The organism is Mesorhizobium subarcticum (assembly GCF_055456085.1).
The window spans coordinates 170,600-224,225 of record NZ_CM144237.1 but is presented as its reverse complement, the minus strand read 5'-3'; the positions used below and the strand labels follow the sequence as shown (position 1 = coordinate 224,225).

Genomic DNA, 53,626 nt, shown 5'->3' with positions numbered 1-53,626 from the left:
TCGAGGGTCAATCGCTGCCGGTCTTGATGGCGCGGTAGCAATTCAACGGTAAGAAAAAGGGCCGGTGCAGATTGCACCGGCCCTTTTTCATTTCTCGCAAGGGTTTTGATGGGGCTACTACTCGCTTGCTTCTCGTCCGGATACCTGCTCGATCAGGATCCGAAAGAAAACGTGCGGTGCACTGTCGGCTGTGGGAGGAACGACCGGCTTGAGTGCACCGGGTTCCCACCAGTCGGTGTGCTTGCTCAACACGGACCAGGCATGATCCCGCTCAAGCTTGTGGCCGATCCGGTCAGGCAGTTCTTCGTATCGGCCGTCGGCAATGACACTTTTCCATCCTCGCCCCTGGCCATGTTCATCGACCTGGACGGACACCAGCGGATTGGACCGCATCCATTCGATCTTTTTGCCCGGCATGGAAAACGCGTAAAGATGAGCGTCCGAATGGGCGTAGTGGAAGGGCACGACGTAGGGCTGCCCATCCTTGGCGCATGCCAGATGGCCAACACGATTGGCCGTCAGCAATTTGGTACATTCCAAAGCAGAAAGCGTGCGGATCTGCATCAGTGCGATCTCCTGTTCTTCACGGCTTTTGAATTAGGCCGGAAACCTGCCGCTGGCCAGCTTTGTACAGCTGGGCAGCCTCGTCCATAGCGGAGACAACGTCGTTGTCAGAGAGCTGCGGGAACCGCAGATAGTGGTGGCCCAAGGCCCGGAACTGTCCTGGCTGCCTAAGGCAGACCACACGGTCCGCTTCCTGTTCCAGCGCGGCGACCGTCTCTTGCGGTGAAACGGGAATTGCCACGACGATTTCCCTCGGCGACCGGCGCTTGAGGGCGCGGATCGCGATTTTCATGGTCGTACCGGTCGCGGCCCCGTCATCGACGATGATCGCGGTCTTTCCCGAGATCGACATCGGTTTGGTCTTGCCGCGATAGGCAACGCGCCGGCGTTCGAGTTCAGGACGCTCATTTGCAATCAAGACACGTAGCTCACCTTCGTCGAGCTGATAGGTCTCGACGATCTCTCGGTTCAGCACGACCTCTCCAGGGGCGCCATCGACGATTGCGGCAACAGCCAGCTCGGGATTGCCCGGGGCGCCGACCTTGCGGACGATCAACAGGTCAAGAGGGGCGTTGAGGGCTTTGGCCACTTCCACTGCGACGGGCACGCCGCCACGCGGCAATGCCAATACGATTGGCTGATGCAGGTGAAGCCTGCTCAGTTCCAGGCCAAGCTTCGCTCCAGCGTCTTCCCGGTCGCGGAACATCGGTCAATCCATCGGCCACAGTTTTCGCAGCGACTTCTTCATCGAGTTTCTGACCTGTACGATCTCACCTTGTGAAATGTGACGGTCGAGAAGCTTGAACACGGCACTGATCGCGACATCGAAATCGACCTCTTCATCGTAGCCGAAACTGTTTCTGACGCTGATAATGAAGTCGCGCTTCGTGCGCTCATGCGCAGGCATTGATGGATTCCAGCCTTCGAAATAGATGCCGCGGATCAAGACAGGCAGCTGCGCCGAGAGATCGGCCATTTCCGCTGGCGACAGCCAATCCCGCACCGTGTGCAGGACAGACCTCAGGAGACGGCACGCGCTCGGCTCGCTCCAGCAGAGGTCCTTGGCGAGCTCCTTGACCCATTGTTGCGCCTGCTGGCCCGCATGCGTGAAGCCGGCAAAGGATGTGTGGGAAATTTGACCCATGGCGATGCTCCTCGAAGATTTGAACTCCATTCTCAGACATCGCAAGGCCTTGAGCATTGAGCAGGATCAAATTGCTCTTAGGCAAAGGAGATGGGTTGGCGACTCCATCACCGGCAAGCCGGCGGCCGAAAGGATCTGCTTGGTTCGGCTCGCCTGCTGCTGCGGGAGCGGACGACCTTGATTGATGTCAAAACACGACTCCGAGGCTCCACCTTCCTCAGTTCGATATGAAACGATGCAAGGATCCGCTGCGCAGCACAGAACGCGTCACGCCGCCAAAGGTCCTCTCCAGTACCCGGCTATGGCCGTAGCCACCGAGAACAATGAGATCGGCCGCAATATCCTGTCCGATCTGCAGGAGGATTTCCGCCGGTTCGGAGCGGCGCGCATCCAAGACTTCCGATCGCGCCTTCACCCCGTGGCGCGTCAGAAAGAGTTCGACATCCGCTACATTTTCCCCGGGCCTAGTGTGCCCATTGTCCACGGTGGCGATCACGACATCCCTGGCGGTGATCAGGAAAGGCATAGCGTCGACGACTGCACGTCGCGCTTCCCGCGTATCATTCCACGCAATCAGGATGCTTTCGGCCTTGATCGGCGCCAATGGGTCCGATGCCACGAGTATCGGGCGGCCAGCCGCAAGGATGAGACTTGCCGGATCAAGCATACGATGACCGTCGACCACCAGATCGGCTGTCGGCGAGCCAGTGAGGATCAAGTCGGCGGCACGCGCATTGAGTGCAAGTTGGCGCGTGGGATTGCCTACCTCTCCGCGCCACGCGGCACGATTGCTGCCGTTGACGATGCTCAAGAATTCCTCTCTCAGGCAGTCGAGGCGACCTTCTATCTCCTCGACCTGGCACCACAATGCCTTGGTCGCGGCCTGGTCGTCGGTGCCGGTTGGCATCACAAAATGCGGCTCGGCGGCACAGAAGCCGATGAGGTCGGCGTCGTGCCGCTGAGCAAGATCCCACGCCATCTTGATGCGCGGGATTGCGATGCTGTCCACGTCCAGCTGAACCATGATCGTCTTGAAAGCCATCGCTGCAACCCTTTTTGCCTTGAAGGAGCTAGCCATGAAGGACGAGCAATGACCTTGATGCGCGTCAAACGCTCCAACGAGTCCAACGGCGCTCGGCTGTTTGCGCACTCCGCAAGCTCATGCGCCAGTTGATCCGGATCAATGATCCGGCGACGTATGGCGCTATCGTTGTGTGGCGCAGACTGACACGGAGTATCGATCATGCAGCCCCATCCCGAACCATCGCAATTCGGCATGCAATTACTGCCGATAGCTGAAAATAGTCAGAAAGTCGTCCTCGCTGCGGCGTCCCTTCAGGCGAACGCTTTCAAGGCGATGATGCGCTATCAGATCGAGACGCTCGCCTTTCTCAAAAACCGCTACGAGCAGGATGCCAAGCTGGCCGACGATCTTGTCGCCAGTTTTGAATTCAATGACGCGTTCGATGTTTTCTCGACATTTCTGCAGAATGCGACGTTGCAATACACCACCGAAGCCGGAAAGGTCACGGCACTGACCTCCAGGCTCGCTTCGGAGACGGTCAGGGGCGTGCGCAAGCAAGCCAGAGCCGCCATCGAGGATATAGCGGCGAAGACAGTCGCATAGGAAGACAGTCGCATAGATTGGAAGGCGGCCAGCAGCCATGAGCAGCTATATGGGCAATGAGCGTCGCTTGCAGCGGCGGCGTCGGTCGGCTTGCGCACTTACAGCGGTGTTGCTTGGTTTTGTGCTGCCTGCACAGGCAGACGGCTTATCAGAACGCGGTCAGGCATTGGTTGAGTTCAATTGCGCCCGCTGCCACGCCACTGGAAAAACCGACAAAAGTACCCATCCCGACGCTCCGGCGTTTCGCGACCTGTCGAAGAGATATCCGATCACGGATCTAGAGGAGGCCTTCGCCGAGGGCATTTCGACCGGGCATCCGGATATGCCCGAATGGGTTGCGAGCCCCGACCAGATCGACGCAATCATCGCTTATATCAGCAGCTTGCAGCAACCGTGATCGAGCAACGGTCGTGGCAGGCGACCTTGCGGTCGATTGCTGCGAAGCCAGGCTGATCCTGACTGATCTAGGGCAACATCCGGTCAGCGGCACGGAAAAACGTCCGCGCATGCGCCACGATCTGCGCCTCCGTAGGATGATCGGCCGATTCAACGCCGAGAAGTCGATCCTTCAGGTGCGGATGGTGGTCGCGTATGTGCTTGGCCAGTTCATCTTTCGCTGATCCTGGCCCGACGATCAGCCATTCCTTCGCTGGCAGCAATGCGTTGACGACATCGTGGTGGAAGGACTGGTTTTCCGGTGCACGCTTGCCGTCGACGGTGCCGGCCTTGTTGTGCGTCTGATGATGCGCCAGCGTGGCGGCGAGCCTCAGGCGCTCGGCTGACTCTTGGTTGAAGAAAAACACCTTGGCCTCGCGATGGTCCAGCCAGACGACGGCATGTTGGCTCTGCATATTGATGGATCCTTGAGATTGGTGTTGAGGAATAAGCGCGAACTTCGCCGTGAGGGGGCAAGTGCCTCACGCGGACTGGGTCTCCAGCGTTGCCAGGATCGAGCCGGGTTCGATGACGGCATTCGCCGTGGCGACAATCGTCGCTCGGCCATCTGCTGGCGCGACGATCTCGTGCAGCGCGTCTTCGACGCGAACTTCGGCTATCCGCTCGCCGGCCTTGATCATGTCGCCGCTGGCAATGAACCAACGCGCCAGGATGCCCTCGGGCAACATGCTGGACGCCCATAGCGCTTCATCGACCTTGATATACTGCATCGCGGTTCTCCCTATGCGGTCGAATGATATGCGCTCACGCAGCACGGTCCTTGATCCCGATCAATCGGCTAGGACGCAGGGGGCGCAATCGCGCGGCGTTTGACGGCGATCAATTTCTGATGGGGCAGCTGTCCTAAGATGGCCGGCCGTCGACGGAGTGAGGTCATGAAGTATTTCAGGGAAAGGCAGCTGTCGCGATGAGCGCCGGATCAGGTATCAGCGCTGCGTTCCCAATCAATTGGGTTGCCCGCGCCGTGCATGTGATTGGCACCGATAGCAACATGGCGTCGGCCGTAGGAACTGTTGGCCACGTCAGCCCGACGCCCGGCGACGCGCGTGCCGGTTCGCCGATTCCAGAAAGTGATGCAGATCAATGCGCAACGCACCGTTTGCGAAGATTTTGATGCGATGTGGAACCCAATCCTAAGCGCACCGTATGGTCGCCATCTCGAACTCGCCGTCTTCGACGAGGAGGGCGCGCATGCGCTGGTATTCCCGTGCGTAAAGGTTCGCGAAGGCTGGAAGAATGCCGCCAACGGCGCCCGTGTCGACATCCGGCCGACCCACTGGCGCGAGTGGGAGGAGGAGAAGGTTCAGGCCAGAGCTGGCAATCCTCTCGAAGGTTCTCCCTAGGGCCTGGATTCCACGATCAGCGCCATGCGCACAAGATGGGACAGGCTGCCGGCACCCATCTTGCTCATGACATTGGCCCGATGGATTTCGACCGTGCGCGGGCTGATCCCTAGGTCATAGGCGATCGTCTTGTTCGGTAGACCCGACACAAGCCCGTCCAGCACCTGCCGTTCCCGCTCTGACAAGGTCAACAGACGCCTGCGGATATCCGCAGACTGCGGATGCGCTGCATCGACCTGGTTTCGGTTGGCCAGCGCCGAATGGATCGCTTCGATCAGCATTTCGTCGTCGAACGGCTTCTCGATGAAATCGGCCGCGCCCTCTTTCATTGCCTGAACGGCAAGCGCCACGTCGGCATGGCCCGTCATGACAATGACAGGAATTGTATGCCCGCCCGCCCTGAGCTGGCGCAGGAACTCAATGCCGTCTATGCCCGGCATGCGTACGTCGGTGACAATGCAGCCCTCGAGGTTGCCTTTTGCCGTCGAGAGAAATGCTGTGGCCGATTCGTGCAGGCGTACTGCGAAGTCTGCTGTTGCCAGAAGAAAACCGAGCGATTTGCGGACGTCGACGTCGTCGTCGACCACGTGCACCAGATCACTGTCGGCCATTTGTGACTTCTTCTTTCTCTACGATGCGCAAGGTGAACCGGAAAGCGGTTCCGCCGGCCGGCATGACCTCGGCCCATATATGACCACCGTGCGATTCAACGATGGTGCGGCAAATGGAAAGGCCGACACCCATGCCTTGCTTCTTGGTCGTTACAAACGGCTGGAATAGCTGGGCCGAGACCTCCGGCGCGAGACCCGGGCCTGTATCGATCACGCTCACCTCGGCCATTCCGTCATCCCGGGCAATGGTTGTGACTTTCAGTTCGCGGCGCGGCGCGTCCTGCATGGCCTCCACCGCGTTGCGCATAAGGTTGAGCAGAACCTGCTGTATCTGGATGCGGTCGGTCAGGACCAGTTCCGCGGCAGGGTCAAGCTTGTAGCCGACGAGGAGATTCATCTCCCTTGCACCAACCAGCGCCAGCGATGCGGCTTCCTCGATCAGCATCGGCAGCCGTTCGACCTGGCGCTCGCTTTCGCCTCTGGCTACAAAATCCCTCAGGTGACGGATGACGTCGCCAGCCCGCAAGGCCTGCTCAGCCGCCTTTTCGACGGCGTCCCGAAGCAGAGGCGCATTCTCGTCCTGGCTTTTCTCGAGCAACCGACGACTGCCTTTGAGGTAGTTCGTGATCGCCGTCAGTGGCTGGTTGATCTCATGGGCAAGCGTCGAAGCCATTTCGCCAAGTGCTGTAAAGCGCGCCATGTGGAGGAGCTCCTGTTGCTGCTCCTGGATTCTTGCCTCCGCCCGGTGGCGTTCGGTCAGGTCGCGGCAGAAGCCGGTAAAGAAGCGTCCGGTTCCCGGATGCATCTCGCCAACGGAAAGCTCCATTGGGAAAGTCGTGCCATCCTTGCGTGCCCCGGTTACGGTGCGCCCGAGCCCGATGATCCGGCGCTCTCCTGTCGTCAGGTAGCGAAGCAGATAGGCATCATGCTCGTCGCGGTAGGGCGGGGGCATCAGCATTTTCACGTTTTGACCAATGACTTCACCTGACTGATAGCCAAAAAGCGCTTCGGCAGCGGTGCTGAAGGATTGGATTCCACCCTGTTCGTCGATGACGACCATCGCGTCCGGCACGGTTGCCAGGATCGACCGCAAATGGTCCTCGCGCAGCCGAAGTGCGGCGTTTGCAAAGGAAAGTTCGCTGACATCCGTGCCTTCAATGAAGATCGCGGTGATACGGCCATCGTCAGCTTTGATCGGCTGATAGACAAAATCAAGGATGCGCTCTTCGACCGGGCCGTCGGCTGTGTTGCGAAGGCCAACCTTCACCCCGTGGCCGATATAGGGCTCGCCGGTCGTGTACACTTGGTCCAGATGGTCGAAAAACTCATGTCCTTCGAGCTCGGGAAAGGCGTCCCGCACGGACTTTCCAACCACTTGCCTGTTGCCGATCAATTGCTGGTAGGCGGCATTGGTCAGTTCAAAAACGTGACCTGGCTCACGCATGAGCGCTATGAAGCCCGGAGCCTGATCGAACATTCGCGACAACAGTGATTTCAGTGTCGTCCCGCCGGGCGACAAACTGAGCGCTTCGTCCTTGATCACCTGAAGTTCCTGGGTTCGAGACCGGTGCTACCGGTGCTAACTAGCATTTCTCGTGGCGCGCGCAAAACAGATCGAGACCGGCGTTTTCCGCTGCAGATGCAAATGGCGGATCTTTGACGCGCATCAAGGCATTCGGCGCTGGCGAATGCAATTTATCACGCATTCGATCGTGTCAGCGAAAGGCCTCTTAATGTCGTACAAGTCAATCATCGTGAACCTCGCCGTCGATGCGGCTCCCGCGCCCATCGTGCGGTTGGGGGTCGAACTGGCGGAACGATTTGGAGCCCAACTTATCGGCTTGGCGGCCGCTGATGTTCCGCCCCTGGTCGCGACAGGCGACGGCATGGTCTACGAGGGCGAGATCATGCAGGTCGAGCGAACGGAAATTGAAAAGCGGCTTGCCAAGTTGCGTGCCGAATTCGAAAGGCTGGTTCCCGCCTCGATCTCAAGCGAGTGGCGCCAAGCTGTTTGCAGCCCGACCCGGTTCCTAAGCGTATCCGCCAGGGCGGCCGACCTGATCGTTACCGGCGAGGCAGGCGACAATGTGTTTCGCGCCGTGGATATCGGCAGTCTGGTGCTGGGTGCCGGGCGCCCGGTCCTTGTGGCTGCAGACAATGTCGAGCATGTCCCTGCAAAAACTGTTCTGGTAGCCTGGAAGGACACCAGGGAGGCGCGGCGGGCGATGGCGGATGCGTTGCCTTTCCTGGCCAAGGCAAGCGAAGTCGTGATCGCCACGATTGAAACCGACCGCGACGAGAGCATTCGCGACAGCCTCGACGATGCCGCGGTCTTTCTCAAACACCACGGCATCAAGGCGCGAACCGAACTGATAGCAGCAGAGGCTGACGGCGATCGGTTATTGACATTTGCCCGCTCGATCCATGCCGATCTAGTCGTCTCTGGAGCCTATGGCCACAGCCGGCTACGGGAATGGGCGTTCGGCGGCGTTACCCGCAGCCTGATCGAGGAAAGCGACGTCAGCCGCTTCATGTCGTATTGACGATAGACGATGCTGACCAGCGATCCGTCTCGCGAGAAGGTGGTGCCTACTGGTCCATCGAAACCCAATCCCGGTTTTGTGCCGCTGCCATATCCGGTACTTGCCGGACTCGTCGCGATCGCCGGGCTTTGCCTTGTCGTTTCGGAAGCCACAAAACGCTGGCCCCTCGCGCATGACAGCCGCTTCTCGCACCGGCACGCCGCGGGGTTGGGCATCGACGGTAAGGCCATGTCGCGCTCAGCCTTGGCGAAATGAATGCGCGCGAGTGGTTCAAGGCGATGATTAAAAGGAGTGCGGGCATCCTGCCATACCGCAGATCGACTCGCGGCCTGCAGGTGCTACTCGTCCATCCAGGCGGCCCATTCTGGCAAAGCCGAGACCTTGGCGCCTGGTCGATTGCCAAGGGCGAATATGACGATAGCGAATTGCCGGAAGCAGCGGCACGGCGCGAATTCACGGAAGAGACAGGCTGGGAGCCAAAGGGAGCCCTTCTCAATCTGGGTGAGTTGCGCCAGCGAGGTAGCAAGATCATCACGGCATTCGCGCTCGAAGGTGATTTCAATGCCGCGACGCTACGCAGCAACCTATTTGAGATGGAGTGGCCACGACGCAGCGGCCGGCTACAGTCGTTTGCGGAGGTCGATCGCGGTGAATGGCTGGATCTGACCCGGGCTCGGGACAAGTTGCTTGCCGGTCAGCGGTCCTTTCTCGATCGCCTTGTCGCCAGCCTAGGCCCGCAAGCCTAGTTAGGCCCAGGAACCGGCAACGTCTCCCATTGATCGAGATCAACGATAGCTGGCCGTCAATATGGGAATGATGGCCGGTAGGCAGGAGTTGATCAACATGACCTTTCTCGATTACCTGATTTCAGTTGACACCAGAACCGCCTTGATGGACCGCATGATGCGGACGCTGGGCGTCGACAGACAATTGAAAGTCGTTCCCGACCACGCAGCCGTCACCAACCGGGCGGTGGACCGGTGCCGTTCCTGCGGTCACCAGGACGAATGCTCGATCTGGCTCGATGAACACCAGCAAGCCGATAATCCGCCAGACTACTGCCGCAACAGTGACTTGATCGCACGGCTGCAGCATGTGGCCGGACAACGCTAGAGCCTCGAGTGCTCAGGCTGAATTGAAGGCTTCACTCGATCGTCGGAAACGGGCCTCTTCGAGGTTCTGCGCGACGAGGTTCGCGAGCCTTGGAACCCGTGGCTCGCCTTGGCGTGCTTGAAGCGCGCACCTCTCATTCGTGACCATATCCTAAGGCCAGCATCGAAACTCGTTGGCACAGGCGCGCCCTCGGCTGGCGATGTCGAGCGATATTGATCCTGGGGCTTAAAGTTGCAACGCCAATTCGTCGGGCTCGGCTACCCGCTAGGAAACGAGCATGACGGACACGGGGTCGGCGCAGAAGAGGCCATCTTCGACCGTCTTGACACCGGCGACGTTTTCGGCGGCGACGATGGCGGCCTGGCGCTCGCGCTCGTCGAAGATGGCGCCGCTGAGTTTCACCACGCCTTTGTTCACCGTCACGTTGATCAGCTCGTGCCCAGCCCATTTCTGCTTGGCAAGTTCGGTAGCGATGTCGTGGCGAATCTGTTCGTCATCGATGACCGTGGCGGCCCCACTGGGAAGGACGCCGAGCAGGGCCTGCAGAAGATCAGAGCGGGTGATGATGCCGACAATTTTGCCGCCGTCGATGACCGGAATACGTTTGATGCGGTGGCGTGTCATGAGCTCGACGATTTCGGGGAGCGATGCGGCAGGCGATGCCGTGACGACATCTTGCGACATCACCTCCTCAACCCGGCGGCTATTGGCCCGGACATATTCGTCGGCGGCCTTTCCGGGGCTGACGAGAAATTCCAGCCAGCGCGAGCGCTTGCGCTCCGTGCCCAGTTCCCCGCGTCGCAGGAAATCGCCCTCGCTGACGATCCCCACCAGCGTGCCGTCGCCGCGAATGACGGGGAGGCCGCTGATCTTTTTGGTGAGCATCAACCCGGCAGCCTCGGCGATCGATGCTGACGGGTCTATGCCGACGACTGGCTTGCTCATGATGGCTTCGGCTTGCATGTTCGCTCTCCGGAGTTTTTCCAACGTCCGGCTTTCTTAGATTTCACAGGCAAGAAGCGCCTTGATCTGAATCATTTGTCGGCGGAGGCAAATGGTCCAAAGCTGGGCCGTGAATGACGGATGCGAACCAGTCAACCAGCGATCGCGGTCTTGGCGACGTTCACGCCAAGTTCGTAGACAAGCAGTCCACCATAGTAGGCCGTCGCAGTGACCAGAAATGCACCGCAAACTTCGATCAGAGGAATGGCGATCGTTACAACCCGCATGTCACGGTTCCGCATCCAAAGCGCAAGCCGCACGATTCCCCAGATCAGAAAAGCAAAGGCTGTGATACCTCCCAGGCTTTCATGGATCTCCGCGACATCGCTGCTGAATCCGGCCGCTTCGGCATGATCCAGCGCAAGACCTCCGAAGAACCAGGTCCCGATGGCGAACGCTCCGGCAGCCAGGGCCAAAAAAGCAGAGATCGTACCGGCGCCCGATCTCCTGGTGACGGCGCTGCCGCCAACGAGCGCTACAAGGTCGATAGCCACGAGCAGGTAGATCAGAACAATAGGAAAATGAACAAGCATGGGGTGGATATGTTGAATGGGGATCACGAAACTCTCCAGAAATTGGCAAGGGATTTTGGATAATTTGCCGGCTTTGCAGCGAGCCTTGGCCCACGACATTGGCAAGCGTCATGTGCTGTGGTGGGCCATGCACAGCGAAGGGAAGACCTAGTCGTTCTCGTTGGCTTCATCGCGTTGCTGGTCGTCGCACGCATCGTCGCCACCCTTGATGGCTTTCGGGGTGGAGGCGTCCTGCATGGGGATCGCCTGCAGATCGATCGGCCCGGATGGGACAACAGCAGATGACGCCCCACATGATCCTTCGTCCGATTCAGCGGCTGCCGGCAGGGCAAGGATCGTGAGGCTTGCAAGTGCTGCAAGGACAAGCATGGAATTGCGCATGGGTCTGTTATCCTTCTCGGCGCGGCCATGATTGGACGCGATGATGCCTTGATATGAACCCTATGCTTGCTGTGGGCTGAGGATGACTGACAGCAAAATGAAAGCTTGAACGTGCGACATGCCTTGCCGATGAAAAGCCTATTGAAGCGTTTGGCGGTGCTGGGTCTTGCTGGCCTTGTCCTGGCCATGCCTATCGCTGCCCGTGCCGATCAGGACGATGATGGTGACCATGACCGGGCGCGGGATTTGTACGAGCACGGCGAAATCAAGGGCCTTGCCAATATACTGGATGTTGTCCGCGCCAAAGCACCCGGCGATGTCATCGCCGTCGATCTCATCCGCAAGGCCGACAAATGGGTGTATCGGTTCCAAGTCGTCGGAGCCGATGGACGGCGAAAGATTGTAGACGTCGATGCCGGGGCCGGTGTCATCATGCGCGATGGGGAAGGCGACTGATGAAGATCCTCCTGGCCGAAGACGAGCCCCGTATCGCAGCCGATATAGCGGCTTCCCTCAAGGCGTCCGGAATGGCGGTCGATATCGTGCGGGATGGCGAGGCTGCCTGGTTCGCCGGCGATGTCGAGAACTATGACGCCGCGATTCTGGATCTCGGATTGCCCAAGCTCGATGGTCTTACGGTCTTGAAGCGTTGGCGGGCCAATGAGCGCCGGTTTCCGGTTCTCATCTTGACCGCAAGAGGCATGTGGACCGAACGCGTGGACGGCATCAATTCCGGTGCGGACGACTATCTTCCCAAGCCTTTTGAGATGGAAGAGCTTCTCGCCCGCTTGCGGGCGATCCTGCGTCGGTCGGCCGGACAGGCAGCACCCGTGTTGAAGTCTGGTCCTTTGCTCCTGGACACGCGCCAGATGCGCATCTCGCTCCGTGGCATTCCCATTTCTCTTTCGCCGCTGGAATACCGGCTGCTGGCGTTCTTGATGCACCACGCCGGAAGGGTCGTGGCGCCTACCGAGCTTGCCGAGCATTTGTACGATTCAGGTAACGACCGCGACCCGAACACGATCGAGGTCATAGTTGCACGGTTGCGACGGAAGCTCGGCGGCGACATCATCGAAACGCGCCGCGGATTCGGGTATTTGATACCCGACGATCCTCGCTGATGGGCAACTCGATCCGCTTCAGGCTCTGGTTGGCAGCAACCATCTCGATCCTTGTTGCTCTCGCTGTCGCCGGTGCCGGTTTGCGCTATCTGTTCGAGTTGAATGTCGAACGGCGTGTGGTCAGCGAACTGACCGTCGACTTGAATGACCTTATCGGCGCGACCAATTTCGACGTTGATGGCCGTCTTTCGGTCCAGGCGGCCTTGGCTGACCCGCGTTTCGCCATCCCCTTTTCCGGTCACTACTGGCAGGTGCTGGATACCAACTCGGGCAGCCTGGTCCGGTCGCGTTCGTTGTGGGATGCGACGCTTGTCCTGCCTGAGCGCGCAACTGCTGGCGTGCTCAGAGAGATCAAGGAATTCAAGGGGCCGCAAGGGGAGCTCACCATCGCCGTCGAGCGCACCATTATCGACGCCAGCGGCCGGTCGTTTCGGGCCATCGTGGCCGAAGACCACCAAACCGTGAAGGAATCCGTTGACGGGTATGTCCGCGACCTGGCGCCTGCCCTGATCTTGCTAGCCATCGTGCTCATGGCTGCCTTCTTCATCCAGATCACCGTTGGCCTTGCGCCACTGGAGACCTTGCGGGCCGCCGTTGGAAGCGTGATTGCTCAGCGAACTGCACGGCTCGAGGTGACGGCACCAAGCGAGGTGCAGCCGCTCGCGGACGAAATCAATCGTCTTCTCGACGCTCAGGAGAAGGCCCTTGCGCGAGCCCGCTCACGAGCCACCGATCTGGCGCACGGTCTCAAGACGCCCCTGCAAGTGCTGTCGGCCGACATCCGCGCGTTGCGCAAGAAAGGCGAGACGGAACTGGCCGATGAGATCGAGCAGAGCGCCGCGGCGATCCGGCGCCATGTCGAGCGGGAGCTCGCGCGCGCCCGCCTTGCACCCGGCGTCTCCGGCAAGGCACCCTGCCTTGTGTCGGGCGTCGCGGCTGGCGTCATTGCCGTCGTCAAGCGGACGCCAAGCGGCAAGGAGCTTTCGTTCGAGCTGGATGTCGCGGAAGATCTGACGGCGCCAATTGACGAAGGCGACTTGTCAGAGATCCTCGGCAATCTGGTCGAGAACGCCGCGCGCTACGCAAAATCGTCAGTCTGTGTCGGTGCATCCACCGCCTGGGACGAAGTGGCCGTAACTGTTGCTGATGATGGCCCAGGTATACCAGATGCCGATCGCGAATCCGCCTTGTCGCGCGGCGTCCAACTTGACAGCAAGGGCGGCAGCAGTGGCCTTGGCCTGGCAATCGTTTCCGACATCGTCGAAGCTTACGGCGGACGCCTTGCCATGGCCAACGCCGATCCGGGCCTGGTCGTGACAATTTCCTTGCCGCGACACGGTTGAGCGCGCTTCAGGCAAACCCCGGGAAATAGTCGACCTTTATCTTCGAGCGGCGAATGCCCATGGCCAGCAGCTTCAGGCGCAGCGCCTTGACCATCGCCTGCGGGCCGGAAATGTAGAAGGTGCGCTCGAGGTAGTCGGGTATGGCCAAACGTATCAGGCGCTCGTCGATGTATCCGGGATATTGCCCGCGCTCGCCACCGCTCGCCACAGCGTGGATCGTCTTGATACCGAGTTCCCGCCTGGCCGCGCCAAGCACGTCGCGATAAGCGATGTCCTGCTGACCTTCGGTCCCGTAGAGAATGACGATCGGTCTCCGCTCCTTGCGGTCGAGGAGATATTGCAGCATCGAGCGGAACGGCGTGATGCCGATGCCTCCGGCGAGGAACGCGATCTTGGTTTCACGCCGGGCGGGCAGCGTGAAGTTGCCGGCCAGTTGCGCGGCGTGGATCGTGCTGCCTGGCTTCATGGTTATCAATTCGCGCTTGAAGGCGCTCGATTGCGGATAGAACTTGACGCCGAGGCGGATCGTTTCCTCCGTAGGCGCCGAGGCAACCGTGAAATAACGGCGGTTGCCGCGATTGTCGGCACGATCGAGGCCAAGCGTCCATTCGAGATATTGGCCGGCCTCAAAGGCAAGCTTGCGCGGCGACCGGAAGATGAAGTCAAAGCTGCCGACGGCCGATTGCTCGATGCGTTCCAAGGTCAGTACGAAGCGTCCCTTGGGGCCTGCTGCATAGGCAAACAGGTTGCCGGCAAGCAGCGCCAGTTCCGGTGTGAAATAGAACGAGCCGATATGGATGTTGGGCGCAAACAGAAAGCCGATGATGGCGGCAAAGGCGATACGCGGCCAACGCATCGTCGGCGCGGTCAGGGGCTCTGTCAGCATCACGAAGGCAAAGAACAGCAGAGGCGACGAACCCAGTGTCTCCGTGAACGCGGTCCAGTATTGCGATGGGGCCGTGGTTGCCAGAATGGTCGCCAGCGCCACGACAACGAAGGTCGAGACAAGGTCAAGCCGACGTAGTTTGCGGACAATGAGCATGCCGCCGATGAGCACGAGCGGAAGCAATGGCAGATTGCTGCCGACCCACCAGGTGGCTGGTTGGTCGAGCAGCAGCGCGGACAGCGCCACGCCCAGAGCAGCCGGGTTGAAAAGGTGCTTGCGGCCGATGGCGAGAATGAATTTGGATGAAATCGCCCAGACGGCCGCGAATGCCACCGCCGCGATCCCCTTTATGTCCGTGACCGCCACCGGATCGAGGATGAGCGCCAGGATGAGCGCGGTGATGTAGACGAACTCGTTGTTGGCCGGGACTGCGAAGACATGCGCAAAGACCTTGTTGGTGATCCAGCAGGCGGCCAGGGCAAGTGCTGTCGTGAAGGCAAGCGCAATGGGATCATGTGGCACCAGCTTGACAAAGCCGAGCACGAACGCCGTGCCGACCAGCGCCATCAGATAGTAGAGGACCAGCCTGTACATGGTCAGGTGATCGAGAAATCGGTCGATGGTCTTGATCATGGCAGGCACAGGGCTCCGAACCCGGTTGTCGGCGTGGCACGGCCATTGGCGTCGACGACATAGCCCTCCAGGCCAGGCGTCTGCTCGATGAAGAGAATGCCGTCCCGCCCCATGGCGAAGGCCGCAGTGGCGAAACGATCGGCTTCGAGCACATCGGCGCCGATGACGGTCAGGCTGACAATGTCCTGGATCGGACTGCCGAGCCCGTGCGGGTTATAGATGTGTTGGCCGCGTACATAGGTGCCGGAGGTTGCGACGCCGCGGCCGCGGGGATAGACGATCTTTACGATCTCGTCGGCGTTGAATGGATTTCGGATGCCGACGCTCCATTCCTGACCTGAAGCATTCTTGCCGCCGGACTGGATGTCGCCTCCCGCCTCGATGAAGAAATCGCTGATGCCGGCTCGCTGAACGATGCCTGCCGCATTGCGGATGGCCCAGCCCTTGACGATGCCGGAAGGATCCAGCGATCCATCGGGCTTGCGAATATCGAAGTATCCGGCCGTTTCGTCTTTCGTCTGCCTTGCGATGGCCATCACTTCAATCATCTCGCCGCTCCAGTCGACGACGGGAACGTCGCCGCGGTTGATCGCCGCGATCTCGCTGTCGCCCCGGTATGTGCTGAAGCGCCGGTCGATATGCTCGAGATAGCCGAAGACCGTGTCGATCAGCTCACCGGCCGACGTGCCGCCGATGTCGATCGTGATTGGCATGCCCATCAAAATCCGCGTGTCGCGCATGGCACTACGACGACGCTTTCTTCAGCGCGCCGCGCAGCGACTGGATGAAAGCCCTGCTGGTCAGCGTCGCGCCCGAGATAATGTCGACATTGGCGCTTTGGGCGCTGATCGCTTCGTCGCGCAGCATGGGCAGCGCCTGCCGGTTGATGCTGATGGAGGTGCGGCGGTCGGATGGGTATTTCAACACTTTGAGGGCCGTCAGGCGGCCGCCCTGGATGGAAGCCTGAATCTGGATCAGCCCGTAATACGCATCCGTTACAGGACCCGTATAGGTGCCATCGACAAAACCGTGCGCGGCCGTTTGCGTACCGACACTCACGGCTGGCTTCATGGCGGCGCGGACGACCCGGGCGGGTGCTTGCGAATAGTCCGGCCTCGGTTGCGGAATGGGTATGTAAACGGCCGGGGTGATGACGAAGGTCGGCGTTGCAGGTCCGGGAGCATCGGGTTCGGAGGCAGTTGGCATGTGCGCCGGGGAGAGCGCCTGGGCGGCTTGCGCCTGCTTTGCCGCGGGTGCCTGCTTCGGTGTCGGTGTCGGTGTCGGTGTCGGTGTCGGTGTCGGTGTCGCAATGGCGGCGGTTGTTTCCGTGCCGATCGCAGGCGGAGTGCTGAACCGCGGCTCAAGCTGGACGCTCTGCTGGCGAATGACAGGCATGGTCGGAGCCGGCACGGGGGCCTTCTGGGCTGGCGCCGCGGGAATGATTGGCTGCGCGGCATCTCCCGCCGCAGCGTCGGTCGGCAGCGGCGAGCCGAGCATGTCGTCGGTGGCGGCCTTGCCGGCCTGATCCCACACATAGGCGCCAGAGGCGGCAATCACGAAAAGGGAAAGGGCGATCTTTTTCATCTGCATTGCATTCCAGCTTGGTGCCTGTGGCGAATCCGGTCTGGGCCACCTCGAACGCAATATCTCACGCCAGAGCTGACAATTGGCTGTCAGCCCGTTTCGGCCAGTTTACATCGATTGTTCATTCCGAGTTTGCGCCAGCGCAAATCATCGCCGGTCACATCAGGCTGAACAGACGGTGTTCGCCGACCTGTCCAGCCGGATTTCGGCGAATTAGGCAGCATGCGATAAGCCTGCCTGCGATACTCGCGGCAGGCATGGCCGGAATGGACCGCGGGAGGCCGTTCTTTCGGCCCTTTTCATTTGGGGATGCGGATCCTGTCGGTTTTCGACCGGGCGAATCTATTCCGGTCCCGTGCTATTTTGGTCCCTTGTTGTCGCGGTCGATCAGGATACGCTCGGCCGCCCCGTCCAGATCCTCGTATTGACCGCTTCTCAGAGCCCAGAGGAAGCCGGACAGCCCCAGCGCGCCGAGGAAGAGGGCAACAGGTATGAGGTAGACGAGAATCGTCATGAGGGCTTTGCCAATCCCTTGCCGATGCGTCCGCCGCGCCGGGCATTCCTGACCGGTGCGTTTGTCGCAAATCCTTGCAGTCGCAACGCATTTCCAATGACAATCAGCGATGAGGCCGACATGGCTATCGCCGCTATCAAGGGCGTGACGTGCCCGAGGATGGCGATCGGCACGGCGATGGCATTGTAGATGACCGCGATGGCGATGTTCTGCCGGATCAGGCTTCCGGCCCTGCGCGAGACGTCCAGTGCGAGAGGAACTGCCAGAAGACTTTCGCGCAGGAAGACGAAATCGGCCGCGTTGCGGCCAATGTCGGCGGCGGTGGCCGGAGCTATCGAGACATGCGCCGCGCTCAGCGCCGGCGTGTCGTTGAGGCCGTCGCCAACCATGAGAACCCTGTGCCCGTCCTTGGCAATGGTTTCGATGCGTTCGACCTTGCCTGACGGCAGCAGGCAAGGAACGAAGTTGTCGACACCCAGTACTTTCGCAACCTCGGCGCAGCCTGCCGCGGTATCGCCCGACAGCATCTCCACAGACACCCCGGCATTGTTCAATTGCTCGATCGCCTTTCTGGCGTCGGCACGCAGCGCGTCCTCGAAATCAAAGGTCGCGACAATGTACCCATTCTTTGTCAGAACCGTTCCGCCATAGCCATGTTTGCCTTCGCCACCAGTCCGGGCCTTCCATCCAGCCCATCCGCGACGACCCAGTCGCCAGGTGCTTCCGGCATCAGTGGCTTCGATACCAAATCCAGGGTGTTCGGTGACGGCATCGAATCTATGTTGCCCGTCAAGGGTGGCACAACCGGCGATGGCTCTAGAAAACGGATGGCGGGAATGCGCGGCCATGTCCGCCGCGATTGCCAGCATGGCCGGGTCGATCGATGACGCATTGATAAGCCGGGGCTGTCCGAGCGTGAGCGTTCCGGTCTTGTCGAACACTGCGGTATCAATCGTCGCCAGGCGCTCCATGGCCGAGCCGTCCTTGACCATGATGCCGTTCTCGAACAGGCGCCGCGCGGCGACCACCTGCACGATCGGCACGGCAAGGCCGAGCGCGCAGGGGCATGTGATGATGAGCACCGCGATGGCGATCGTTATGGCCCGGTGCCAGTCGCCCGTCGCCGCCATCCAGCCGACGAATGTCGCGAAAGCGGTGAGGTGCACCACCGGGGCATAGAGTGCTGACACACGATCGGCGATGCGGCGATAATGCGCCCGGCCGCCCTCGGCGGCTTCCATCAGGCGAACCATTTCCGCCAGAAAAGAATCCTTCGCGGCGGCTGTCGCCTCGATCGTCAGCGAGCCGGTAAGGTTGAGCACGCCGGCCTGCACGCGCTCGCCCGGCGCCACGTTTCGGGGGGTACTCTCGCCTGAGGTCAGCGAACAGTCGAGATCCGATGTCCCCTGAATGATCGTGCCATCGACGGGGATCCTTTCGCCGGCAGCGATCAGCAGCTGCATTCCTGGCTCGATCTCGCCAACTGGCAGATAGTCGCGGGCGCCATCGCTACGCAGCACCATGGCGCCCCGTGCGGCCAGTTGCGACAGGCCTTTGACGGCAGTGCGGGCCCGTTCGCGCATGACGTGATCCAGCGTGCGGCCGATCAACAGGAAGAACAACAATGACACCGACGCGTCGAAATAAGCGTGGTCGCCATGGTTGATCGTCTCATAGAGGCTCATGGCGTAGGCCAATGAAACTCCAACCGCGATGGGCACGTCCATGTTGATGCGGCCGTGGCGCAACGCGTTCCAGGCCGAGCGGAAGAAGATGCCGCCGGCGAAGGCCAGCGCTGGAATGGCTATCAGCGCCGAGACCCAATGGAACAGGTCGCGGGTTGCTCCTTCGGCGCCGGACCAGACCGAGACCGAAAGCAGCATGATGTTGCCCGCTGCAAAACCGGCAACGGCGACGGCGCGGATCAGCTCGGCGAGCGTCTTGTCCTTGGTATCGGTTTCGGCTTCGAACAGGTGTGCCTGATAGCCCAGCCGTCCCAGCGCGGCGACGAAGGGTGGCACAGCGTTGCCGTGCCACCGGATCGCGACCCGTTTCGTCGACAGATTGACACGCGCGCCTTCGACATTGTCGAGCTTGGCCAGCGCCGTCTCGATCGTCTGGATGCAGGCGGCGCAGTGAACCGTGGGGACTGAAAGGTCAGTTTGGCTAAGACCACCGCCGAGCGATCGGCTCGCCAACCTGATCTCCTGGCTTGATGGCAGGACGGACAAGCTGCTTTCCAGATCCAGCGCCATTTCGGCTCCCGGTGCACAACAGCTCATTGCAGCGCTCCGTGGGAAATCATGATCCTGCGGACCTCGCGGTAGGGCTTGGCGAGACCGGCATCGGCATCCACCTCGACGATCCAGACGCCATCCTTGGGCATGTGTTGGGCGGCGAATTCCTCGCCCATGGCGAGGGCGAGCGTGACGGCCTCATCCTCTTTTTCGTAGGCTGGATGGCGAAACAGCACCTTGACCCCATGCAGAGGAACCGGCTTGCCGGCGGCATCGGTGAGGCCGTAACGGACCTCGCCCCATGCGATGGTCAGTTTGCCGGTCCAGCCCAGGGCAGCCTGGGCGCGCCCTTCCGCGGCCTTTTTGTTGAATTCCTGGCTCGCGACATAGGTGTTCTCAACGACAAGGCCGGTCCAGCTCGTGTTGGCGAGCGTCGCCATGGTCAAATTGACCGCTATGACCACGCCGAAAAAGGCAAGGATGGTGGCCAGCATGTGCTTGCCGGTAAACTCGCGGGACTTTTGCGCCTTGGCCGTCATCTGGCGATCTCCGGTGCGTTGAAGGCGGCTGTGTATTCGTCCGACTCGAAGCTCGCCCTGTCGTCGACCCGGAACTTGAACGTCTGCACCGCGCCATTGATTTGATCGGCCGGCTGACGCACGAAGACCTTCAGCATCTTCAGCCGGTCGGGCTCGACCGAAACGGAAACCGAACGGCCAACGGGCAGATCGATGCCGACGACGCTCATCTCGGCCCCCTCCAGGCCCTGCATGGTGAGGACGATCGTCCTTGGCTCAGGGATCATGTTGAGCAGCTTGACGGTGTAACCGTTGCGGATCGAACCGTCCGATAGCGTGACGAACTGCGGATTGCGGTCATGCAGCACGTTGATTTCGAGCCGGTCGCGCGTCAGCAGCGAAAAGAGCAGTCCGAGGCCAATCAGCGACCACAAGCCCATATAGACGTAAGTGCGTGGCCGAAAGATCTTGCTGATATGGAAATGCGCCACCTTGTCGGAGAGCAGGCCCGCAGCCGTTCGGACCAGCGAAGGATCGACTGAAGTGGAGCCGCCCACGGTCGCCAGCATCATGTTGGCGTTGTAGTCGGAGAGCGTCGCGTAGGAGATCAGCCCGCGCTCCTTGCCGAGCTTGTCCATGACGCTGTCGCAGGCGTCGATGCAAAGCGCGCAGGTGATGCATTCAAGCTGCTGGCCGTCGCGGATGTCTATCCCCATCGGGCAGACCGCGACGCAGGCATTGCAGTCAACGCAGTCGCCGGCGGGCTGTCCCGCGGCAAGGACTTTCTTGGCGTGACGCGAGCGCGGTTCGCCGCGCCAGTCATTGTAGGTGACGGTGAGCGAGTTCTCGTCGAGCATGGCCGCCTGGATGCGCGGCCACGGGCACATATAGGTGCAGACCTGTTCGCGCATCAGCCCGCCGAACGCATAGGTCGTCGCCGTCAGCACGGCGACGGTGATGTAGGCGATTGGCGCCGCGGTGCCGGTGAAGAGTTCGCTGACCAGCGTCGGCGCATCGGCGAAATAGAAGATCCAGGCGCCGCCGGTCGCTGCCCCTATGATCAGCCAGATGGCGTGTTTCGATACCCGTAGCATCAGTTTGCGGGCGGTCCAGGGACCGGCGTCGAGCTTCATGCGTGCGTTGCGATCGCCCTCTATCGCACGCTCGACGACCAGGAACAGGTCGACCCATACGGTCTGCGGGCATGTGTAGCCGCACCAGGCGCGGCCAACGGTCGATGTGATCAGGAAGAGACCGACGCCCGCCATGACCAGGAGGCCCGCTACAAAGTAGAATTCCTGCGGCCAGATTTCGATGAAGAAAAAGTAGAAGCGCCGGTTGGCGACATCGAGCAGCACGGCCTGGTGCGGGGCAAATGAACCGCGATCCCAGCGCAGCCACGGCGTCAGGTAATAGATGCCAAGCGTGATCGTCATTACCAGCCATTTGAACTGGCGAAAGTTGCCCGAGGCGCGCTTTGGGAAGATCTTCTTGCGCGCGGCATAAAGCGGCTGACGGCTCTTGGCGGAATTCACCGCTTCAGCTTCCAGCCGCTCTACCATCGTCTTGTCCAGCACGATCATCTCCAGGTGTGCAGCCGGTAATTTGAGTGCGCTCAACACCATGCCGCCAGATGGCCTGCCGCACGTTGATGCAGGTCAAACCGGTCGTGGGAAAAAGGTCGAGGCCCGGACAAGCCGGGCCTCGTCGCCTGCGCGGTGAGGGGCAGGGAATAGGCCCCCGTTCCTATTCCCCACCGCCAAGCGAATGGACGTAGACGGTCAGCTCCTTGACCTTGGTTTCCCCCAGGCGCGCACCCCATGCCGGCATCACGCCCTGCTTGGGGGCGCGAACCTGGTTCGCGATCGATGTTTCGCCCGACCCGTAGAGCCAGATAGCATCGGTCAGGTCGGGCGCGCCGAATTCCTTGTTGCCTTTCGCCTTGTCGCCATGACAGGCCACACAATTGTCGGCAAAGACCTTTGCACCCGGCGTGATCAGACTTGCATCCCGGACCTTTCCCGACAGGCTGGCCACATAGGCGCTGACCTGGGCGATCTGCTCGGGGGTGATGATGTCGCCAAAGGCCGGCATTTCCGAGTTGCGCGTATCCGGGTCGGATGCGAAGCGGATGCCGTGCGTGATCGTCTGCTGGATCTGCTCGGCCTTGCCGCCCCACAGCCAGTCATCGTCGTTCAGGTTGGGAAAACCCTTGGACCCTTGAGCGCCAGAGCCGTGGCACTGGGTGCAATTGACCTTGAAAGCCGCGCCACCTGCAGCGATGGCGAATTCGCGTAACGCATCGTCTGCCGTGATCTCGGAAACGGTTTTCGCTTGAATTGCAGCGACGTATTTGCCCTTGGCAGTCTCGGCCGCCGCCAGCTCGTTGCCGACGTCGTTACGGCTCGAATAGCCGAGCACGCCCCTGGTTGCCGAGTGAAGCAGCGGCCATGCGGGGTAGGCGATGGTGTAGCCGATCGCCCAGGCAATGGTGACGTAGAACGTTAGGATCCACCAGCGGGGAAGCGGGTTGTTGAGCTCCCTTATACCATCCCACTCATGGCCGGTGGTTGAGACGCCGGAGACCTCGTCGATATGCTCGTTGCTCATCATCAGTCATCCTCAAGGGGGATCCGGGCAGCTTCGTCGGCGAGCTTGCGGCTACCGGGCCGAAGCGCGAAGACAATCGCCCCGACGAAGAAAAGCGCCATGCCGACCAGGCCCCAGCTGTCGGCAAACTCCCGCATCAAATTGTAAGTCATGGATAAAACTCCTTAGCGGTAGCCTGCGGCATCGTCGTAGTTCTTGAAGTCGACGAGGGTGCCAAGTATCTGCAGATAGGCGACGAGGGCATCCATTTCGGTGACCTGTTGCGGGTTGCCGTCGAAGTCGCCGACCTTGGCTTTGGGATAGCGGGCCACGAGGCCGGATGTGTTTGCATTGGGATCGGCCTGCGCCATAAGGTCGGCATTGGCGTACGCAATCATGTCATCGCTGTAGGGAACGCCGACGCGCCTGTTGGCGATCAGATGCGTGGAGAAATCCTTGACCTCGATCGGTGCGTCCTTGAGGAACGCGTAACTCGGCATGATCGATTCCGGCACCACCGAGCGTGGGTCGGACAGATGCTGCACATGCCAGGTGTTCGAGTAGCGGTCGCCGACCCGGGCGAGGTCCGGCCCGGTTCGCTTCGATCCCCACTGGAACGGGTGATCATACATCGACTCGGCCGCCAGGCTGTAGTGGCCATAGCGCTCGACCTCGTCGCGGAACGGCCTGATCATCTGGCTGTGGCAGAGGTAGCAGCCCTCGCGCACATAGATATTGCGCCCGGCGAGTTCGAGCGGCGAGTAAGGCCGCATGCCTTCGACCTTCTCGATGGTGTTGTCGAGATAAAACAATGGTGCGATCTCGACGATGCCGCCGACCGTCACCACCAGAAGGGAGCCAACAAGAAGAAGCGTGGCGTTCTTCTCGATGATCGCGTGTCTGTCCATCAAGCCCATTTTTGGCTCCTCACTGTGCGGGCTGAAGGGCGGGAACAGAGCCCGGCATTGGCTCCTCCTCGCGCTGGTGGCCGAGGATGGTCATGGCGATGTTCCAGGCCATGATCAGGGTGCCGGAGAGGTACATCGCACCACCGATGGCGCGCATGACGTAGTAGGGGTGCATCGCGGCGACGGACTCGGCGAAGGAATAGACCAGGAAGCCCTGCTCGTCGTATTCGCGCCACATCAGGCCCTGCATGATGCCCGACACCCACATCACGGCGGCATAGACAACGATACCGAGCGTCGCCAGCCAGAAATGCCAGGTGACCAGCCGCAGCGAATAGAGCCGTTCGCGGTTCCACAGCTTCGGAGCCATGTAGTAAATGGCGCCAAACGAGATCATGCCAACCCAGCCAAGCGCACCGGAGTGCACGTGCCCGATGGTCCAGTCGGTGTAATGCGACAGCGAGTTCACCGTCTTGATCGACATCATCGGACCTTCGAAGGTCGACATGCCGTAGAAAGCGATGGCCATCACCATCATGCGGATGATCGGATCGGTGCGCAGCTTGTCCCAGGCACCGGACAGCGTCATCAAGCCGTTGATCATGCCGCCCCATGACGGCATCCACAGCATGATCGAGAACACCATGCCGAGCGTCTGCGCCCAGTCGGGCAGGGCGGTGTAGTGGAGGTGGTGTGGACCGGCCCAGATGTAGAGGAAGATCAGCGCCCAGAAGTGAATGATCGAGAGGCGATAGGAGTAGACGGGCCGGTTCGCCTGCTTGGGCACGAAGTAATACATCATGCCGAGGAAGCCGGCTGTGAGAAAGAAGCCGACGGCGTTGTGGCCGTACCACCACTGGATCAACGCGTCCTGAACGCCGGAGAAGGCGGAATAGCTCTTCGAGCCGAGGAACGAGACCGGCATCGACAGGTTGTTGACCACGTGCAGCATCGCCACGGTGATGATGAAGGACAGGTAGAACCAGTTGGCGACGTAGATATGCGGCTCCTTGCGCTTCAGGATCGTGCCAAGGAACAAGATGAGATAGGCGACCCAGACGATGGTCAGCCAGATGTCCACATACCATTCGGGTTCAGCGTATTCGCGGCTTTCGGTGATGCCGAGCAGATAGCCGGTAGCGGCCATGACGATGAAAAGCTGGTACCCCCAGAAAACGAACCAGGCGAGATTGCCGCCGAACAGGCGCGCGCGGCAGGTTCGTTGCACGACATACATGGATGTGCAGAGAAGAGCATTGCCGCCGAACGCGAAGACCACCCCGGACGTGTGCAAAGGCCTCAGCCGGCCGAAATTGAACCAGGGCTGGATGTTGAGATCGGGATAGGCAAGTTGCAGCGCGATGACCACGCCGACCAGCATGCCGATGACACCCCAGAAAATGGTGGCAATCGTGCCGTAGCGGATTGGTCCATCCATATAGGCGGACGGGTCGACCGCGACCGCCGGCGCGAAGCTGGTGTTGCGCAGAAGGATGGCGATAAAGCCGAGCAGAACGAGAACCAGCACCCACATATGCTGGCGAAAAGGCTCGTCCACGCCGAAGCCGGCCGCCACCAGTGCCGCGAACGCAAATAGCCCCAATAAGACGATTTCCGTGCCAAATTTCATAAGATGTCCCCGACGTCTATCCCGATCCACGGTCGCAATCCGCAGGACAGCAATTCAGCACTTGCTCCATCGTCGCCTTGATCCATGTCAAAGCCATTTGCTTTTGAATTGGGCAGCCTTGGTTCTGCAAACGACTAGGAGGTTGCCGTTGAACTCGCAGACAGGACAAGGATCGTTTCCGCTGCAAACAGACGTCAACAGTTCGATGCCGTCCGGTCGATCCGACACGAAGGCGGCGTCAGCCGCGGTGATGAGACGTGCGCATCTGGAAAAACTGCGGCTCTGCGATGCCTTGGAAAGCATCGCGGATACCTTGCCCAGGGTCGATACTTTGGCATGCCTGGTTGCAGCAAACGCAATCGTCCCGCTGTTGCGCAACAGTCATCAATACGAAGAGACGGTCATCTTCCCCGCCTTCGAGACCGCGTTGGCCAGCCGCGATGCCCCCCTTGATTCAGCCCGGCGATTGCGCGTCGAACATGTCGAGGACGAATGCTTTGCCGGTGAGGTGACCGAGATTTTGCTGGCGATCGGCCACGGCAAGGCGATCGATAATGCCGAGGCCGTTGGGTTCATGCTACGCGGGTTCTTCGAAAGCCTGCGCCGGCATATCGCCTTTGAAAGCGAGCACGTCTTGCCGATGATTGGGGTCGTCGATTAATTCTAAGCGCCGGAGCGGCGCTGCAGACGCGTCAAGCTATCGACTGTGACATGCCGATTGTTCTCGATCCGGACCACGCCATCTGATCGCAGCCTGGTCAGTTGGCGGCTGACTGTCTCGATCGTCAGACCGAGGAAATCGGCGATGTCGGCGCGGGTCAAAGGCAGGTCGAAACGCGTCGACTGGGCGGCCGGGTCAAGCGCGGGGTCGATGTTCCTGGCGATCATCAGAAGAAAGCTCGCCACCTTTTCCGAAGCACTTTTGCGCCCCAGCGTCACCATCCAGTCGCGGGCGTCATCGAGCTCGTTCAGTGTCTGCTTGAGCAGACGATGCTCGAGTTCCGGCGACTCCTTCATCATCCGTTCGATGGCGGCCCTTGGAAACGAGCACAGGGAGACGGGGGTTGCGGCTTCGGCGTTGATCGCGCTTTCCACCCTGAAAGGCCGCCCCAGAAAATCGGGGGCGAACTGGAGGCCGACAATCTGCTGGCGTCCATCCGAAAGGCTCTTTGTCAGCTTGACCACGCCGGAGAGCAAATTCGAATAGCTGCCGACGGTTTCGGCGTCGCCTATCAATTCCACGCCTGGCTCGACGTTGTGCCTGGACGAGGTCTTGGCAAGCCCAGCGAGTTGCTCGGGATCGAGCGCGCCGCAGACGCCGCGATGCCGCGCCTCGCAGGATTGGCAAAGCACGGGAATGCCCGAACTGTGGATGTCCTGGCGCATTGTCATCATGATTATCCAAGGAATCCTTGACTGCGGGCAAGATCGTATCGGCGACCGGATAGCCTTGCAGCAGTTTGCACGCAGCCGCCTTGACCGAAATCAAGGCGGCGACAGGGGCCAGCAGCCAGAACTTATTCCTGCAAGAGTCAAGCTTGCAAGGATGATGGAAGGCAAAATGAAACCGGAACTGGCTGCCAGATTTGGTGAGAGTGTCCCGCGCTACACCAGCTATCCGACCGCTCCGCATTTTCACCCCGGCGTGGATGTCGCCATCCAGCGGGGCTGGCTGGAAGCGATCGGAAGCGGTGACGGGATTTCGCTCTATCTGCACATCCCCTATTGCGACAGGCTGTGCTGGTTCTGCGCTTGCCATACCAAGCAGACACGCCATTACCAACCGGTGACCGCCTATCTTCGTTCTCTGCATGCCGAGATCGCAACGGTCGCTGGTCTCGTCGCCGGCAGGGGTCATGTGCGCGCCGTGCATTTTGGCGGCGGTTCGCCAACCATGCTTAAGCCGGAGGATCTGGTCGCGCTGGGAGCGGTTTTGCGCAAAAACTTCGAATTTCTCCCGGATGCCAGGATCAGCGTCGAGATCGATCCCAACGATATGGATGACGCCCGCCTCGACGCTCTTGCCGAGATCGGCATGACCCGGGCGAGCCTCGGCGTGCAGGATTTTGACCCGAAGGTGCAAAAGGCAATCAACCGCGAGCAGAGTTTTTTGCAAACCAAAGCGGTCGTCGACGGCGTTCGTTCGCGCGGCGTCGAATCGGTCAATCTGGACCTGCTCTATGGCTTGCCGCACCAGACCAGGGAGAGCGTCTCCTCTACGGTTGTGCAGGCGTTGACCCTGGAACCGGATCGGATGGCATTGTTTGGCTACGCACATGTGCCGTGGTTCAAGAAACATCAAACGATGATCGACGAGGCTTGGTTGCCGGGCCCGGCAGAGCGGTTTGCCCAGTCGCAACTGGCCGCTTGTCTTATGCTGAACGCCGGATATCAAGCCGTCGGCTTCGACCATTTCGCCAAGCCCAACGATTCATTGGCCGTAGCCGCTCGAACCGGCTGCTTGCGCCGCAATTTCCAAGGCTACACCGAGGATCGCTGCGAAACACTGATTGGTCTTGGCCCATCGTCCATCAGTCAATTTCGCCAAGGCTATACGCAGAACATGCCGTCGACCGCGGAATACGGACGCATGGTCTCGGACGGTGGGCTGGCGACTGTTCGCGGTATCGAGCTTTCCGAAGACGACCGTGTTCGAGGCTGGATCATCGAGAGGCTGATGTGCGACTTCGCCTTCTCGGCGATCGACCTGGTGGAGCGCTTTGGCGAAGCCGGCCAAAGACTTCTGCTCAAGGCAAGTTCCACCGCTCTTCGTGACCCCGAGGGCTTGCTTGAACTTGATGGTGACCGCTTCGTCGTGCCAGCGGAAAACCGCCCCTTTGTCAGAAGCGTCGCGGCGAAATTCGACAGATATCTCGAGACCGGCAAGGCCAGGCATTCTGTGGCGGTCTGAGTGTCGAACTGGTCAGAAATGTTCCCCGGCCTTGAATGGGCCGATACGGGTGCCGGCCGCGATGAGGTAAGCGGTCGACCAGCCGATGAGCAAGAACCCGTTCACGCCTTCGAGCGCTGCCAGGACGCGCCATGAATGGGCAGGCACGATATCCCCATAACCGACGGTCGAAAAGGTAATGGTCGAAAAGTAGAGCGCGGTTTCGAAGTCGTCGAAAATCTCCAGCAACATGTATAGGCCTGCCCAGAGCCAGACCTCGGCCGTCATGACCGCGAAGAGCCCCATTACCACGCTGATCATCGCGACGATGCGGCTGCGGCGGCCATGCATTCGGAAATAAGCCACCATATGGGTCATCACGCGGGTGACGGCGATGAGACCAAAGGTGTGAACAAGGACCGTCAGACTAATGGCGATTGTGCCGACAAGCAGGTTCGCGAACATGCCCGAAGCGTAGCGCCGCGAATGCAGCTCGCCTTTGCGCGAAATCAATCCAGACGACTTGACGCTGCTGCCGGCTAAATTTGACTATATGCACAATCCCTCAAATAGCCTTTACCGAATTGAAATCTGTCCTCGGTAAGACCAGATGATAACCTCGGACGATCGCCACCAGGCGAAGGCATGATGCCGCCCCGTCCGCGCCGGTATGAGGCCGGCAGTTGCAATATCCTTGCACAATAGAGACGCCACAGTTGCGTCCCGTGCCGCCGCCGCGACCAGCGCCGGCTCCCGAAAGGCAAGTCCATGAAAGTCCTGATTGCGGTTGCGCTGCTTGGCGCGCTGCCGGTCTCCAACGCCATGTGCGCACCCCTCGAAGTGCCGAAGGGCAACGTCGTTCTGACGGTTACCGGCGACATCCAGAACACCAACACTCAACACACGGCAACGTTTGACATGGCGATGCTGCAGGCGCTCGCCGGTCGGGAGGCCATCATGGACACGCCATGGACCGACGGCGCCACTGAATTCGAAGGCCCCTACCTGAAGGCCATTCTCGAGGCCGCCGGCGCTCACGGCAAGACCTTGCGCGTCAAAGCCCTCAACGACTATTCGGCCGACGTGCCGATGGGGGACGCGACCGATTACGAAACCATTCTCGCCGTCAGGATGAACGGCAAGCCGATGTCGGTTCGCGACAAGGGTCCGCTGTTCATGATCTATCCTTTCGACAAAAACCACGAGCTCTACAATGAGAAGTACTTCTCGCGCTCGGTGTGGCAGATCAAGGAAATCGAGGTCGTCGATTGAAACCCGAATTGATCGAGAGCCGCGAGGCGGTTCGCAAGGCCGGCAAGGCGACGCGTTATCTGATCGTCGTCTCGGTCGGCCTGATGGTTGCACTGGGGGGCGCCTTCGCCCATTTGGCGGCTCGGCAGAACACCCTGCAGGACGGTATTCGCGAAGATGCCTTATGGGCGGTCTATCAGCTCGACCGGGAGAGCCGCACCCTCGCGCAGGCGACCGACAAGCTGATCAGCAAAAGCAGCGTCAAGTCCGACGAGGTCAAGGCACTCAACCTGCGCTATGACATCCTCTATTCACGGCTCTCGATCCTGGACAACTCCAAATACGCATCATTCTTCGAGAGCAGCGAAACCTTTCGCGGCGTGCGCATGCAGGTGCGCAACATCGTCGTCGGTCTTGAACCGCTTTTTGACCGGATGGCTGCCGATCAGGTGGTCGATCAGGCCTCTCTCGTCGCTGCCTCCGAGGCACTCGGCGGCTTGCTGAAAGTCACCGAGTCCCTGCTCAGCTACACCAACGCGTCGGTTTCGGCCGCGCGCGCCGATGCACGCGACGAGGTCATGCGGCTGCAGCAGCTCTCCGCTACCGTCGTTATGGCTCTTGGCTGCTCGATCGCCTTGTTGATACTCAATCTCATGCGGCAACTGCGCATCGTCCAGGTCACCAGCCGCCAACTCGAGGCCACGGCCGACGAACTGGCGACCGCCTATCGCGCGGCCGAGATCGGCAACCGTGCAAAATCAGAATTCATGGCCACCATCGGCCATGAAATTCGAACACCTCTCAACGCGATCCTCGGCATGTCGGAACTGCTATCGCGCTCACAGCTAGCCCCTCGCGACCGGGAAAGCGTTCGCGTCATCACGAGTTCCGGCGAGGCCTTGCTTGAAGTCATCAACGAGATCCTCGACTTCGCCAAGATCGAGCACGGCGAGCTCGCCGCCGAGACTGTTCCTTTCGATGCGCCGGCAATGCTGCGCGATGTCGCCAGCGTCATGGAGGGCAGGGCGGGCGAGCAGCGCGATCGCATCGAGATATCAAACGGCTGCGTGGCTCATGCTGGATGGTATGTCGGCGATCCGACGCGCCTGCGGCGCGTGCTACTCAATCTTTTGAGCAACGCGGTCAAGTTCACCGAGAATGGGCTGATACGCCTCAGCGTGGCCGAATGCCAGGACGGGACGTGCCTACGATTTCAAGTGTCGGATACCGGCATCGGCATCCCGATGGAATCGCGCCACCGGCTGTTCATGCCGTTCAGCCAGGTGGATGGAACCATCAGCAGGCGCTTTGGCGGCACTGGGCTCGGCCTTGCCATCTGCAAGAAAGTTGTCGAGGGGCTCGGCGGGTCGATCGGCGTCGACAGTGCCGCCGGGGTTGGATCCTGCTTCTGGTTCGAGGTGCCGGCCCGTCGCAGCGATCCACCCCTTGTCTCGAAACCACAAGCTGTCGTGCTGCCATCGTTCGACATCCTCGTGGTCGAGGACAATTCGATAAATCGCGAGGTGGCGCAGCAATTTCTCGAGTTGCTGGGGCAACGCGTGACTTTCGCCGTGGACGGTCGTGAAGGCGTGCGCCTTGCCGCCGAACGGCAGTTCGGCCTCATCCTGATGGACATGCAAATGCCTGTCATGGATGGCATCGAAGCGACCCGGGCGATCAGGGCGTCGGGCAGCGTCGTGCCGATCATAGCCATGACCGCGAATGCGTCGGATGACGATCGCCGGCGCTGCATCGATGCCGGCATGAACGGGTTCGAGGCCAAGCCGATCACCATGGCGAGGCTCGAGCATTTGCTGGATGAGCTTGCTGAACCCGCCGAAAAAATCGCGCCCCTCGCGATCCGTCCGCAGGGTGGTGAGCGCCACGAGGGCGCCATTCCCGCGGATCTGCGCGCCCGAGAATTGATCGAAATTCTCGGACAGGACGCGTTCGACCGTCTGATGGATTCTTTCCTGGAGGACTCCGCCGCACTGCTGGGCGACCTGCATCGCGCAATGTCGACTGGCGACCGCGCGCTCGCCGACAGAACCCTTCATTCCCTCAAGGGCGCCGCGGCCAATATCGGGCTGACGTCGCTCGCGGCTATTGCGGAGGAGGGAGGCGCTCGTCCACTCGATGTCGAACTGACCAGCAATATCGAGCGCGAAATGGCTCGTATCGAGCGCAGCGAAAAGAGAGCCGCCTAAGCAATGGACGGAGCCATCAAAATTTTGATCGTGGAAGACAACCGCACGAACCGGATGCTAATGGAAATGCTTGTCGGGCAGATCCCGAATTGCGTGGCCATCACCTACGCGGCGCCGGTTGACGCATTACGCGATCTACCCACCATCGCGTTCGACCTAGGCATTGTCGACTATCAGATGCCAGGCATCAACGGCATCGAACTTATCGATCGAATCCGGTGTGATCGGCGGTTTGCCGATACGCCATTCGTCATGGTGACAGCCGATAGCGATGCCGCCACGCGCATCGACGCGATCCATGCTGGCGCCACCGAATTTTTGCACAAGCCCATTGAGCCCGTGGAGTTCAAGGCTCGCATGAGGAACTTGGTCAGATTGTGTGAAGCTCAGAGAGAACTCGTTCATCGAGCGGAGTGGCTGAAGGTTGAAGTTGACAAGGCCACCCAGGAGTTGCGCGAGCGCGAGGAAGAGATCATCAAGCGCCTGACCCTCGCCGCCGGCTACAAAGACCGGGAAACCGCCATGCATACGACCAGGATGGCGCATTACAGTTCGGTTTTGGCCAAGCATCTCGGGTTCTCCTCCGACCAATGCCGCGACATCCTTTTGGCGGCGCCCATGCACGACATCGGCAAGGTCGGGATTTCAGACGCCATCCTTCTGAAACAGGACCGGCTCAGCAGTGCCGAGAAGCTGCGTATGAACGAACACACGCGGATCGGTGGCGCCATCCTCGCAGGATCGACGTGCGCCCTGCTTCAACTCGCCGCGAAAATTGCCGAAACACATCACGAGCGTTGGGACGGGACAGGTTATCCAAATGGATTGAAGGGCAAGTCAATTCCGCTGGTCGGACGCATCGCCGCGGTTGCCGACGTCTTCGATGCGCTCACCTCCGCACGCCCCTACAAGGAGGCTTGGCCTGTCGATCGCGCATTTGCGTATATCGGGGAGCAATCCGGAACGCATTTCGATCCGGAGTGCGTGCAAGCGCTGCAGGCTGCGGCCGGTGAGTTCCTTGACGTGAAAGCCGCCTATCCCGATGACCCGACCGAGAAACGCTACATAGCCTGAGCTCAAGGCTTATGCGCTGAGGCGCTGGTCAACGCTTGGTCTCCTTGCGTTTCGTTTCAGCAGGAGAGGTCCGACGATTGCGCCAGATCAATGCCGAACCAGTCGCTTCCGTGCGAAACCGGCCAGACAGGCACGGGAGCACACCTACTTCATGTCCACTGGCATCAGCAAGATGATCCGTATGCCGCTTGCCAAGGCTGTGCCTTATGTCAGCGAAAAATTGGCCGATCACGGTTTCAAGGTGGTTCAGTCCGTTGGAATGAGGAGCCAGAAGCGCGCCCAGGACGGCTCCAGAACGGGCGGCTTTCGGGTGCTCGGAGTGTCCAATCCCGATGTCATGTACAAGGCCAGCAATGGAGTGGCTATCGCTGTCTGGTGTAACGTGCTGCTGTCGGAAAATGGTGACAATGCGGTCAAGGTCCTCGCGGTAGATCCGTTGCCCTCAGTGGCCGCCTCGGATCCTTCTGCAATGGATGTCCGAGTGGCGCTTTCAAAGGCGATCCACAGTCTTTGAACCGCAGTTGCGAACGATGTATCGCCAGCTACCGATAGGAGTTGGGCCTTATCCACGAGCTGCGCGAAGGATAGGTCTCAGGTGTCGCGATTTCGCGTTAGGCCACCTGCGAGATCATACGGAAGGATACGCGAAGACTCTGATTTTTTGCGCACGGAAAGCCAGTGAAATCATCATCTAGATGATGTCCGGCGAGTCCAACATTCCACTTTGGACAATGGGCGTTTAGCTCGGCGCGGCGGAAGGAAGCAGGATGGCGCGTGGAGTCGACGTTACGGATGTCACACTGCATAGCGGCGGCTTTGACCGCATACCTCTGGCTGCGCCCACGAGGCAGCAGTAAATGTGCTACCTATTGTGATGCAAATCGAGCTCGGAAGAAGAAATAATATAGCAAAAACAATATCTTAAATGAGGGATCGATCCCAGCCAACGGTACCATCGGCTATTTTTCTAAGTTATTGATTTTTCTGGAGAATTTAACGCAATCTACGCTCCCGCTTGCGCCATTCTGGCCTTTTGTAATACCGCCGTTGATTTTGCGGTTTAGGGCGTATGAGGTCGTTGAAAGGTATGAGCGCGACACATTATTTGTCGATATAGGCGGCCAGTTCGTCAGGGGACCCCTTTGGGAAGGCCTCCTTGAGATAGTCCAGAAACGCTGACACCCGAGCGCTCAACAGCCGCTTGGACGGGTAGAGCGTCCAAAGGACAATGTCGGGTCCCTCGATCTCGCCCCAATTTACCAGCGTGCCGCGGGCCAGGTCATGGCTGACCAGCGACAAGGGGAGGCGGGCGGCGCCGACGCCGGCTCGCACCGCGTCCCGGACCATAACAAGGGATGATAGCGCCAGGACAGGCTCGATCATGATTGGGGTCGGGCCGGTGGCGGTCAGCACTTGCCACGTCAGTCGATCGCTCGTCGATCGAACGACGGCGGGCGCTGTCGTGTTCCCCATGGGCGGAGCGAGATCCGGGCTCGCTGCGACCACCAGTCGATCGTGCAGGAACGCCCGTCCGACAAGGGTCTCATCCGGATTCGGGTTTACGCGGATCGCCAGATCAAACCCCTCCTCGATCATATCCACGGCGCGGTCTTCCGTGGAGACCTCGAGCCGAACTTCCGGGTATTTCAGCGCAAAACCGGCGGCGATCTTGCCCATTGCGGTTTGAGAAAAAAGCAATGGTGCACTTATCCGCAGTTTGCCTCGCGGCTTCTGTCCGCCCGAGGCAATCGCTGCTGCGGTTTCGTCCAGTTCGGTCAGCAAATGGCCTGCCCGTTCGTAAAGCGCCCGCCCCTCCTCGGTCAGTTTGAGTGCCCGCGCGCCACGCTCGACAAGTCGCAATCCCAGGCCAGCCTCAAGTTCTGCCACCCGTCGCGACAAAGTCGCCTTGGGGCGTGTGGCGGCCCGTGCTGCACGGCCGAAGCCGCCATGGCGGGCCACGAGCACGAAATCCGCGAGAGCCAGCAAATCCATCTGTTCCACCAATGAGACGTTGTGTCCAACATTAGCGTCTATCGCATCGCCTGTGAACCACTCATATTGACGAGAACAACCTACCCAACTGCAAACATCTCACCCAACGAGGAACAAAGCCATGACCAAGTCCACAAACGACAATCCCCACGCCGCGCAGACCAAGATATTGGTTTTGGGGGCGACGGGGCCGACTGGCCGTCTCATCGTCAGCCAGGCATTGGCACGCGGATATGAGGTGACGGCACTGGTCCGATCTCCCGAAAAAGCGGCGGATATGAAGGGCGTTCGGCTTGTTGTCGGCGACGCCCGCGACGAGAAGACCATGCGCCAGGCCGTCACCGGGCAGGATGCCGTCATCAGTGCCCTGGGCACTCCGGCCAGCCCGTTCAAGCAGGTGACGCTGCTCTCGACCGCGACCCGCGCGCTCGTCAAGGCAATGAAGACGGAACACATTTCGCGCCTGATCACCATCACCGGGATGGGCGCGGGCGATAGCGCCGGCCATGGCGGGTTCCTGTTCGATAACGTGATTTTCCCGCTGCTCCTGCGCAACGTCTATGCGGACAAGAACCGGCAGGAAGCCGTCATCCGTGAGTCCGACCTCGATTGGACGATCATCCGGCCATCCGTTTTGAACAAAAAGGCGGGACGCGGCAATGTCCGCACTCTAACCGATCTGTCCGGCTTCCATGGCGGGACCATCTCGCGGGAGGACGTTGCGAAATTTGTCCTCGACCAGGTGCATAGCGACGCCTGGCGGCATCGTTCGCCACTGATTACATCGTGAAGGTCGTCACGCCCCATCGTCAAACCAGCGGCGGTTGCCGGCAACCCGTTTGCGCATAAAGTCGACGAAGGCTCTTGCAGCCGGGCTGCGTTCCTTACCGGCAGGCATGACTAGACTGACATCGACGGCTGGAACGCTCCAGTCGGGCAGAACGCGAACGAGATTGCCGGCCTCGATCTCAGGCGCAGCCACATATCTCGCCGTAGCCGCGATCCCAGCCCCGTTAAGCACCATGCGATCTATTGCCTTGGGATCATTTGCGGTGAGCCGAGCGGTGGCCTCGACCTGGTGCTCCACGCCTTCCTTGTCGCGAAGCGACAAACGCCGGGGGAGACCATCGCCACGGGGGATGAGGAGCAGATCGTGGGTATGCAGTTCGTCGATCGACCTGGGCCAACCGCGCCGTTCGAGGTAGGAGGGTGCGGCGCATAACAGGCAGGCGATTGCTCCAAGCCGTGTCGCGACCAGATTTGAATCGAGCATCGGACCCATTCGGAAGGCCACATCAGTCTGTTCGGCGACAAGGTCAACCGTCCTGCTCGTCAGTTCGAGAGACACATCAACGTCTGAAAACGCGAGTGAAAACGCAGGAAGAATTTCGGTCAGCACCTCCATGCCAAAGCCGATTCCAGCGGTGAGCCGCAGCCGTCCCCGTGGATGCGACGCCAAGCTGGCGGCCATATCGAGGACCTCGTCAACGCGGGTAACGATCTCGCTAAAATGACCGAGCAACGCCCGCCCAGCCTCGGTCAGGACGACCTCGCGGGTTGTACGTTCAAAAAGGCGAACGCCAAGCAGCGCTTCCAGCCGCTGGATCGAGCGACTGATGGCCGACTTGCGCACCGAGAGGACGCGGCCCGCCCCTGAAAAACTCAATAGCCTGGCGACCGTCTGGAAGGCGCGCATATCGTCGACGTCAATCATCGTGAACTCCACTGTCCCTTGGCGGAGACACCGGATCTGACATGCGGCGTCAATCCATCGTGCGAAACAAAACTGGCACACGAAAGGGCAGAAACGGAGGGCGAGTTTGACGCCGGCGTGTTGCTGCCGACGGCACTCAGCAGCAAGGCGGGCCAATTGTCGCGATGTAGGGACACTGCGGTGCACTGCGCCGATCTTGTAGCAGAGCGTCGCTGGAATGCATCGTGAGGCCCGCGTGCACTTTGCGCCGGGCTCCTCGATTGGACCGGTGCAACCCATAGCCCCCTTTTTTGAGTGAGCGCGTACACGGCCGCTGGCCGCATTGCGGAGCTGGCGGTTGTGCTCGAGGCGAAGATCCTACTGCTCCAGCAACTCGATCACCGCGTTAAGAACGGTCTGACGTTGATCACCGCGCTGCTGCGATTTCAGGCGCGCACCGTCGAAAATCCTGCGATTCCCGCAAAGCTCGAAACAATGCTGGAGCGCGTCGACGCCGTAGCGACCGTCAATCGGCGAACCTCTCAGTCGCATGACATGCGGCGTTTCGACGTCTCCGCTTTCGCCGGAGATCTTGTGATCGACGTCATCGGTATCGGCGGGCGCATGGACGTTACCCCAGTCGCCATTTTTCCCGGCCAACTCTTGCCATCCCGGAAGCCGAATCCGCTGCACTCGACGCTGCCGCCTCATTCCTCCAACCAAGGCTTCTATCGTTCCACCAGTGAGACGGTGCGTCTAAATTGCGCGGCTAGTGGGTGTGAATTTGGGCCGTTAGATTGTTAGCAGACTTAACAACCAACCAGGAGTACCTCTATGACCATCCTCGTAACTGGCGCGACCGGCAATGTAGGCCGCAACGTTGTCGAACAACTTGTGAACCGTGGCGCCGACGTGCGCGTTCTGGTTCGCGACCCGTCCAAGGCCAATTTCCCGGCCGGCGTCGAAGTCGCCCAAGGCGACCTGCTCGACGTCGACGCGCTGCGCAGCGCCTTCTCGGGCGTGTCCACGCTGTTCCTGCTGAACGGGGTAGTGGCCGACGAATATACCCAGGCCCTCGTCGCCTTGGCCGTTGCTCGCGAAGTCGGCATCGAGCGGATTGTCTATCTCTCGGTGATCCACAGCGACGTCTACGTGAACGTGCCGCACTTCGCGGGCAAGTTCGGCGTCGAGCGGATGATCGAGCAGATGGGCCTCAACGCCACCATCCTGCGCCCCGCCTACTTCATGGACAACGACATCACCATCAAGGACGTGATCACGGGCTACGGCATCTACCCCATGCCGATCGGCAGCAGGGGCCTTGCCATGATCGACGCCCGCGACGTTGGCGAGATCGCTGCGATCGAGCTCATCCGCCGCGAACAGTCGTCCACGCCGCTCCCGCTCAACCGCATCAACCTGGTCGGCCCGGATACGCTGACTGGCGCTGATGCCGCGGCGATCTGGACGGACGTCCTCGGCCGCCCGATCGCCTACCCCGGCGATGACACCGCGGGATTTGAGCAGAACCTGCGACAGTTCATGCCGAGCTGGATGGCCCTAGACATGCGCCTGATGGCGGAGCGCTTCCTGACAGACGGCATGGTCCCGGACGCCGGCGATGTCGATCGGCTGACCACCCTGCTGGGCCGCCCGCTGCGCTCGTACCGCGACTACGCCGCTCAGATCGCTGCCTGAGCGCTGCTGTCCACAACACCCAATCAAGGGACCCACCATGATCTATTCAACTGCAACCGTTCCGGTGAACCCCGCCGGTGACACCGAGCTCACGCGCGAGCAGGTCTGGAAGGGCCTTGAGCTGAAGGCGCGTGACGCGCGCCTTTTCCTCCCGCCCGGCCTCTGCACGCGCTGCGACGTCGTGGAAGAGAGCGCGAGCCACTTCGTGCGCGAAGCCACGATCGCCAACGCCGACCTCCGCGAGATCATCACCCTTGAGCCGCAAAGCAAGGTCACCTTCTTCCAGGCGATCGGCCCACGCGAAGGCGCGATCATCAACGAGCTGTTCGAGGATGATGCCGGCGAGCTGCAGCTCAAGTTCTATTGCTACATCGGTCTTCGCGGCAAAGAGCCGAATGGCCCCGAGGAGCAGGCTGAGCAGACGCAGTTCGATAGCGAGGAGAAGGGCTACAAATCCGCCCTGCTGTCGACGCTGAAACGCACCCGCGAGCTGCTTGCCGCAGGCAGGCTTTGATCCTCAGCACCCCACAAACCCAACAATTAGGAGAAAACACATGACCTATGTCTGGTCCACATTCAAACTCGGCAACCTGCAACTGCCGCATCGCCTCGCCATGGCGCCGATGACCCGAAGCCGGGCCAAGCCCGACGGAACACCCGGTGATCTGGCTCCCGAGTATTACGCACAGCGCGCGACGATGGGTCTTCTGATCACCGAGGGCACCCAGCCGTCCGAAGACGGGCAGGGGTATCTGGCCACGCCAGGGATCTACAACGACAATCACGTGGCAGGGTGGCGGAAGGTTGCCGACGCCGTCCATGAGGCGGGCGGTCGTCTGTTCATCCAGCTCATGCATGTCGGCCGCAGATCCCATCCGGAAAACACGCCGCACCATCGCCAGCCGGTTGCGCCTTCGGCGATTGCCGCCGGTGAAAACATGTTCACAGTTAAAGGCATGCTGCCGGTTCCGGAACCTCGCGAGCTCACAACCGCCGAAGTTCGGCAAACCATCGCCGATTTCGCAAACGCCGCCAAGCACGCGATCGAAGCGGGTGCCGACGGCGTCGAAGTTCACGGTGCGAACGGGTATCTGGTGCACCAGTTTCTTGCGCCGAACGCGAATAAGCGCACCGACGAATTCGGCGGTTCTCTTGAGAACCGCGCACGGTTCGCCATTGAGGTGGTTCAAGCGATCGTCGGTGCGGTCGGTGCCGAGAAGACGGCGATCAGGCTGTCGCCGGGACTACCTACGGGCGGTATCGCCGAAGGCAACGAGAACGACGATCTCTACCGCTACCTGGCGGCCGAGTTTCACAAGATCGGGGTTGCCTATCTGCATATCCTCCATATCGGCAATGAAGCGCTCTTGGCGGACATCCGGGAGGCTTTCGGCGGGGTCTTGATCGTCAATCGGCCGGGCCGCTCGCGCGCGCAGGTCGGGGCCGATGTTGCCGCCGGGGTTGCCGACATGGAAGCTCTAGGCGCCATGGCCCTTGCCAACCCGGATCTGGTCACACGTCTCAAAGAGGGCGCGCCATTGAATGAGCCGCGGCCGGCACTGTTCTATGCCGGGGGCGGGGCTGAAGGTTACATCGACTATCCCGCTCTTTATCCCGCCTGATTTTACGGCGCGGACGAGACGCAAACTCGCCCGCGTCGGCAACTGGCCGAAACAAGGCCGGCACCTCCATGCGCAATGCGGAGGCAGAGCACCGCTTCGACGATGCGTTGGCAGCGATCAACCCATTCCTACAGTGAAGCGCGGCTGGCGGCCACGAAAACGCCTGCAGACCAAACCTTGAGTTCCAAGGTTCGTCCTGCGTCTTGAGGGAGAGATGCTGTCCGAAACGCCGGCTTCTGCCCACCGCAGCGCCTGTTACTTTTGCAATCACATTAACCAGGAGAAATATCGTGACGATCCATTTTGAGATTAGCCGCGCGGCGCGGCTGAAAGTGGCGGTCACGCGAGAAGTGTTCGTCTCGCACGCCATCCAGGAAGTCTTTGATTTTGTTGCGGCCGAAGATGTCCTTCCCAAAATCCTGACCGGCTATGGAATGGTGCCCGGTGTTGCGTCGACTTCGGATGTTTCAGGTCCGTGGGATCGGCCCGGCTCGCACAGGATCGTCCACCTGGCGGACGGCAGCACCGCGCGCGAGGGTGTCACGCACTACGATCGGCCTTTCTACTTCGCGTATCGGGTGAGTGACCCGAGCTTTGCGCTGAAGCATCTCATGACCGAAGCGCGCGGGCAATTCTGGTTCGAACCGGCCAATGGCGGCACGCGGGTGAAATGGACATACACCTTTCTCGCCAAGAACTGGCTTACCAAGCTCCCACTCACCCTGTTCGTGAAGAGCCAATGGAAGGGTTACATGGATGTGTGTCTCGCAAACGTCGTCAAGCACTTCGCTGCGGCCTGAAGCCCGCGCCGTCCGTGTTCGTTCCGGTCATGCTTCGGTTTTCGTTGCAGCGCATGAAGTTCACAGCGCCGATTCACCTTGCGACCTGTGTCACCCCGTCGAGGTGAGGGATCACCGCAATTTTATACGGAACGGTGATCCCAATCCCGACAATATTGCCTCCATTTTCTACTATCTGGCGGATGGTCCGGCGGGCAGATCGGCGATGCCGAAGCCGGTCGGTCAACTCATTTGCGATAGAGACGTGGATTTTCTGGCGCGGCACCGAGCTCCGATCTTGCCAGGCGCTTTGGCCTGATCCATTCGCTGCGCGCTTTTTCCGATAGCACCAGTCCGTGGCCCGGCCGATCGGGCGCATAGGCGTAGCCGTCCCGGATTTCGATAGGCTGCTCGACCAGATGGTCAAAGTTCTGAAATGAATATTCCAGCCATTCGACCTCGGGAAGCGCGGCCGCCATGTGCACACCAACCTCCAGGAACGTGTTACCTAGGCTGACCGGTATCCCGATTTCGGCGGCCAGCCACCCGATGCGCATGACATCCGTCACTTGGCCGTGGACATTCAGAATGTCTGCCGCATGGGCTTCCAGAAGAAGCCGCTTGCCTTGCAGATCCAGATACTCGCCGCTGTTGATCTGGGTCCATGTGACGGCATGCCTGAGCGTTCTCAGCCCTTCATGGTCGTGACGCAGGATCGGATCCTCGACCCAGAGAAGATCGTGGCCGGCCTCGCGGATCGCCACCAGTTTCGTGAGCGCTTCCTTCGAGGTCCAGGCCTCGTTCGGATCGATCATGATTTTGGACCCGGCCGGGACGCAGGTCTTCAACAGGTCGAGGCGCCTTAGATCGCGGTCGAAATCGGGGTGGCCGACCTTGATCTTGAAAGCCGAGTAGCCAATCGACGCCGCGTGGGAGAACAGCGAGACGAAGGCATCATCGTCGAGGTGAAAATCGAGACCGCTGGCATAGGCCTTCACCCGGTTGCGGCGACTGCCAAGCAAGACATGAAGGGGCAGGCCGGCTTCCTTCGCCGCAAGATCCCAAAGCGCCACCTGAACCGCTTCGTGAAAGGGCAGGGAGTGAGCCCGCTGATTGCCACCGCGCGGACGGTGTACACGGTGAACCAGGGCGATCGCCCTGTTTCCCTTCAGGGCCGGCCAAACCTCATGCTCGAAAACAGCCTCGATCTCCGTCTGATCCGGCAGTGGATTGAAGAGTGTCTGGATGAATCCCAGCCCCACCTCGCCACTTTCGGAAACGAGTTCCAGCGCCGCGACGTTGACATCATCCGCCCGAACCTGACTGTCCCCGATTACCCGGTCGCGGGCGAACTGAAATCGGGTTATACGAAAATGCGAAAGGCTCATCACACGGACTTTCTGATCGGTTACCGTATCAAACTGATCTATCAGATGGCTTCTTAGTACCGGAGCAATGGAGGTGCCGCAAGTGGCGGGCAAAGCAAAAACTGACGTTTTTCCCCTTGTGGCGGCCGCCCGCATGAGCGATGTCGCCTATGAACGAATCCTGGAGGGCTTGTTCGACCGACGCGTTCCGGCTGGGGCATTCATCTCGCAAAACGAGTTGTCCGCGATCGTTGACGTGCCTGTTGCCCCACTTCGCGACGCCCTGCGCGTCCTTGAGGCGGAAGGGATCCTGACCATCCACCCGCGCTCCGGCATCCAGTTCGTCAGGCCCGGCCTGGAGCTTACGCGTGCTACCTACCAATTCCGCTCCATCATTGAGCGCGCGGCTGTCCGTGTCTTTGCCGAGCAAGGCGATGAAGCCGTCATGAATGGCTTGGAAATCCGGCATTCCCGGCTGCTTCGGCGCGTGGAACGCGATGGTCTGGGACAGGAACAACTGGAGGAGATGGACGCGCTGGAGGGAGAACTGCACGGCGCGGTGATCGCTGCACTGCGCAATCCCCTGATCGACAGCACCTACAGGCGCATGCACAACTATCTGCGTCTGCTGCGGCTCGACAGGAAGATCACGACACCCATCATGATCCGGACGCTCAAGGAGCATCTCGACATCCTCGAGGCTTGCGGCACGAGGAATGCCGACGCCGCCGAAGCAAAGCTGCAGGCGCATTTCCAGGCAGCGATGCAGCGAAACCTGGGACTTGTCTGACAGGTCGATGGCGGTCCGTCGTTTCGCCCGTCGGGCGGTTGCATGGCGTGGGAAAGGATGCTACCCAAACTTCAACTGATAGATCAGATTGATGATCTGATATCTTGGAGGAGATCTCATGCAGTTGAACAAGAGGCAGTTTCTCATGGGTTCGGCGGCCTTGGCGATGGCAGGGCAGATCGGTGGCGCCCGTGCCGCGAGTGCCATCAGTTACTGGCACCATTTCACAAGCCAGTCGGAAATGGCCAGCCTGCTGAAGATCATCGCATTGTTTCAGGCGGCGAATGCCGATGTGGCGGTGACGCAGGAAAACATTCCGAACTCCGAATATATGGCGAAGGTCTCTTCGGCCGTGCTGGCTGGTGGGCGCCCGGATACCGCCATGGTGATCGCCGAGCGTTTCGCAGATCTCACCGCGATGGAGGGGTTGATTGACCTCACCGAGCGGGTGAACGGCTGGAAGGGCAAGGCGAATTTTCCCGAAAACCGCTGGACCGGGCTTTCCAGCAACGGCGCCATCTATGCGGTTCCCGCCTTCGCTTTCGTCGATTGGATGTACTACCGCGCCGACTATTTCGAGGAAGCCGGACTGGCAGGCCCGCCTCGGACTTTCGACGAATTCCTGAGCGCCTGCCGCAAGCTTACCGATCCGTCGAAGGGGAGATATGCCTTCGGCATGCGCGCCGGCGCCGGCGGTTTCAAATATGTTATCGATGTCATGGAAGCGTTCGGCTCGCCGATCGTCAAGGATGGGCAGCCAGCCATCGACAGGGCCGCGGCGATCGAGGCGATAACATTCTATTCCGATCTCTTCTTGAAGGAAAAGGTCGTGCCGCCGAGCGCGCCCAACGACAGCTACCGCCAGATCATGGAGGGGTTCCGCACCGGGCAGACGGCAATGGTGTGGCACCACACCGGTTCGCTGAATGAAATCTCGGCCGCGATGAAGCAGGGCAAGCAATTCTCGACCGCACCCATGCCGGCCGGCCCCAAGGCGCATGTCGCTCGTGTTGCCTACGCCGGCAATGGCATCATGAAGGAAGACAACATTGAGGCTGCCTGGCGCTGGGTGAGTTTCTGGGGCCAGACCGATGCTGCCCTGACCTTGCTCGAAGGAACGGGCTATTTTCCGGCCTCCGCCGCTGCCCTGCAAGATCCGCGGATCACCGGCAATCCAATTTATCACGCGGCGGTCGAAACGCTCGAGTTCGGACGTCTGCCGAACAATTTCGTTGGCGCGGCGGGCTGGTCCGAGAATGTCGTCAATCCCGCTTTTCAATCGGTGCTCACGGGTCAGTCGACGTCGGAACAGGCTGTGGACCGTATGATCCAGGGCCTCGAGGCCGCCCTTCGCTGATACATCCCTGCACGGCCTGCCGCGACGCGCGGCCATGCTCTGAACGCAACGGGACGATGCTTCGCATCGCGGATCCATGACATCAAGCTCGAGCGGTTATCGGCCTTTGCGGGCTCTCGGCGAACTGTCCGAGACCCGGTATTGGATGTATTTGCTGCTTCTTCCAAGCCTCGTCATGATCCTCCTGGTGATTGCCTATCCGACGCTTTACGGCATGGCGATCAGCTTTCGCGAGATGCGTCTGACGCGTCCGGGGCTGGGTGGCTGGGTCGGCTTCAAACATTACGCGGCAATGTGGTCCGACCCTGTCTTCTGGATCGCGCTAAAGAATACAGTCGTTTGGGTCACCGCGGCCGTGGTGATGGAACTGGCGCTCGGCCTTCTCGCCGCGACGGCCCTCAACAGGGATTTGCCGGGCACGAAGATCTTTGCCGTGCTCATCCTGCTTCCCTATTTCCTGCCCAACGTCGTGGCGGGCCATATGTGGGCCTTGCTGCTCGATCCGAGGCTTGGGGTCATCAACGATCTTCTTGTTCGCGTCGGCGTGCTGCAGACCTACAAGGCATGGTTCGCGGATCCCAATACCGCGCTTGCGGCGGCCGTCCTTGTCGAGGCGTGGCACGGTTTTCCGTTCTTCGCGCTGCTGCTGCTCGCGGGCCTGAAAAGTATTCCTGAAGACCTCTACAAGGCAGCCGCGGTGGACGGCGCGGGCGTCTTGGCGCAGCTCAGGCTGATCACCTTGCCGATGCTTAAGACCGTTATAGCGGCGGCAGTGATCCTGCGCGTCATCGGTCTGGTCAATTCGCCCGATCTACTCCTCATTCTCACCGGTGGCGGACCGGGAGACGCCACGCAGGTCCTGTCGCTATACGCCTTCCAGACCGCCTACAAGGAATTCAATTTCGGCTACGCATCCGCGCTGTCGGTGGTGATGTTCGTGATCCTGATGATCTTCGCGGCGGCCTATATCCGCCTGTCCAGGATCACCAAGGGAGAGGGCGATGATTGAAAGCAAGCGCCGCAGGCGGGTGATCGGCAACATCGCCACCTACTTCGTCCTCGCGACCCTGTCGATGTTCTGCATCGGTCCGATGATCTGGATGTTTCTGACGTCGCTCAAATATGAGGCCGACATTGTCACCCAGACGATGCAGTACATACCGAGGCGCGTCACCTTCGACAATTATGTAGCGATCTGGACGCAGTCCGGCTTTCCACGGCTGATAGCCAATAGCCTGGTCGTCACCTTCCTGACGGTGACGATCTGCGTCGCCACGGGTACGCTTGCAGCCTATGCATTTTCACGCTTTGCGTTTCGCGGCCGAACGCAGCTCATGCTCGGCTATCTCGTCGTGCGCATGTTCCCCGCGGTCATGATGATCATTCCCCTTTATGTCGTCATGCGTAGCGTTGGTCTCGTCGACAGCCGTTTCGGACTTGCGCTTGCCTATACGAGTTTCCTTTTGCCGCTGTTCGTGTGGATGCTCAAAGGTTTCTTTGATTCCGCACCCAAGGAGCTCGAGAGCGCGGCGCGCGTCGACGGATCGACAAGGCTTGGCGCCATGGTCCGTATCGTCATGCCGCTGGCGCGCAACGGCCTTGTGGCAAGTTCGGTGTTCATTGCCATCGCTGCCTGGAACGAGTTCCTGTTCGCGCTGATGCTGACGACGGGGCAGGGATCGCGCACCTGGCCGGTGGGCCTGCAACTGATGGTCGGCGAATTCCAGCTTCCATGGGGGGTCCTGGCGGCAGGTGGCATTCTCAGCATCCTGCCCGTCATCGTCCTCTTCGCCATCGTCCAGCGAACCATGGTTCAGGGGCTGACCGCGGGCGCCATCAAAGGTTAGGAGTTTTCGCATGGCGACACTTTCCATCAAGGACGTGCGCAAGTCCTATGGCTCCGTACAGGTCCTTCACGGGGTGGATATCGAGCTCGAGGACGGAGGCTTTCTGGTCCTGCTCGGGCCGTCGGGATGCGGCAAGTCGACCCTGCTCAACATGATTGCGGGCCTGGACGACACATCGGGCGGCGACATCCTGATCGGCGGACGCTCCATTGTGGATCTCGCGCCCAAGGACCGCAATATCGCGATGGTGTTCCAGTCCTACGCACTTTACCCCACCATGTCGGTGGAGAGAAATATCGGCTTCGGATTGGAAATGCGTGGCGTGGGCGCCGGCCAGCGCAAGCGCGCCGTCGACGATGCCGCGCGGCTGCTGCAGATTTCGCATCTGCTCGACCGACGCCCCGCCAATCTCTCGGGAGGACAGCGCCAGCGCGTTGCAATGGGGCGCGCGATCCCGGAGCTGTTCCTCTTTGACGAGCCGCTTTCCAATCTCGATGCAAAACTTCGTGTGGAAATGCGCACGGAGATCAAGCGCCTGCACGAGCGTCTCGGCACGAGCATCGTCTATGTGACTCATGATCAGATCGAGGCGATGACGCTGGCCACCAAGGTGGCGGTGATGAAGGGCGGCCACATCCAACAGTTTGCCGATCCTCGCACCATATACGAGCGGCCCGCGAACGTATTCGTTGCAAGTTTCATCGGATCACCAGCGATGAACTTCCTGCCCGGGCGCCTGGTCACGGACGCGAATGGCGTGAGTTTCGCGGCGAGCGGCGTGTCGGTCGCATTGCAGGCCGGCAAGCGGCCGGTTGATTCAGAGCGCCCGGCGATCCTGGGCATAAGGCCTGAAGAATTAAAGGCGGTCGGGCGTGATGAAGCTTCGGTCACGGGGGTGATCGACGTCGTGGAGCCTACAGGGCCGGAAACCATGGTGACGGTGCAGGTTGGTGAACAGTCGATCATCGCCCGCCTGCCACCGAGGTTTGCAGGCCGGCGAAACGAGCCGATATTCCTTGCCGTCGATCCGGCCAGCATCAACCTGTTCGATCCCGCCAGCGAGCAGCGCATCGATCTTTAGGGCACGGGCGCCAGGGCGCTTCCAATCTCGACGCCTTCCAAAGGGGAGCGCCGGGCGATCGAATTCTCAGCGCTGGAATCACAGGGTCAAGATTGTAGGATTTCCCGGTGCCGTCGAGCGAAGGTCTCGGCGATCGCAAGCACCGCAGCATGAATCGGTCCCGCGGTGAGGTTCGGCATAATCGACGCGTCCACGACAAAAAGATTGTCGAGCGCCTTCAATCTTAGATCTGCATCGACGACGGCATCCGCGTCCTTACCCATCCTGCAAGTTCCGCAGGGATGATGGTGTGTGATGACCGACCGCGCGATGAAGTCGTCCATCTCGGCCGCACTGTTCAGGGTGCCTGGCAGGAGTTCGCGCTCTCGCCAGCCGGCAAGTTCATCGCTATGCCCGATTGTTCGTGCTGCCTCGAGGGCCCGGCGAAACAGCGCGCGGTCCCGACCGGTTTGCAGATATGCCGGGTCGATGATCAATCGGTCACCCAACTCAGGCCCGCTTATGCGCAGGCTGCCGCGGCTCGTCGGATGGGTGATGCCGAACAGCAGCGAGTAGGCCGTGCCGGCTTCAGGCGCCTGGAAGCTTTCGGACACGATCGGCGCGACGCCGCAACCAACGACGATTTCAGGCTGCCCGCCAGCACTGTAGCTGTCAGCGCGCATATAGGCCATCGACTCCGAATGTTGGAGGCGCGATGGCGGCACCGGCTTGCGGGCTGCATAGAGGTTGCCGGCACCAAGCAGGTGATCCTGAAGGTTGCGGCCGATTCCAGGCATGTCGATCAGGCAGCCAACGCCGGCGGCATCGAGCACATCGTGCGGACCGATGCCCGAGCGCATCAGCAAGGCCGGACTTTCCAGCGCTCCGGCAGAAAGGATAATTTGATCCGCAAAGACTTCGGCCGAACCCTGTTGCCCGACGACCCCGAGGCTGCGGACCTGATTGGCTCCCAGGTTGAGCCGGCGTACCCGGGTCCCGGTAAGGATGGTCAGGTTCTTGCGGCTTCGAACTATCCCGGTAAGCCAGGCGTCCGCCGCAGTGACCCGCCGCCCGTCGCGAATGTTCAAGGAGTTTGGAGTGACGCCGATCATCTCTCCGCTGTTGTGGCCCTCGAGGCGAGGCAGACCCAGCGATGCGCCTGCCTCGATGAAGGCGCGAGCAACCGGACTGACTTCGTCCGCTGGCAAATAGATCGGCAACGGCCCGCTTTTGCCGTGAATGCCGTCGCCGCCAAGCGGGTGGTTTTCGTTAGCTTGGAAAACGGGCAGCAGGTCATCCCAGCTCCATCGGCGATCCCCGGCCGCATCGACCCAGGCCTGGAAGTCGGCCGGATGGCCGCGCATGTAACCCATCGCGTGCAGGCAACTCGAGCCGCCGATCAATCGCCCGCGTGCCCAATGATGCACCCGGCCGGCAGTGCCGGCTTGCGGCTCCGTCCGATAATCCCAATCGTAGCTGCGGCCCTGAAGCGCCGGCCAGGCAGCGGGGTTCCAGATGTCGGGGTCGCTCGCCTCTTCGCCGGCCTCGATCAGCAGAACGCGTCTATCCGGCGCTTCACTCAGTCGCGCGGCAAGCAACGTCCCGGCCGAACCGCCACCGACGATGACGATATCGCAATTCGGAGAACTCAAATTCCGTGGTCCATGGAAATCTTGGCTGCCGCTTTCGCCCTCAAGACGTGCTGTTTCGAGGCTTTGCGGGCGGCTTTCTCGTCGCCGGCGGCGATGGATTCGAATATCTCCCTCATCTCCGCCAGACTGCTTTGCGCCCTGCCTTCCAGGGACATCGATCGCCCTCGAAAGAAGCTAATCCTGGCCACCAGACCGCGATGGACTTCTTCCAGGATCGGATTCCCGCAATTGGCGAGTATGATCGAATAGAAGTCCGCGGCGGTCATGACCTGCGCCAGGCTGTCATTGCTGGATGCCGCCTCTTCGAACGCAGAAAGAGATTTCTCGAGCTCACGCAGCTGCTCCGGGGAGATTCTCAGCGCGCATCGTCCCGCTGCCTCGACTTCCAACAGCTCTCGAACCTCGTAGATGGCGGTTGCCACCTCCCAGGAAAGCGCCGGTATCGACGGTCCGCGGTTGGGCACGATCTCGATCAGGCGCTCGGCCTCAAGACTGCGCAAAGCCTCCCTCAGCGAGGGGCGGCTGATGCCGAGCTGTGTGCACAGCTGGCTTTCGATCAGGCGGCTTCCCGGCTGGAACAGTCCGGAGAAGATGGCGAGCCGCAATTTGTCGACGGTTTCCCGTTGCACGGTCCGTGGCGAAATTCGCAAATTCAAATCTGGGGGCATCGGTAACGCCTCTTGGGCCTTTGGGTCGCAATGTGAAACATCATACGCCACGCTGTGGAAATTTGACAGCAGGATAGCCAGATTGTCAAATCCGAAGATTGCAAGAATGTCAGACAATCTGCTTGACGGCCCCCCGGCTGATATGATCCTTTTGCTGGAGACGGGCAGCGGAGGCGAGGATCATGGACATGGCGGCGGACACACCTTCCGACCACTTCGTCTCGCACCGCGTCGACATTGGCGGCATCACTTTGAACGTGCGCGAGACGGGCAACGGCCCGCTGATGCTGTTCTTCCACGGCATCACCTCCAACTCCGCCGTCTTCATGCCGTTGATGGCTCGGCTCTCGGATCGGTTTACGGCCATAGCGGTTGACCAGAGGGGCCATGGCCGCAGCGACAAGCCGGATACCGGCTACGAAGCGAATGATTACGCGGACGACATCGCCGGCCTGATACGCACTCTCGATCGAGGCCATGCGATCCTCGTCGGCCATTCGCTCGGTGCTAGAAATTCCGTCACGGCCGCGGCGAAATATCCGGATCTGGTGCGGTCGGTCGTCGCCATCGACTTTACGCCGTATATCGAGACTGAAGCGTTGGATGCGTTGGAAGCGCGCGTGAACGCAGGCAGCCAGCTCTTCGAGAATGTAAAGGCCGTCGAAGCATACCTCGCCGGCCGCTATCCGAACATTCCCGCCGACGCCATCAAGATCAGGGCTCAGAGCGGCTATCAGCCGGTCGACGGCGGATTGCGTCCATTGGCCTCGCCTGCGGCCATGGCGCAGACCGCCAAAGGCCTGCGAGCGGACCTGGTGCCTGCTTACCGGGACGTGACGAAGCCCATCCTCATTGTCCGGGGCGAAACGAGCAAATTGGTGTCAGCGGCGGCGCTGGCCAAGACAAGCCAGTTGCGACCGGATCTGCCGGTCGTCGTCGTTCCGGGTGCCGACCATTACGTCAACGAGGTCTCTCCCGAGATCACCCTGAAAGCCATCACCAACTTCATAGACGCGTGACGGCCAGACGCACGGTCTCCTACTACGCAGCAGGATCCAGAGAATGTCCAATTTAAACAAAGTCCCTGGCAAAATCCGTCGCGCCGAAGTCGCCGGCGGCGGCTTTGCCGGCCTGACAGCCGCCATTGCTCTGAGGCAGAATGGTTGGGATGTCAGGCTGCACGAAAAGAGCTCCGAGCTGCGGGCATTCGGCGCAGGCATCTATCTCTGGCACAATGGCCTTCGCGTGCTCGAAGGGCTGGGTGCCCTGGATGAGGTTCTCCAGGGCTCGCACACGCCTCCGACCTACGAGACCTGGATGCACAACAAGTCGGTTTCCAAGGAGACGTTCAACGGGCTCCCCTGGCGCATCATGACGCGCAGCCATCTGCACGATGCCCTGGTCAATCGGGCCCGTGCCGTGGGCGTCGATATCCGCGTCAACTCCGAAGCCGTCGCCGCCGATCCGGAGGGCCGCCTGACGCTTAATAGCGGCGAGGTTCTCGAAGCCGACTTGATCGTCGGCGCCGATGGCGTTGGCTCCAAGGTGAGGGACTCCATCGGCTTCAAACAGGATCGATGGGTTTCGAAAGATGGTCTCATCCGACTGATTGTCCCGCGCATGAAGAAGGATCTCGGTCATGGCGAGTGGGACAACACAATCGACATGTGGAACTTCTGGCCGCGTGTTCAGCGCATTCTCTACTCGCCCTGCAATGAGAATGAACTCTATCTGGGCTTGATGGCTCCGGCCGCCGATCCTCGAGGATCCGCCGTTCCGATCGATCTCGAAGTTTGGGTCGAGATGTTTCCGTTCCTGGAGCCATGCCTGATCGAGGCGGCCAAGCTGAAAACCGCCCGCTACGACAAGTACGAAACGACCAAGCTGGATAGCTGGACAAGAGGCAAGGTCGCCCTTGTGGGCGATGCCGCGCATGCGATGTGCCCGGCACTTGCCCAGGGCGCCGGTTGCGCGATGGTCAACGCCTTCAGCCTGTCGCAGGATTTGGAGGAAAGCTCTTCGGTCGAAGACGCGCTTCTCGGGTGGGAAAAGCGCATTCGCCCCATCACCGATCGCTGCCAGGCCCTGTCCGGCGACTATGCGGCGAACCGCTCGCTGTCGAAAGGAAACATGTTCACGCCAGCGGCACTGGAAGCTGCCCGCTACGATCCGCTGCGCCGTGTCTTCTCATGGCCGCAGTAGTGTCGAACGAGCCGGTCAACGAATTAATTGGCGCGTGCGGAAGCGGCGCGCGCCTTCAGGAGATGAAGATGAACTATTCCAGTGAAGTCGAACGAGATTATGACGTCAGGGGCTGGTATTCCTCGGTCCAGGAAAGCCGGCATGACGGCGGCACACCTGGCGAGACCCTGGTCAAAGTCGCGACAGCCGTTGTCATACGCAATCCCTTCGCCGGAAAGTTCGTCGCCGAACTGTCCGAGCTGACAGGTCCGAGTTCGGCCATCGGTCATGCGCTTGGCGAGCGGGCCGTGGCGCTGCTCGGCAACAGGCCGGTCGAAAGCTACGGCAAAGGCGGCATCGCGGGTACATCAGGCGAACAGGAACATGTCGTCGCTTGCATCACCACGGTATTTGGCGATCCGCTGCGGCAGCAGGTGGGCGGTGGCAAGGCCTGGATCTCGTCGGTCAGCAAGGTCGCCGTCGCCGGCACCACCATCGACATTCCGCTTGCCCACAAGGACGAGCTCTACATCCGTTCCCACTATGATGCCGTCACCTTTTCCGTGCCGGATGCCCCGCGCCCGGACGAGCTTTTGATCTGCGTCGCCGTCGCATCGGGTCCGCGTGTGCATCAGCGTGTCGGCGGCAAGTCCGTCGCCGACCTGAAGGCCAGTGTCTAGTTCGATCGAAATTGCTGAAGGACGAATTTAATGCCCCTGAACATCAAGGACCTCAAGATTACCTCAGTGGATTTCAAGCCGCTCGGGAAACTGCGCGATGAACATGCCGGCGACAAGGGCAATGTATTGCCCAAGCTTACGATCAGTGGCGTCCCGGCAGGGACGAAAGAACTCGCGGTCATCTGCCACGATCCGGACGCACCGCTCGCCAACGGTTTCACGCATTGGGTCGTCTACGGCATCGATCCCTCGGCCACCGACCTTTCGGACGCGCAGGAGAAGTTCCGCGTCGGTCCCAATGGTGCCGGCCATAAGCAGTACTACGGGCCGCAGCCGCCCGCGGGCCACGGAGAACATCACTACTACTTCTGGGTCTATGCCCTCGACACGAAGGTCGAAGGCACGCCCACCCGGGAGGAGTTCCTGCAGAAATATGCCGGCAACATCATCGAGCAGAACCGGATCGTGGGCATCTACGAAAACAAGTGAAATCCGCGGCGCTGGCGACCGATAAAAACAACAAGAATGGTCGCCATCGCCGCGTAGTGGGAGAATTTGGAAATGACAGACAACAGCCCAGCGCGTCAGAAGGTCTTCGAAGAGCTTGTCACGGCAACGAAGATCCTTCTGAACGAAGGCATCCTGGATACGTTCGGGCATATCAGTGCCCGTGACCCCGAGGATCCCGAAAGCTTCTTCCTGGCGCAGAAGCTTGCTCCGAGCCTGATAACGGCCGGTGACATGCAGCGTTTCAATCTCGATGGCGAGACCTCGGACAACAGGCCGTCCTATCTGGAGCGCTACATCCACAGCGAGATTTACAAGGCACGGCCCGACGTCCAGTGCGTGCTGCACAGCCATTCTCCGGCTGTCCTGCCTTACTGCTTCACCGACCAGCCGCTACGGCCTGTGACCCATATGGGGGCTTTCCTCGGCGACGCCGTCCCAGTCTACGAGATACGCGACAAGCAGGGAGACGAGACCGATCTCTTTGGCGGCAGCCGCAGCGTCTGTGCGGACATCGCCGAAAGCCTCGGGACCTATCCCGTCGTCCTCATGGCGCGGCACGGCGTCGTCAATGTCGGCACTTCTGTCCGGCAGGTGGTGTTCCGGGCTTTCTATCTTGAACAGGAAGCAGCAGCGCAGACCGCCGGCCTGCGGATCGGCAACATCAAGTATCTGTCGCCGGGCGAAATCAAGGCCGCGGGAAATCTCGTCGGCGCCCAGATCGATCGTGGATGGGACCACTGGTCGCAGCGCCTCAGAGAAAAGGGCCTGGCCTAGCGCCAGCGGGTCTTTGAACATTCCCTGGGAGGGCCTGGTCCCTGCCAAGGTATCCGGCCCCGATCTTCAAATTCTTCGGGGCGTCAGGCGAAAGCAGTAGAACGATGCCGCACGCGGAAAGTTACGATTACATCATCGTTGGGGCCGGATCGGCCGGTTGCGTGCTTGCCAACCGGCTGAGCGCCGACCCGAAATGTTCGGTGCTGCTGCTGGAAGCCGGCGGCTGGGATCGTGATCCGATGATCCACATTCCG

At 60.6% G+C, this 53,626-nt stretch carries 63 protein-coding genes (2 of these 63 cut by a window edge); 34 read left to right on the top strand and 29 right to left on the bottom strand.

What is annotated here, in order from left to right:
• Positions 1-38 carry the end of a universal stress protein gene (locus ACZYHG_RS01085; RefSeq protein ID WP_464612166.1) on the top strand. The gene continues 799 nt to the left of window position 1, outside the view, so 38 of the gene's 837 nt are visible here — the last part of the coding sequence; the start codon falls outside the window, past its left edge; its stop codon occupies positions 36-38.
• 79 nt (positions 39-117) lie between these two features.
• Here the strand turns inward: ACZYHG_RS01085 and ACZYHG_RS01080 are convergent, their stop codons facing one another.
• The 4 genes from ACZYHG_RS01080 to ACZYHG_RS01065 form a co-directional block, all read right to left on the bottom strand.
• A complete protein-coding gene (locus ACZYHG_RS01080) occupies positions 118-564 on the bottom strand; it encodes a pyridoxamine 5'-phosphate oxidase family protein (protein WP_464612165.1) in 447 nt (148 codons plus the stop codon).
• Positions 565-583: 19 nt separating this feature from the next.
• Entirely contained in the window at positions 584-1,270 is a 687-nt protein-coding gene (locus ACZYHG_RS01075; protein ID WP_464612164.1) for a phosphoribosyltransferase, read from the bottom strand.
• A gap of 3 nt (positions 1,271-1,273) precedes the next feature.
• Positions 1,274-1,708 (bottom strand): DUF2267 domain-containing protein, encoded by a 435-nt coding sequence (locus ACZYHG_RS01070; RefSeq protein ID WP_464612163.1) that lies wholly within the window; start codon positions 1,706-1,708, stop codon positions 1,274-1,276.
• A gap of 217 nt (positions 1,709-1,925) precedes the next feature.
• The gene (locus ACZYHG_RS01065; RefSeq protein WP_464612162.1) at positions 1,926-2,750 is read right to left on the bottom strand and encodes a universal stress protein; all 825 of its coding nucleotides are present in this window, start codon (positions 2,748-2,750) and stop codon (positions 1,926-1,928) included.
• A gap of 201 nt (positions 2,751-2,951) precedes the next feature.
• Between ACZYHG_RS01065 and ACZYHG_RS01060 the strand changes: the two genes are divergently transcribed.
• On the top strand, positions 2,952-3,335 hold the full coding sequence (locus ACZYHG_RS01060) for a phasin family protein (RefSeq protein ID WP_464612161.1): 384 nt from the start codon (positions 2,952-2,954) through the stop codon (positions 3,333-3,335).
• Positions 3,336-3,372: 37 nt separating this feature from the next.
• A complete protein-coding gene (locus ACZYHG_RS01055) occupies positions 3,373-3,732 on the top strand; it encodes a c-type cytochrome (RefSeq protein ID WP_464612160.1) in 360 nt (119 codons plus the stop codon).
• A 67-nt stretch (positions 3,733-3,799) separates the two neighbouring features.
• On the opposite strand, the gene ACZYHG_RS01050 is transcribed toward ACZYHG_RS01055, so the two are convergent.
• Positions 3,800-4,186: a translational machinery protein gene (locus ACZYHG_RS01050; protein WP_464612159.1), complete on the bottom strand. Its 387-nt coding sequence runs from the start codon at positions 4,184-4,186 to the stop codon at positions 3,800-3,802.
• Positions 4,187-4,252: 66 nt separating this feature from the next.
• Positions 4,253-4,501 carry a lipoyl domain-containing protein gene (locus ACZYHG_RS01045; RefSeq protein ID WP_464612158.1) on the bottom strand — a complete coding sequence of 83 codons (249 nt, stop codon included), beginning with the start codon at positions 4,499-4,501 and terminating at the stop codon, positions 4,253-4,255.
• 303 nt (positions 4,502-4,804) lie between these two features.
• On the opposite strand from ACZYHG_RS01045, the gene ACZYHG_RS01040 reads away from it, so the two are divergent.
• Positions 4,805-5,134 carry a hypothetical protein gene (locus ACZYHG_RS01040; RefSeq protein WP_464612157.1) on the top strand — a complete coding sequence of 110 codons (330 nt, stop codon included), beginning with the start codon at positions 4,805-4,807 and terminating at the stop codon, positions 5,132-5,134.
• Here the strand turns inward: ACZYHG_RS01040 and fixJ are convergent.
• Positions 5,131-5,745, bottom strand: coding sequence for a response regulator FixJ (fixJ, locus tag ACZYHG_RS01035; protein ID WP_464612156.1), 615 nt, complete (start codon positions 5,743-5,745; stop codon positions 5,131-5,133). The genes ACZYHG_RS01040 and fixJ overlap by 4 nt on opposite strands.
• Positions 5,732-7,288 (bottom strand): PAS domain S-box protein, encoded by a 1,557-nt coding sequence (locus ACZYHG_RS01030; RefSeq protein ID WP_464612155.1) that lies wholly within the window; start codon positions 7,286-7,288, stop codon positions 5,732-5,734. Before ACZYHG_RS01030 ends, fixJ begins: the two co-directional genes overlap by 14 nt.
• Positions 7,289-7,478: 190 nt before the next feature.
• Here ACZYHG_RS01030 and ACZYHG_RS01025 point away from each other — a divergent pair, with 190 nt between their 5' ends.
• From ACZYHG_RS01025 to ACZYHG_RS01010, 4 genes are all read left to right on the top strand, one after another.
• The gene (locus tag ACZYHG_RS01025) at positions 7,479-8,288 is read left to right on the top strand and encodes a universal stress protein (protein ID WP_464614848.1); all 810 of its coding nucleotides are present in this window, start codon (positions 7,479-7,481) and stop codon (positions 8,286-8,288) included.
• Positions 8,289-8,297: 9 nt separating this feature from the next.
• A complete protein-coding gene (locus ACZYHG_RS01020; RefSeq protein WP_464612154.1) occupies positions 8,298-8,543 on the top strand; it encodes a hypothetical protein in 246 nt (81 codons plus the stop codon).
• A gap of 23 nt (positions 8,544-8,566) precedes the next feature.
• On the top strand, positions 8,567-9,034 hold the full coding sequence (locus ACZYHG_RS01015; RefSeq protein WP_464614847.1) for an NUDIX hydrolase: 468 nt from the start codon (positions 8,567-8,569) through the stop codon (positions 9,032-9,034).
• A 97-nt stretch (positions 9,035-9,131) separates the two neighbouring features.
• Complete coding sequence (locus ACZYHG_RS01010; RefSeq protein ID WP_464612153.1) at positions 9,132-9,401, top strand: DUF6455 family protein; 270 nt, start codon at positions 9,132-9,134, stop codon at positions 9,399-9,401.
• Positions 9,402-9,665: 264 nt separating this feature from the next.
• Here ACZYHG_RS01010 and ACZYHG_RS01005 read toward each other — a convergent pair whose 3' ends face one another.
• The 3 genes from ACZYHG_RS01005 to ACZYHG_RS00995 all read right to left on the bottom strand — a co-directional run bounded on the left by ACZYHG_RS01005 (position 9,666) and on the right by ACZYHG_RS00995 (position 11,317).
• A complete protein-coding gene (locus ACZYHG_RS01005) occupies positions 9,666-10,364 on the bottom strand; it encodes a CBS domain-containing protein (RefSeq protein ID WP_464612152.1) in 699 nt (232 codons plus the stop codon).
• A gap of 131 nt (positions 10,365-10,495) precedes the next feature.
• Positions 10,496-11,035, bottom strand: coding sequence for a DUF2231 domain-containing protein (locus ACZYHG_RS01000; protein ID WP_464612151.1), 540 nt, complete (start codon positions 11,033-11,035; stop codon positions 10,496-10,498).
• A gap of 48 nt (positions 11,036-11,083) precedes the next feature.
• Complete coding sequence (locus ACZYHG_RS00995) at positions 11,084-11,317, bottom strand: hypothetical protein (RefSeq protein ID WP_464612150.1); 234 nt, start codon at positions 11,315-11,317, stop codon at positions 11,084-11,086.
• A gap of 141 nt (positions 11,318-11,458) precedes the next feature.
• Here ACZYHG_RS00995 and ACZYHG_RS00990 point away from each other — a divergent pair, with 141 nt between their 5' ends.
• Genes ACZYHG_RS00990 through ACZYHG_RS00980 form a run of 3 tightly spaced genes read left to right on the top strand, consistent with a single transcriptional unit; the run spans position 11,459 to position 13,781 of the window.
• A complete protein-coding gene (locus ACZYHG_RS00990; protein ID WP_464612149.1) occupies positions 11,459-11,773 on the top strand; it encodes a PepSY domain-containing protein in 315 nt (104 codons plus the stop codon).
• The gene (locus tag ACZYHG_RS00985) at positions 11,773-12,438 is read left to right on the top strand and encodes a response regulator transcription factor (protein WP_464612148.1); all 666 of its coding nucleotides are present in this window, start codon (positions 11,773-11,775) and stop codon (positions 12,436-12,438) included. The genes ACZYHG_RS00990 and ACZYHG_RS00985 overlap by 1 nt, the downstream gene beginning before the upstream one ends.
• Positions 12,438-13,781, top strand: coding sequence for a sensor histidine kinase (locus tag ACZYHG_RS00980; protein ID WP_464612147.1), 1,344 nt, complete (start codon positions 12,438-12,440; stop codon positions 13,779-13,781). The genes ACZYHG_RS00985 and ACZYHG_RS00980 overlap by 1 nt, the downstream gene beginning before the upstream one ends.
• 7 nt (positions 13,782-13,788) lie before the next feature.
• Here ACZYHG_RS00980 and ACZYHG_RS00975 read toward each other — a convergent pair whose 3' ends face one another.
• From ACZYHG_RS00975 to ccoN, 11 genes are all read right to left on the bottom strand, one after another.
• Positions 13,789-15,300 (bottom strand): FAD-dependent oxidoreductase, encoded by a 1,512-nt coding sequence (locus ACZYHG_RS00975; protein WP_464612146.1) that lies wholly within the window; start codon positions 15,298-15,300, stop codon positions 13,789-13,791.
• Positions 15,297-16,013, bottom strand: coding sequence for an FAD:protein FMN transferase (locus ACZYHG_RS00970; RefSeq protein WP_464612145.1), 717 nt, complete (start codon positions 16,011-16,013; stop codon positions 15,297-15,299). The genes ACZYHG_RS00975 and ACZYHG_RS00970 overlap by 4 nt, the downstream gene beginning before the upstream one ends.
• A gap of 31 nt (positions 16,014-16,044) precedes the next feature.
• Positions 16,045-16,884, bottom strand: coding sequence for an FMN-binding protein (locus tag ACZYHG_RS00965; protein ID WP_464612144.1), 840 nt, complete (start codon positions 16,882-16,884; stop codon positions 16,045-16,047).
• Positions 16,885-17,242: 358 nt separating this feature from the next.
• Positions 17,243-17,398, bottom strand: coding sequence for a cbb3-type cytochrome oxidase assembly protein CcoS (ccoS, locus tag ACZYHG_RS00960; protein WP_464612143.1), 156 nt, complete (start codon positions 17,396-17,398; stop codon positions 17,243-17,245).
• Positions 17,395-19,680, bottom strand: coding sequence for a cation-translocating P-type ATPase (locus ACZYHG_RS00955; RefSeq protein WP_464612142.1), 2,286 nt, complete (start codon positions 19,678-19,680; stop codon positions 17,395-17,397). Before ACZYHG_RS00955 ends, ccoS begins: the two co-directional genes overlap by 4 nt.
• Entirely contained in the window at positions 19,677-20,174 is a 498-nt protein-coding gene (locus ACZYHG_RS00950; protein WP_464612141.1) for a FixH family protein, read from the bottom strand. The genes ACZYHG_RS00955 and ACZYHG_RS00950 overlap by 4 nt, the downstream gene beginning before the upstream one ends.
• Complete coding sequence (gene ccoG / locus ACZYHG_RS00945; protein ID WP_464614846.1) at positions 20,171-21,736, bottom strand: cytochrome c oxidase accessory protein CcoG; 1,566 nt, start codon at positions 21,734-21,736, stop codon at positions 20,171-20,173. The genes ACZYHG_RS00950 and ccoG overlap by 4 nt, the downstream gene beginning before the upstream one ends.
• 163 nt (positions 21,737-21,899) lie before the next feature.
• Entirely contained in the window at positions 21,900-22,763 is an 864-nt protein-coding gene (gene ccoP / locus ACZYHG_RS00940) for a cytochrome-c oxidase, cbb3-type subunit III (RefSeq protein ID WP_464614845.1), read from the bottom strand.
• Positions 22,764-22,765: 2 nt separating this feature from the next.
• Positions 22,766-22,915: a cbb3-type cytochrome c oxidase subunit 3 gene (locus ACZYHG_RS00935; protein ID WP_464612140.1), complete on the bottom strand. Its 150-nt coding sequence runs from the start codon at positions 22,913-22,915 to the stop codon at positions 22,766-22,768.
• 12 nt (positions 22,916-22,927) lie between these two features.
• Positions 22,928-23,659, bottom strand: coding sequence for a cytochrome-c oxidase, cbb3-type subunit II (ccoO, locus tag ACZYHG_RS00930; protein ID WP_464612139.1), 732 nt, complete (start codon positions 23,657-23,659; stop codon positions 22,928-22,930).
• Between the two features lie 10 nt (positions 23,660-23,669).
• Complete coding sequence (gene ccoN, locus ACZYHG_RS00925; protein WP_464612138.1) at positions 23,670-25,280, bottom strand: cytochrome-c oxidase, cbb3-type subunit I; 1,611 nt, start codon at positions 25,278-25,280, stop codon at positions 23,670-23,672.
• 61 nt (positions 25,281-25,341) lie between these two features.
• Here ccoN and ACZYHG_RS00920 point away from each other — a divergent pair, with 61 nt between their 5' ends.
• Positions 25,342-25,941 (top strand): hemerythrin domain-containing protein, encoded by a 600-nt coding sequence (locus ACZYHG_RS00920; RefSeq protein ID WP_464612137.1) that lies wholly within the window; start codon positions 25,342-25,344, stop codon positions 25,939-25,941.
• 2 nt (positions 25,942-25,943) lie between these two features.
• Here the strand turns inward: ACZYHG_RS00920 and ACZYHG_RS00915 are convergent, their stop codons facing one another.
• Entirely contained in the window at positions 25,944-26,672 is a 729-nt protein-coding gene (locus ACZYHG_RS00915) for a Crp/Fnr family transcriptional regulator (RefSeq protein WP_464612136.1), read from the bottom strand.
• Positions 26,673-26,841: 169 nt separating this feature from the next.
• On the opposite strand from ACZYHG_RS00915, the gene hemN reads away from it, so the two are divergent.
• On the top strand, positions 26,842-28,191 hold the full coding sequence (gene hemN / locus ACZYHG_RS00910; RefSeq protein WP_464614844.1) for an oxygen-independent coproporphyrinogen III oxidase: 1,350 nt from the start codon (positions 26,842-26,844) through the stop codon (positions 28,189-28,191).
• A 12-nt stretch (positions 28,192-28,203) separates the two neighbouring features.
• On the opposite strand, the gene ACZYHG_RS00905 is transcribed toward hemN, so the two are convergent.
• Entirely contained in the window at positions 28,204-28,635 is a 432-nt protein-coding gene (locus ACZYHG_RS00905; RefSeq protein WP_464612135.1) for a potassium channel family protein, read from the bottom strand.
• A gap of 303 nt (positions 28,636-28,938) precedes the next feature.
• Between ACZYHG_RS00905 and ACZYHG_RS00900 the strand changes: the two genes are divergently transcribed.
• The 4 genes from ACZYHG_RS00900 to ACZYHG_RS00885 all read left to right on the top strand — a co-directional run bounded on the left by ACZYHG_RS00900 (position 28,939) and on the right by ACZYHG_RS00885 (position 33,216).
• Positions 28,939-29,442 carry a putative pterin-binding protein gene (locus tag ACZYHG_RS00900; RefSeq protein ID WP_464612134.1) on the top strand — a complete coding sequence of 168 codons (504 nt, stop codon included), beginning with the start codon at positions 28,939-28,941 and terminating at the stop codon, positions 29,440-29,442.
• Positions 29,439-31,628 carry an ATP-binding protein gene (locus ACZYHG_RS00895; protein ID WP_464612133.1) on the top strand — a complete coding sequence of 730 codons (2,190 nt, stop codon included), beginning with the start codon at positions 29,439-29,441 and terminating at the stop codon, positions 31,626-31,628. Before ACZYHG_RS00900 ends, ACZYHG_RS00895 begins: the two co-directional genes overlap by 4 nt.
• Positions 31,629-31,631: 3 nt before the next feature.
• Complete coding sequence (locus tag ACZYHG_RS00890; protein ID WP_464612132.1) at positions 31,632-32,702, top strand: HD domain-containing phosphohydrolase; 1,071 nt, start codon at positions 31,632-31,634, stop codon at positions 32,700-32,702.
• Between the two features lie 151 nt (positions 32,703-32,853).
• Positions 32,854-33,216 (top strand): hypothetical protein, encoded by a 363-nt coding sequence (locus ACZYHG_RS00885; RefSeq protein WP_464612131.1) that lies wholly within the window; start codon positions 32,854-32,856, stop codon positions 33,214-33,216.
• Positions 33,217-33,803: 587 nt separating this feature from the next.
• Here ACZYHG_RS00885 and ACZYHG_RS00880 read toward each other — a convergent pair.
• Positions 33,804-34,694, bottom strand: a complete 891-nt coding sequence (locus ACZYHG_RS00880) for a LysR family transcriptional regulator (RefSeq protein ID WP_464612130.1) — start codon at positions 34,692-34,694, stop codon at positions 33,804-33,806.
• Between the two features lie 121 nt (positions 34,695-34,815).
• On the opposite strand from ACZYHG_RS00880, the gene ACZYHG_RS00875 reads away from it, so the two are divergent.
• Complete coding sequence (locus tag ACZYHG_RS00875) at positions 34,816-35,484, top strand: NAD(P)-dependent oxidoreductase (protein WP_464612129.1); 669 nt, start codon at positions 34,816-34,818, stop codon at positions 35,482-35,484.
• A 6-nt stretch (positions 35,485-35,490) separates the two neighbouring features.
• Here ACZYHG_RS00875 and ACZYHG_RS00870 read toward each other — a convergent pair whose 3' ends face one another.
• Positions 35,491-36,408, bottom strand: coding sequence for a LysR family transcriptional regulator (locus tag ACZYHG_RS00870; RefSeq protein WP_464612128.1), 918 nt, complete (start codon positions 36,406-36,408; stop codon positions 35,491-35,493).
• Between the two features lie 294 nt (positions 36,409-36,702).
• Between ACZYHG_RS00870 and ACZYHG_RS00865 the strand changes: the two genes are divergently transcribed.
• The 5 genes from ACZYHG_RS00865 to ACZYHG_RS00845 all read left to right on the top strand — a co-directional run bounded on the left by ACZYHG_RS00865 (position 36,703) and on the right by ACZYHG_RS00845 (position 40,507).
• Positions 36,703-37,191, top strand: a complete 489-nt coding sequence (locus ACZYHG_RS00865; protein WP_464612127.1) for a histidine kinase dimerization/phosphoacceptor domain -containing protein — start codon at positions 36,703-36,705, stop codon at positions 37,189-37,191.
• A gap of 30 nt (positions 37,192-37,221) precedes the next feature.
• Positions 37,222-38,085 (top strand): SDR family oxidoreductase, encoded by an 864-nt coding sequence (locus tag ACZYHG_RS00860; RefSeq protein WP_464612126.1) that lies wholly within the window; start codon positions 37,222-37,224, stop codon positions 38,083-38,085.
• A 37-nt stretch (positions 38,086-38,122) separates the two neighbouring features.
• A complete protein-coding gene (locus tag ACZYHG_RS00855; RefSeq protein WP_464612125.1) occupies positions 38,123-38,599 on the top strand; it encodes an AtaL-like protein in 477 nt (158 codons plus the stop codon).
• Between the two features lie 40 nt (positions 38,600-38,639).
• Entirely contained in the window at positions 38,640-39,707 is a 1,068-nt protein-coding gene (locus ACZYHG_RS00850; RefSeq protein WP_464612124.1) for an alkene reductase, read from the top strand.
• 290 nt (positions 39,708-39,997) lie between these two features.
• Positions 39,998-40,507: an SRPBCC family protein gene (locus ACZYHG_RS00845; RefSeq protein WP_464612123.1), complete on the top strand. Its 510-nt coding sequence runs from the start codon at positions 39,998-40,000 to the stop codon at positions 40,505-40,507.
• A 227-nt stretch (positions 40,508-40,734) separates the two neighbouring features.
• Here ACZYHG_RS00845 and ACZYHG_RS00840 read toward each other — a convergent pair whose 3' ends face one another.
• Positions 40,735-41,874: an enolase C-terminal domain-like protein gene (locus ACZYHG_RS00840; protein ID WP_464614843.1), complete on the bottom strand. Its 1,140-nt coding sequence runs from the start codon at positions 41,872-41,874 to the stop codon at positions 40,735-40,737.
• Between the two features lie 133 nt (positions 41,875-42,007).
• Between ACZYHG_RS00840 and ACZYHG_RS00835 the strand changes: the two genes are divergently transcribed.
• The 5 genes from ACZYHG_RS00835 to ACZYHG_RS00815 all read left to right on the top strand — a co-directional run bounded on the left by ACZYHG_RS00835 (position 42,008) and on the right by ACZYHG_RS00815 (position 46,928).
• Positions 42,008-42,643, top strand: a complete 636-nt coding sequence (locus ACZYHG_RS00835) for a GntR family transcriptional regulator (RefSeq protein WP_464612122.1) — start codon at positions 42,008-42,010, stop codon at positions 42,641-42,643.
• Positions 42,644-42,761: 118 nt separating this feature from the next.
• The gene (locus ACZYHG_RS00830; protein WP_464612121.1) at positions 42,762-44,000 is read left to right on the top strand and encodes an ABC transporter substrate-binding protein; all 1,239 of its coding nucleotides are present in this window, start codon (positions 42,762-42,764) and stop codon (positions 43,998-44,000) included.
• A 145-nt stretch (positions 44,001-44,145) separates the two neighbouring features.
• Positions 44,146-45,009 carry a carbohydrate ABC transporter permease gene (locus tag ACZYHG_RS00825; protein WP_464612120.1) on the top strand — a complete coding sequence of 288 codons (864 nt, stop codon included), beginning with the start codon at positions 44,146-44,148 and terminating at the stop codon, positions 45,007-45,009.
• Positions 45,002-45,847, top strand: a complete 846-nt coding sequence (locus tag ACZYHG_RS00820; RefSeq protein WP_464612119.1) for a carbohydrate ABC transporter permease — start codon at positions 45,002-45,004, stop codon at positions 45,845-45,847. Before ACZYHG_RS00825 ends, ACZYHG_RS00820 begins: the two co-directional genes overlap by 8 nt.
• A 10-nt stretch (positions 45,848-45,857) precedes the next feature.
• Entirely contained in the window at positions 45,858-46,928 is a 1,071-nt protein-coding gene (locus ACZYHG_RS00815; RefSeq protein ID WP_464612118.1) for an ABC transporter ATP-binding protein, read from the top strand.
• Positions 46,929-47,014: 86 nt separating this feature from the next.
• On the opposite strand, the gene ACZYHG_RS00810 is transcribed toward ACZYHG_RS00815, so the two are convergent.
• Complete coding sequence (locus tag ACZYHG_RS00810; RefSeq protein WP_464612117.1) at positions 47,015-48,559, bottom strand: GMC family oxidoreductase; 1,545 nt, start codon at positions 48,557-48,559, stop codon at positions 47,015-47,017.
• Positions 48,556-49,344 (bottom strand): GntR family transcriptional regulator, encoded by a 789-nt coding sequence (locus ACZYHG_RS00805; RefSeq protein WP_245268895.1) that lies wholly within the window; start codon positions 49,342-49,344, stop codon positions 48,556-48,558. Before ACZYHG_RS00805 ends, ACZYHG_RS00810 begins: the two co-directional genes overlap by 4 nt.
• A gap of 65 nt (positions 49,345-49,409) precedes the next feature.
• Here ACZYHG_RS00805 and ACZYHG_RS00800 point away from each other — a divergent pair, with 65 nt between their 5' ends.
• The 6 genes from ACZYHG_RS00800 to ACZYHG_RS00775 form a co-directional block, all read left to right on the top strand.
• Positions 49,410-50,246: an alpha/beta fold hydrolase gene (locus tag ACZYHG_RS00800; RefSeq protein WP_464612116.1), complete on the top strand. Its 837-nt coding sequence runs from the start codon at positions 49,410-49,412 to the stop codon at positions 50,244-50,246.
• Positions 50,247-50,289: 43 nt separating this feature from the next.
• Positions 50,290-51,429: an FAD-dependent oxidoreductase gene (locus ACZYHG_RS00795; RefSeq protein ID WP_464612115.1), complete on the top strand. Its 1,140-nt coding sequence runs from the start codon at positions 50,290-50,292 to the stop codon at positions 51,427-51,429.
• Between the two features lie 68 nt (positions 51,430-51,497).
• Positions 51,498-52,088 (top strand): amino acid synthesis family protein, encoded by a 591-nt coding sequence (locus ACZYHG_RS00790; protein ID WP_464612114.1) that lies wholly within the window; start codon positions 51,498-51,500, stop codon positions 52,086-52,088.
• A 30-nt stretch (positions 52,089-52,118) separates the two neighbouring features.
• The gene (locus tag ACZYHG_RS00785; protein ID WP_464612113.1) at positions 52,119-52,577 is read left to right on the top strand and encodes a YbhB/YbcL family Raf kinase inhibitor-like protein; all 459 of its coding nucleotides are present in this window, start codon (positions 52,119-52,121) and stop codon (positions 52,575-52,577) included.
• 72 nt (positions 52,578-52,649) lie between these two features.
• Positions 52,650-53,372, top strand: a complete 723-nt coding sequence (locus ACZYHG_RS00780) for a class II aldolase/adducin family protein (protein ID WP_464612112.1) — start codon at positions 52,650-52,652, stop codon at positions 53,370-53,372.
• Between the two features lie 104 nt (positions 53,373-53,476).
• Positions 53,477-53,626, top strand: the start of a protein-coding gene (locus tag ACZYHG_RS00775; protein WP_464612111.1) for a GMC family oxidoreductase. The gene runs 1,482 nt beyond the window's last position; only the first 150 of its 1,632 coding nucleotides appear in the window; it begins with the start codon at positions 53,477-53,479; the stop codon falls past the right edge of the window.

Bases quoted from the DNA above. Each gene is read 5' to 3' on its own strand.
- ACZYHG_RS01080 (WP_464612165.1), bottom strand. From the start codon at position 564: ATGCAGATCCGCACGCTTTCTGCTTTGGAATGTACCAAATTGCTGACG.
- ACZYHG_RS01075 (WP_464612164.1), bottom strand. From the start codon at position 1,270: ATGTTCCGCGACCGGGAAGACGCTGGAGCGAAGCTTGGCCTGGAACTG.
- ACZYHG_RS01070 (WP_464612163.1), bottom strand. From the start codon at position 1,708: ATGGGTCAAATTTCCCACACATCCTTTGCCGGCTTCACGCATGCGGGC.
- ACZYHG_RS01065 (WP_464612162.1), bottom strand. From the start codon at position 2,750: ATGGCTTTCAAGACGATCATGGTTCAGCTGGACGTGGACAGCATCGCA.
- ACZYHG_RS01060 (WP_464612161.1), top strand. From the start codon at position 2,952: ATGCAGCCCCATCCCGAACCATCGCAATTCGGCATGCAATTACTGCCG.
- ACZYHG_RS01055 (WP_464612160.1), top strand. From the start codon at position 3,373: ATGAGCAGCTATATGGGCAATGAGCGTCGCTTGCAGCGGCGGCGTCGG.
- ACZYHG_RS01050 (WP_464612159.1), bottom strand. From the start codon at position 4,186: ATGCAGAGCCAACATGCCGTCGTCTGGCTGGACCATCGCGAGGCCAAG.
- ACZYHG_RS01045 (WP_464612158.1), bottom strand. From the start codon at position 4,501: ATGCAGTATATCAAGGTCGATGAAGCGCTATGGGCGTCCAGCATGTTG.
- fixJ (WP_464612156.1), bottom strand. From the start codon at position 5,745: ATGGCCGACAGTGATCTGGTGCACGTGGTCGACGACGACGTCGACGTC.
- ACZYHG_RS01025 (WP_464614848.1), top strand. From the start codon at position 7,479: ATGTCGTACAAGTCAATCATCGTGAACCTCGCCGTCGATGCGGCTCCC.
- ACZYHG_RS01020 (WP_464612154.1), top strand. From the start codon at position 8,298: ATGCTGACCAGCGATCCGTCTCGCGAGAAGGTGGTGCCTACTGGTCCA.
- ACZYHG_RS01015 (WP_464614847.1), top strand. From the start codon at position 8,567: ATGATTAAAAGGAGTGCGGGCATCCTGCCATACCGCAGATCGACTCGC.
- ACZYHG_RS01010 (WP_464612153.1), top strand. From the start codon at position 9,132: ATGACCTTTCTCGATTACCTGATTTCAGTTGACACCAGAACCGCCTTG.
- ACZYHG_RS01005 (WP_464612152.1), bottom strand. From the start codon at position 10,364: ATGCAAGCCGAAGCCATCATGAGCAAGCCAGTCGTCGGCATAGACCCG.
- ACZYHG_RS01000 (WP_464612151.1), bottom strand. From the start codon at position 11,035: ATGTCGTGGGCCAAGGCTCGCTGCAAAGCCGGCAAATTATCCAAAATC.
- ACZYHG_RS00995 (WP_464612150.1), bottom strand. From the start codon at position 11,317: ATGCGCAATTCCATGCTTGTCCTTGCAGCACTTGCAAGCCTCACGATC.
- ACZYHG_RS00985 (WP_464612148.1), top strand. From the start codon at position 11,773: ATGAAGATCCTCCTGGCCGAAGACGAGCCCCGTATCGCAGCCGATATA.
- ACZYHG_RS00980 (WP_464612147.1), top strand. From the start codon at position 12,438: ATGGGCAACTCGATCCGCTTCAGGCTCTGGTTGGCAGCAACCATCTCG.
- ACZYHG_RS00975 (WP_464612146.1), bottom strand. From the start codon at position 15,300: ATGATCAAGACCATCGACCGATTTCTCGATCACCTGACCATGTACAGG.
- ACZYHG_RS00970 (WP_464612145.1), bottom strand. From the start codon at position 16,013: ATGCCAATCACGATCGACATCGGCGGCACGTCGGCCGGTGAGCTGATC.
- ACZYHG_RS00965 (WP_464612144.1), bottom strand. From the start codon at position 16,884: ATGAAAAAGATCGCCCTTTCCCTTTTCGTGATTGCCGCCTCTGGCGCC.
- ccoS (WP_464612143.1), bottom strand. From the start codon at position 17,398: ATGACGATTCTCGTCTACCTCATACCTGTTGCCCTCTTCCTCGGCGCG.
- ACZYHG_RS00955 (WP_464612142.1), bottom strand. From the start codon at position 19,680: ATGAGCTGTTGTGCACCGGGAGCCGAAATGGCGCTGGATCTGGAAAGC.
- ACZYHG_RS00950 (WP_464612141.1), bottom strand. From the start codon at position 20,174: ATGACGGCCAAGGCGCAAAAGTCCCGCGAGTTTACCGGCAAGCACATG.
- ccoG (WP_464614846.1), bottom strand. From the start codon at position 21,736: ATGATCGTGCTGGACAAGACGATGGTAGAGCGGCTGGAAGCTGAAGCG.
- ccoP (WP_464614845.1), bottom strand. From the start codon at position 22,763: ATGAGCAACGAGCATATCGACGAGGTCTCCGGCGTCTCAACCACCGGC.
- ACZYHG_RS00935 (WP_464612140.1), bottom strand. From the start codon at position 22,915: ATGACTTACAATTTGATGCGGGAGTTTGCCGACAGCTGGGGCCTGGTC.
- ccoO (WP_464612139.1), bottom strand. From the start codon at position 23,659: ATGGGCTTGATGGACAGACACGCGATCATCGAGAAGAACGCCACGCTT.
- ccoN (WP_464612138.1), bottom strand. From the start codon at position 25,280: ATGAAATTTGGCACGGAAATCGTCTTATTGGGGCTATTTGCGTTCGCG.
- ACZYHG_RS00915 (WP_464612136.1), bottom strand. From the start codon at position 26,672: ATGACAATGCGCCAGGACATCCACAGTTCGGGCATTCCCGTGCTTTGC.
- hemN (WP_464614844.1), top strand. From the start codon at position 26,842: ATGAAACCGGAACTGGCTGCCAGATTTGGTGAGAGTGTCCCGCGCTAC.
- ACZYHG_RS00905 (WP_464612135.1), bottom strand. From the start codon at position 28,635: ATGTTCGCGAACCTGCTTGTCGGCACAATCGCCATTAGTCTGACGGTC.
- ACZYHG_RS00900 (WP_464612134.1), top strand. From the start codon at position 28,939: ATGAAAGTCCTGATTGCGGTTGCGCTGCTTGGCGCGCTGCCGGTCTCC.
- ACZYHG_RS00890 (WP_464612132.1), top strand. From the start codon at position 31,632: ATGGACGGAGCCATCAAAATTTTGATCGTGGAAGACAACCGCACGAAC.
- ACZYHG_RS00885 (WP_464612131.1), top strand. From the start codon at position 32,854: ATGTCCACTGGCATCAGCAAGATGATCCGTATGCCGCTTGCCAAGGCT.
- ACZYHG_RS00880 (WP_464612130.1), bottom strand. From the start codon at position 34,694: ATGGATTTGCTGGCTCTCGCGGATTTCGTGCTCGTGGCCCGCCATGGC.
- ACZYHG_RS00875 (WP_464612129.1), top strand. From the start codon at position 34,816: ATGACCAAGTCCACAAACGACAATCCCCACGCCGCGCAGACCAAGATA.
- ACZYHG_RS00870 (WP_464612128.1), bottom strand. From the start codon at position 36,408: ATGATTGACGTCGACGATATGCGCGCCTTCCAGACGGTCGCCAGGCTA.
- ACZYHG_RS00860 (WP_464612126.1), top strand. From the start codon at position 37,222: ATGACCATCCTCGTAACTGGCGCGACCGGCAATGTAGGCCGCAACGTT.
- ACZYHG_RS00855 (WP_464612125.1), top strand. From the start codon at position 38,123: ATGATCTATTCAACTGCAACCGTTCCGGTGAACCCCGCCGGTGACACC.
- ACZYHG_RS00850 (WP_464612124.1), top strand. From the start codon at position 38,640: ATGACCTATGTCTGGTCCACATTCAAACTCGGCAACCTGCAACTGCCG.
- ACZYHG_RS00840 (WP_464614843.1), bottom strand. From the start codon at position 41,874: ATGAGCCTTTCGCATTTTCGTATAACCCGATTTCAGTTCGCCCGCGAC.
- ACZYHG_RS00835 (WP_464612122.1), top strand. From the start codon at position 42,008: ATGAGCGATGTCGCCTATGAACGAATCCTGGAGGGCTTGTTCGACCGA.
- ACZYHG_RS00830 (WP_464612121.1), top strand. From the start codon at position 42,762: ATGCAGTTGAACAAGAGGCAGTTTCTCATGGGTTCGGCGGCCTTGGCG.
- ACZYHG_RS00825 (WP_464612120.1), top strand. From the start codon at position 44,146: ATGTATTTGCTGCTTCTTCCAAGCCTCGTCATGATCCTCCTGGTGATT.
- ACZYHG_RS00820 (WP_464612119.1), top strand. From the start codon at position 45,002: ATGATTGAAAGCAAGCGCCGCAGGCGGGTGATCGGCAACATCGCCACC.
- ACZYHG_RS00815 (WP_464612118.1), top strand. From the start codon at position 45,858: ATGGCGACACTTTCCATCAAGGACGTGCGCAAGTCCTATGGCTCCGTA.
- ACZYHG_RS00800 (WP_464612116.1), top strand. From the start codon at position 49,410: ATGGACATGGCGGCGGACACACCTTCCGACCACTTCGTCTCGCACCGC.
- ACZYHG_RS00795 (WP_464612115.1), top strand. From the start codon at position 50,290: ATGTCCAATTTAAACAAAGTCCCTGGCAAAATCCGTCGCGCCGAAGTC.
- ACZYHG_RS00790 (WP_464612114.1), top strand. From the start codon at position 51,498: ATGAACTATTCCAGTGAAGTCGAACGAGATTATGACGTCAGGGGCTGG.
- ACZYHG_RS00785 (WP_464612113.1), top strand. From the start codon at position 52,119: ATGCCCCTGAACATCAAGGACCTCAAGATTACCTCAGTGGATTTCAAG.
- ACZYHG_RS00780 (WP_464612112.1), top strand. From the start codon at position 52,650: ATGACAGACAACAGCCCAGCGCGTCAGAAGGTCTTCGAAGAGCTTGTC.